The sequence below is a fragment of the Streptomyces sp. NPDC051214 genome (genome assembly GCF_040682375.1).
Classification (GTDB): Bacteria; Actinomycetota; Actinomycetes; order Streptomycetales; family Streptomycetaceae; genus Streptomyces.
Genome location: NZ_JBFBAT010000008.1, coordinates 283,849 through 339,557, shown reverse-complemented (window position 1 = coordinate 339,557; position 55,709 = coordinate 283,849). Strand labels below are relative to the sequence as shown.

Genomic DNA, 55,709 nt, shown 5'->3' with positions numbered 1-55,709 from the left:
CTTCGCACGCCACGACCTGAGTTCGCTGACCGATCCGCTCACCGTGTCCTTCGTCCGCAGGCTGCCCCCGGAACTCCGGGCCCGCTGGCGCGCGGCCGTCGGCCCGGACAGCGTGCTGCGTGAGGCCTCGTACGGCATGACCGAGACGCACACCAGCGACACCAGCACGCTCGGCTTCCAGGACGGGGACCACGACCTGTCGGGCGACGCGACGTTCTGCGGGCTTCCCGTCCCCGGCACCGACATCCTGATCGTCGACTTCGGAAGCGGCGAACCGCTGCCGATCGGACAGCCCGGCGAGATCATCGTCAGCGGCCCTTCGGTGCTCACCCGCTACTGGCGGGCCCCCGAGGCGACGGCGGCCGCCCTGCGGGACGGCTGGCTGCACACCGGCGACATCGGGCGCCTCGACGAGGACGGCTGCCTGCACTACCTCGGCCGCGACAAGGACATGATCAAGGTCAAGGGCATGAGCGTCTTCCCCGCCGAGGTCGAGACCCTGCTCACCCGGCACCCCGACGTCCTCGCGGCGGCCGTCGTCGCCGTCCCCGACCCGGAGGCGGGTCAGCGCCCCCACGCGTACGTGCGCACCGCCCCCGGCAGCGCCCTCACGGCGCGGGACCTGCGCGAGTGGGCGGCCGGTGCCATGGCGACCTACAAGGTGCCGGCGGTCGAGATCCTGGACGAACTGCCGCTCACCGCGACGGGCAAGATCAAGAAGGCGGATCTTGCGGAGCGGGCGGCGGCTACGACCGGGCCGGCGCGGCCAGGTGGTCCCAGGCCGCCTGCGCGGTGAACTCGGCCTGCCCGCCCCGCAGCAGCAGTTCCGCCGACGCGAACGCCTCTTGGCCGGCGTGGGCGGTGACGTAGGGGATCGCGATGCAACGCATGCCCGCCGCGTGCGCCGCGACCGCGCCCGGAGCGGCGTCCTCCAGGACCACGCAGTCGGCCGGGTCCGCCCCGAGGAGCGCGGCGGCGGCCAGGAACACGTCGGGCGCGGGCTTGCCGTGCGCGACCTCCTCCGCCGAGACGACGGTGGTCAGGAGCGCGTCGAGGCCGGTGCCCGCGAGGATCGCCTCGATGGCGGCTCGGGACGACCCGGAGGCCACGGCCATCGGCACCCCGGCGCCGTGCAGCCGCTCCACGAACTTCCGCATCTCGGGGAAGACGTGGGTGTCGGCGCGGGCGAGCGCGAGATAGCGCCGGTCGAGCTCCGAGAGCAGTTCGACCACCGGTACGCCGATGCCGTACCGGTCCTTCCACGTGGCGAGGGTCTCCTGGGTGCCGATGCCCACGTACTGCTCGTTGTCGGCCCAGGTGTAGGCCACGCCGTGCTCGGCGAGCAGCTCGCGCGACGCCTCGTAGTAATTCGGCTCGCTGTCCACGAGCGTGCCGTCGAGATCGAAGATGACCGAGGTGCCGCCGAAGATGCTCATGCACTCCAGGATGCCAAAGCCGCAGTTCAACGCTGCTCGGCGGAGGCCTTGCCGATCGACTCGACGAGCGGCAGCAGACGGTGCGGGACGCGCTCGCGCAGCGCCATCTCCGTACGGGTGCGGACCACGCCCGGCATCTGGATCAGCTGCTGGACCACGTCCTCCAGGTGGCCGTTGTCCCGGGCCACCACGCGGGTCAGGAGATCACCGCCGCCGGTGATCGAGAACGCCTCGATGATCTCCGGCACGGCGGCGAGCGCGTCCCCCACCTCGTCCAGGTGCCCCTGGGTGACCTCGATGTGCACAAAGGCGAGCACCGGATGCCCGAGCGCGGCAGCCGACAACGAAGGCCCGTTCCCGGTGATCACCCCGTCCCGCTCAAGCCGATCAAGCCGCGCCTGCAGCGTCCCACGAGCAACCCCGAGCACACGCGCGTACTCCCGCACACTGGTACGAGGCTGCTCCAGAAGAAGCCGCAGAATGCGGGTGTCGAGCTCATCGACGGCCATGACACGGATCTCCCGGGTACGAGGGACAACTTCGCGACTGTACCAACGGACCACGGCGTTCAGCCCTGGAGGACCGGCCTGACCTGCGCAGACCGGCCCGGCCTCCCGTCTCAGCCCGCCGCGTCCCCGCGCTGGACCGCCCGTACCGCCGCCACCAGCGCCCTCGCCCCCCGCTCGACCTTCCCCCGTGGGCACCCCGCGTTCAGGCGTACGTGGCCGGGGGCCTCGTATGTTGTGCCGGGCATGATGGCCACCCTCTGGGTTTCGGTCAGTTCGCGTTGGAGGGGCTCGTCGTCCACGTGCAGGGGGCGTAGGTCGATCCAGGCTAGGTAGCCCGCCTCTGGTGGGGTCCAGTTCAGGGTGGGGAACGCCTTGTTCAGGTGGTCGGCGATCAGGGCGAGGTTGCCGCGGAGGTACGTGCCCAGGGCGTCCAGCCATGGGGCGCCCTGGCGGTACGCCGCGATGTGCCCGACCAAGGAGAGCACCGCCGGGGAGGACAGACCGTCGGCCTCCTTGAGGTTGCGGAGATACGCCTCGCGCGTTGCCGGGTCGGTGATGATGCCGTAACTGCCTGTCAGGGCTGGGATGTTGAAGGATTTTGATGCTGACGTCACCAGCGCCCATTGTCCCTCGCGCGTGCCGTGCAGGGGCCATGGGCGGTGGACGTGCGGCGGGTGGACCAGGTCCGAGTGGATCTCGTCGCTGATCACCGCGACGCCGTGCCGCGCGCATAGCACCGCGGTGCGGTCCAGCTCGGCCTCCGTCCACACGTGGCCGGTGGGGTTGTGGGGTGAGCAGAGCAGCAGGACGGACGTGTCCGGCAGGGCGAGGAGCCGTTCCAGTTCGGCCCAGTCGCCGAGCGGGCAGCCGAGCAGCCGCCGCTCGTGCGCGGCGATTGTTTTGGGGAACGCGTCGTACGTCGGCGTGTGGACGACGACGCCGTCGCCGGGGCGGGACCACAGGCGCAGGAGCTGGGAGATCTGGTAGATCACGGACGGGCCGTAGACGATCGACTCCGGGTCCACCTCGGTCGCGTGGCGTTCGCCGTACCAGTCGACGATCGCGGATAGGAAGTCCGTCTGGCGCCAGCGGGAGTAGCCGAGCACACCGTGGTCGAGCCTGCCGCGAAGAGCCGCCAGGACCGCGGGCGCCGTCTCGAAGTCCATGTCCGAGATGGTGAACGGCAGCAGGTCAGGGACGCCGAAGCGGTCCTCCACGTAGTCCCACTGCGTGCACCACGTGCCGTGCCGGTCGATGGGTTTGTCGAAATCGAAGTCGAAGCCGCGGTGGGAGGGGGCATGCATTTTCTCAGCCCACCCGCACCATCGACGCGATCGCGTCCTTCACCGACTGCACCTGCGGACCGATGATCACCTGCACATTGTGCGCGTCGAGCTTGATGACCCCCACCGCGCCCAGCTTCTTCAGCCGGGCCTCGTCGACCCGTTCGGCGTCCGCGACCGTCATGCGCAGGCGGGTGATGCAGTTGTCGAGGGTCTGGATGTTCTCGGCGCCGCCGATCGCCTCCAGGATCGCCACGGCGTCGTACTTCCCCGCGATCAGCTCACGGGGAGCTCCGGCCGCGTCCTCTTCCTTCTCCTTGGCGCGCGCCCCCTCATCGGCCTCCTCCGCCACCGGCTCCTCCCGCCCCGGCGTCTTGAGGTCGAAGCGGGTGATGGCCCAGCGGAACAGGAAGTAGTAGCCGGCGAACCACACGGCGGCGATGACGGGTATCAGGTACCACTTCGTGGTCGTGCCCTGAAGGACGCCGAAGACGAGCCAGTCGATGACATTGCCGTCGGTGTTGCCGATGAACACCCCGAGGACGGCGGCGGTCAGGAACCCGAGGCCGACGAGGACGGCGTGGAGCAGGTACAGCCACGGCGCGATGAACAGGAACAGGAACTCCAGCGGTTCCGTGATGCCGCCGACGACGCAGGCGACGACGCCGGAGACAAGGAGCGCCTTGATCTCCGGGCGCATCTTCTTGTTCGCGCAGTGGTACATCGCCAGGGCCGCGCCCGGCAGCCCGCCGAGGTAGACCGCCATCTTGCCCTGGGAGAGGAAGTTCGTGGCGTCGGTGACCGCCTCACCGGGCGGGGCCGCGCAGTTGAGCTGGGCGTAGAAGAGGTTCAGCGCGCCGGAGACCTGATCGCCGCAGACCGCGCCGGAGCCGCCGACGTCCGTGAAGCGGAACATGGCGACGAGGATGTGGTGCAGGCCGATCGGCCGGAGCAGCACCTCGCCCATGCCGAAGAAGAACGGGCCGAAGACACCCGCGTGACCGATCGCGCGCCCGAGGTCCGAGATCCAGCCGTTGAACGTCGGCCACACCAGCGGGATCAGCAGACCGAGCAGGCTGAGGACCAGCGTCGAGATGATCGGCACGAACCGCAGACCGCCGAAGAAGGCGAGCGCGTCCGGCATCCGCTGGGCACGAAAGCGCTGGTGGAGCACGCTGACAACGATGCCAACAGCTACGGCGCCGAGCAGTCCCGTATCGATGGACTGGATGCCGATGACGTCGGCGATGCCGTAGTGCGCGACGGCCTTCTCGTCCTCCAGGTCCACGCCCTTGGCGGTGAGGTAGAAGTTCACCGCCAGGTTCATCGCGGCGTAGCCGACGAAGCCGGAGAACGCCGCGACACCCTTGTCCTCGCGGGCAAGCCCCAGCGGGATGGCTATCGCGAACATCACGGGGAGGAACTTGAAGGCGACGAGGCCGGTGCTCGCCATCCACGTGAAGACGAGGTGGAAGCCCTCGCCCCGGAGGAAGGTGAGGTTGTCGGTGACGGCTTCGCTGGAGAGCGACGAGCCGATGCCCAGCATGATGCCGCAGAACGCGAGCAGGGCCACCGGGAGCATGAACGTCTTGCCGAGGCCCTGGAGGAATTCCCAGAGCGCGGACTTGGTCTTCTGCATGTGTGGGGGTCTTTCGGGCCTGAGCGGAGGCGAACTCGATCGATCCGCCCGGACGGATGAGATCACAGCGGTTCGGGGGCTGTCCATGGCCGTTGCACATGGTGGATGTGGTGCGTCGAGCGGGGGCCTGAGCCCAGGCCTGACGGGCCCGTCCGCCGTACAATGAGAGGGCGGCAAGGTGCACGACGGCGTGACTCGATCATGAACGCTCGCATCGAGGACTACGCCCTCATCAGCGACCTGGAAACCGCTGCCATGCTCGGCAGGGACGGGTCGATCGACTGGCTCTGCCTGCCGCGCTTCGACTCCCCGGCCTGTTTCGCCGCGCTGCTCGGCACGGCGGACAACGGGTTCTGGCGGGTCTCACCCGTCGGCGCGGGACCCTGCACGCGGCGGGCCTACCGCCAGGACACCCTGGTCGTGGACTCCCGCTGGGAGTGCCCGGCCGGTGCCGTGCGCGTCACGGACTTCATGCCTCCGCGCGCGGGTCTGCCCTGCATCGTGCGCGTCGTCGAGGGCCTGTCCGGCGCCGTGGCCATGCGCAGCGAACTGCGGCCGCGCTTCAACCAGGGCCGCGTCGTGCCGTGGGTGCGCCCTCAGGAGCACTGCACGGTCGCCGTGGCCGGCCCCGACTCCCTCTGGCTGAGCGCCGACGGCCCGATGGAGATACGCACCGGCCTTCACGACGCGACCGCCCATGACCCGGGCGTCCGTGACTCCAGTGCCCTGGACTTCACCGTCTCGGCGGGCCAGCGCCTCTCGCTGCAACTCGTGTGGGCCCCCTCCCACCTGCCCGAACCGCCCGAGCCCCTGCGGGTCCCGGCGGAGACCGCGCTGAAGGCGACCGGCGACTTCTGGCGGCGCTGGACCGCCAAGTGCCGCTACCAGGGCCCCTGGCGGGAAGCGGTCACCCGCTCGCTGATCACGCTGAAGGCCCTCACCTACGCGCCCACGGGCGGCATCGTCGCCGCACCGACCACCTCGCTCCCCGAGTGCGTCGGCGGCGAGCGCAACTGGGACCACCGCTACTGCTGGCTGCACGATTCCACGCTCACCCTCTCCGCCCTCCTGCGCAGCGGCTACCGCGACGAGGCGACGGCCTGGCTCGGCTGGCTGACGCGTGCCGTGGCGGGCGGCCCCGCCGACCTTCAGGCGGTGTACGGGGTGGAGGGACAGCGGCGGCTGCCGGAGGCCGAGGCGCCCTGGCTCTCCGGCTACGAGGGCTCGCGGCCCGTACGGTTCGGGAACGCCGCGGCCCATCAGCTCCAGCTGGACGTCTACGGCGAGGTCCTCGACACGCTCTATCTGTCGCTGCGGGCGGGAATCCCGATGCAGCCCCACCTGTGGAGTCTGGTGGAATCCCTGATGAGCCACCTGCGGGAGCACTGGCGCGAGCCGGACCAGGGGCTGTGGGAAGTCCGCGGCGCGGGGCGGCAGTTCGTCCACTCCCGGGTCATGTCTTGGGTCGCGGCGGACCGTGCCCTGCGCATGGGCGAGATGCTCGGCAGGAACGAGTCCGCGGGGGAGTGGCGCGCCATGCGGGACGCGGTGCACCGGGAGGTGTGCCGCGAGGGGTGGGACGAAGGACGGCGGACGTTCGTGCAGTCCTACGGGTCGCCCGCCCTCGACGCGTCGGCCCTGCTGATCCCCAAGGTCGGCTTCCTGCACGCCGACGACCCGCGGGTGCACGACACCGTACGGGCGATGGGGGCCCTGGACCATCACGGGTTCGTGCGGAGGTACGGCCACGACGGTTCGGGTGCCACCGGCGTGAACGGTGGCCCGGGTGCCATCGGCGTCGACGGCATGCGAGGCACCGAGGGCACGTTCGTGGCGTGCTCCCTCTGGTACGCCGACGCGCTGGCGGCCACCGGCCGGCTCACGCAGGCGCGGGAAACCTTCGAACGTGTCCTGGACGTACGCAACGACGTGGGTCTGCTCGCGGAGCAGTGGGACCCGGACAGTCACCGCCAACTGGGCAACGCACCGCAGGCGTTCAGCCACATCGCCCTGGTGGAGACGGCTTTCGCGCTGCAGGAGGCGGGCGCCTGAGGGTGCCGCTCATGCCCGCCGCGCTGCCGTGAGCAGCACCATCCCGGAGTCCCCGTAGTCCGGCAGCGTCGGGTCGGCGTCGATCCGGGTGACCGCGAGATGCTCGGTGAGCGGGGCGAACACCTCGGTGACGACGGCGGGGTCCACCGGACAGCCGGGCCACCGGGACGCGGGCCCGATGCGGTACGTCGGCATGTTCTCCATGAACGCCGCGACGAGATGCCCGCCCGGGACGACCGAGCGCACGAAGCGGTGGCAGAAGTCCGTGAACTCCGTGAAGTCCTCGGTGACGCCCTCGGCGACGAAGTTCATCGACGCGATGTCGTACGTGCCGGGTTCCAGCGCCCGGACGTCGCCGTGCACGACGCGCACGCCCGCCAGGGTCTCCGGAAGCGTGGACGGCAGCTCGGGGTTGAGGCGGCGGCACAGTGCGTGGAAGGGCAACCAGCTTGCATCGGGGGCCTGTTCGAGCTGCCGGGTCAGATAGGCGACACCCGCGGCGCTCGCCTCGACGGCGTCGATGCGGCGGCTCGCGGCGGCGGCCATCATCAGCGGATAGAGGTTGGGCCCCGCCCCGAACTCCAGGGAGCACGCGGCGCTCGCCCGGCCGAACCGCCGGTAGAAGGCGGAGTGATGGGCGATGACCGCGGCGTCGGACGGGTGCAGTTCGCGGTAGTTCTCGCCGAGGTAGTCCTGGACGGGCCAGCTGTCCCAGTCGACGTCGTCGTTGCGGGTCGGGGCCATGGCGGTGTCAGCTCCCCGGCCGCAGCGGGAAGCGTTCGGACAGGCGCGTCAGGGCGGTGTTGAGCCGGTCGACGTCGTCGTCGGAGTTCAGGGCCGTGAGCTGCACACGGAACCCGACGCGGTCGCGCGGTACGAGCGGATAGGCCGCCAGGGTCACATAGATGCCCTGCTCCCACAGGAAACCGGCGACCGCGTCCAGGTCGGCCGCGTCGGCCAGGGGTATCTCCACGATCGGTAGCTGATCGGAGTTGAGCGTCCCCACCCCGAGTCCGGCCACGTGGTCGAGCACCCGGACGGTCTTGCGGTGCAGGTCGGCGCGGAGGGCGTCGCCGCGCCGGTCGTTGACCTCCAGACCGGCGAGCGCCGTCGCCAGCGAGGCCGTGGGGGACGGCCCGGAGTACAGATAGGGGGCGGCGGCCACCTTCAGGTGGTCCTTGAGCCAGGTCGGCAGCGCGAGGAAGGCGAGGAGCGAGGAGTAGGCCTTGGAGAAGCCGCCGACGAGGACGATGTTGTCGTACGTCTCGCCCGTGTGCCGCACGACGCTGTTGCCGCGGGACCCGTAGGGACACGGCTCGTCGGCGCGGCGCTCCCCGATGACGCCGAAGCCATGGGTGTCGTCGAGGTAGAGCGTGGCGCCGGAGTCGCGGCAGATCGCGGCCAGTTCGGGCACGTCGGCGATGTTCCCGCTCATGCTGTTGACGCCGTCGAGGCAGACCAGGCGGGCCGAGCCGCTCGGCACCGCCCGCAGCAGGGCGGCCAGTTCGTCGGGCCGGTCGGCGTGGAAGCGCCGCAGCGTGGCGCCCTGCCCGCGGGCGGAGACACAGCCGTCGTACACCGTGCGGTGGGCCGCGGCCTCGACGAAGACATGCCCCTCGCCCGCAAGGACGGGGATGACCGAGGCGTGGATCAGCGTGGCCGTCGGCAGCAGCAGGGTGTCGGGCGCCCCGAGCAGTGCGGTGAGCCGCTCCTCGATCTCGGTGTAGAGCCGGGGGCTGCCCAGGAGCCGGGACCAGCTGGGGTGGGTCCCCCAGCGGCGTACGGCGGGTTCGATGGCGTCGATGATCTCGGGATCGCAGTCGAGGCCCAGGTAGTTGCAGGAGGCGAAGTCGATGAGCCAGTGGTCCCCGCTGCGGATGTGCCGGCCGCGGACCTCGTCCAGGACGCAGTCGCTCATCGGGCTGGTGCGCCGCAGGTGATCGAGTTCGCCCCAGCGCGGATCGCGCCGTACCCCCACGAGTCCGGTGTCCGTTTCGGTCATGGTGCTCTCCCTCTCCGAGGGGGCCGGGGCAGGCTCGGCGGGCGGGTCGGTCACGGACGCAGAGGCAGAGGCAGAGGTAGCGGCAAGGGTGGCCCGGCGGCCGCGTCCGTCGCCAGGACCCCGGGTGACACCGTCGAGCCCCCGGTGCCGGCGCAGGAGCCGTTCCCCCTGCTCGGCCGTCAGCGGCCGTGCGAAGAGATAGCCCTGCCCGAACCCGCAGCCCATCCCGGCCAGCAGATCCCGTTGCGCGGCCTGCTCGATGCCCTCGGCGATGACCTGCAGGCCCATGGTGTCGGCGAGATGCACGATGCCTTCCACGAGGGCGAGCTGCCGGGCGTCGTCGGCGATGTCGTCGATGAACGACTTGTCGATCTTGAGTACGTCGACGGGGAACTCGCGGAGGTAGCGCAGCGAGGAGAATCCCGTGCCGAAGTCGTCGACCGCGATCCGTACGCCGAGATCTTTCAACGCCTGCATGACCGCCTGTATCTGGCCGTCACGCCGCATCAGCACGGACTCGGTGAGCTCCAACTGCAGTGTCCCCGGGGCGAGTCCGGGTGTCTCCAGGGCGTTGCGCACCTCGCCGAGGAACCCCGGGTCGTGGAACTGCCGCGCGGACACGTTGACGCTGATGTACGGGCGCCGGTCGCGGGCGGCGCCCGCGCTCTGCAGGCCCGCGATGTCCGCGGCGGCGCTGCCGAGCACCCAGGCGCCGAGCGGTGTGATGTGCCCGGTCTCCTCGGCGAGCGGGATGAACTGCTGCGGCGGCACCAGGCCGCGCCGGGGGTGCGGCCAGCGGGCCAGCGCCTCGAAGCCGACGATCTCGGCGGTGTGCGGGGCGGCGCCCGCCGGGGTGCCGTTCGCGCGGATGTCGACGACGGGCTGGTAGCGCAGCGCGAACTCCTCGTCGGCGATCGCCCGGTCCAGGCTCGCCTGCAAATCGTGCCGCTCCCGCATGCGTACGTGCAGCCCCTGCTGGAAGCGGCGCCACTGACGCTTGCCGGCGGCCTTGGCCGCGTACAGGGCGAGGTCGGCGTGGGCGAGGAGTTCCTCGGCGCCCGCGCTGTCCACGGCCGTGGCCACGCCCACGCTCGCCGAGACGCTCACGCTGTCGCCGGACAGCTGGAACGGCCTGCTGAGGGCCTGCACCACCTGCGCGGCCAGGATCTCCGCGTCGACGGGTTCCTTGGCGTCCTCCATCAGGACGGCGAACTCGTCGCCGCCGAGGCGGGCCGCGGTGTCACTGCGCCGCAGCGTGCGCGAGACACGGGAGCCGACGGCGGCAAGGAGCCGGTCGCCGACCGAGTGCCCCAGGGTGTCGTTGACGACCTTGAAGTCGTCGAGGTCGATGAAGAGCACGCACGTCAGCGTCGACTCCCGGCGGCCGCGCAACAGTGCCCGGTCGATGCGCTCCAGGAGCAGCGTCCGGTTGGGCAGGCCGGTCAGCGCGTCGTGGAAGGCCCGTTGGGTCAGCTCATGTTCCAGCTGACGCTGTTCGGTCACGTCCCGCAGGGTGACGACGAGTCCCCGCACGGTCGGGTCCTGCCGCAGGTCGCTGCACCGCACCTCCACCTCGATGCGACCGCCGCCCCGCGGCATCCACCAGTAGTCGTGGGGTTCCTGCTGCCCGCCGCCGCGCATGGCCGCGAGCACGCGCGCGGCCCGGTCCCTGTCCCGCGGGTCCACCAGTTGCGGCAGCTCCGCCCCGACCAGCCGGATGTCCCCGAAGACGGCCTGCGCGGACGGGCTCGCGTACCGGACGGTGTCGTCGTCGTCCACGATGAGGATGACGTCGGAGGCGTTGCGCACCAACGTACGGAAGTACGCCTCGCTCTCGCGCCGGATGATCTCCTGCCGGAGTGTGATGCGCTCCTTGGCCAGGCCCGCGTGCGAGGCGAGGATCTCCAGGGAGCCCCAGATCTCGGTGAGCTGCTTCTCGGTGCCGGAGGCGATCAGCACGCCCGGCGGGTCGTCCCCGGCGGGACGGTCGCGCTGGATCATCGGGCAGACCAGGGCGCTCGGCGAGGCGTCGAGGCGGGCGGCGATCTCCGGGCCGAGGGCGGCGGCCCGGACCAGCCGCGTGCGGCGCAGGTCGAGGGCGGCGTAGGGGAACGGCGGGGAGTCGCCCGCCTCCAGGAGCAGGGTCCCGGGCCGGGCCCCCGGCCCGGACAGGTCGGCGACCGTCGTCTCGCAGGTCGCGATGATCTCCTCCGTGGTGATCGCGGCGACCAGCGACGCGGCCGCGCCGCGCAGCGCGAGTTCACGGTCCACGGCCTTGCGGTGCGCCACGACCATGCCCGCGAGCCGCAGGATCACCAGGAGGAACAGGGTGCCGGAGAAGGCGGCGATGACGGCCGCGTCATGGGCGCTGTCGAGGAGGCCCTCCGCGAGCAGGATCGCGGGGGCGATGAGCGTGGCCGCGGCGAGCAGCACGAGTCTGCGCGGCGGCGGGAGCAGGGGCTGGCGCTGATGTGTGTAGGCGGTCAGCTCCACCATCGAGGGGTGCAGCGCGGCGAGGCCCCAGGCCGTGTAGAAGACGATCCAGCCCAGGTCCAGGAGCGTGCCGGTGTGCCACAGCCCGTTGAGCTGGAGGATCCCGTACGCGATGTCGAAGGCCAGCAGGGTGGACGTGCCGAGCACGAGCAGGCGTACGGCGGGATTGTGGCCGGTCACGAAGCCCGGTGTGAGCAGCCGCGCGAGGAGGGCGAGGACCAGGACGTCGCCCAGCGGGTAGGCGATGCTGATGGCGCGCTGCGCCCAGGTCAGGCCCTCGACCTCGGTGAGCGGCTGGACGAGGTAGACCCACACGGGCAGCGCGAGCCCTCCGGTGATGATCAGCGCGTCCAGCAGACTCGGCAGGTCACGGCCCGCCCAGCGGTAGCGCACGAGCCCGAAGAGGCCCGCGGCGAGCAGTGGATACACCGCGAGGTAGGAGGCGTCGGCCGGGGAAGGGAAAGGATTCGACGCCTGGAAGTACTGCTCGACCACGTTGTAGTACGTGTCGCCCGCCGCGAACGCGAGCAGCCCCGACGCGAGCACCCACCACGGCCAGCGGTGCGCGGGCCGGTGGAGGTGCACACCGATGAGGACGGCTGCGACGCCGCCGAGACCGATGAGCGCCCAGAGCGCGGCGCGCAGCCCCGGGAGCGTCATGTAGACGGCGGTGACGGCGACGACCAGGACGACGTAGGCGGCCATGAGCCGATGCGCCCGTGATGCGTCCCGGAGGTATGACCGAAGCAATGGCAGATCGCCTCCCTGCGTGGCAGGGACACCCGGCCGCGCATCACGCGTCCATCTGGGGTCTCGCTGTATCGATCGTAGGCACGGGCCGTGGGCGCCTGCATCTTCGGCCCGCTCCGCCGCCTCAGTCCGGCGCGGGCAGTGCGGCCCCGACCGGCGGAGGCGTGCCGACGGCCCGGCCGAAGTAGTCGACGGGGCCGGGGTCGACGCCGAACTGCTCGCGCAGGTCGAGCCCCTTGTCCGCGAGGGCGTCGCAGTCAGGGGCGAGCAGGTGGGCGTCGCCGGGGGAGTCGACGGCGGGCAGTTCACCGCCGGAGAGGCAGGGGTCGACGGTCAGGCCGACAGGCCGTCCGTCGAGGCGTTCCTGGCCGGTGGCCGCGCGCCAGGCGGCGAGGCCGGTGTAGGCGTGGTCGCCCCATTGCACGGTCCACTGTCCTTTCGGTGCGCGGTAGTTGTTGCCCTGCACCAGGGCGTTCTTGGCGGTGAGGCCCCGGTCCACCAGGGCGAGCGGGGAACCGTCGGTGACGAAGGTGTTGTTGCGGACGGTGACGCCCGTCTCGCCGTCCATCAGTCGCAGGGCGGGGCCGCTCCTGCCGTTCTCCAGGGCCGTCATCACCACGGTGTTCTGGTAGATCCGCAGGTTGCGCACGTCGTGTCCGTAGACGGCGAGCCCGCCGAAGCGCGGCAGCTTGCGGCCGTCGTCGGAGGTGAGGTTGTAGCGGATGGTGTTGTCCTTGTGCGCGCCGTTCGTCTTGCGGGTGTACGCGTAGAAGCCCGGTCCGTCGTTGTGGAACGCCAGGTTGTACTGCATCGTCGAGTCCGAGACGTTCTCGTCGAACCCGAAGCCGGCGCCGTCCACCTTGGAGCCCGTGTGGTTGCGGTAGGCGGTGTTGTGCTCCAGGAGCACGTTCTTGGCGTCGTAGGCCCAGATGCCCACCGGTCCAGAAGGTGCCTCGCCGGACGACGTGGATCCGTTGTCGTGTGCGCTGGAGTCACGGACCGTGGCGTCCCGCACGGCGCCGAGGATGATGCCGTCGCCGGTGTGGCGGTCGTCCGCGTCGGCATCACCGGTGTTCCGGTACGCGTCGACGCCCGAGATGTCGAAGTCCTGGTGTGCGTAGGCGGGTTGGGACGGCTCGAACGCGGGGCCGTACGTCAGGAGACCGGCGTCCTTGTTGCCGTACAGCTTCGCCTGACGAATGGTCACGTCCTTGAAGCCGTTGCCCTTCTCCACGCCGCCGACCGCGATGCCCACCTGGAAACCGGAGACGGTGACGCCGGAGACCAGGACGCCGGTGAGCTTGCCGCCGCCCGGCCGGTCGGCGTAGAGGTTGATGCCGCCGTCGCGGGTGTAGGCGGCGCGGTCCCCGGTGACCTTGAGGTCGCGGATCTGCACGCCCGCCGTGTTGTGCACGGAGATGCCGGGGGAGCCCTCGGCGTCGACCGTCGCCCGGCCGCCGCCGTACGAGCCGACCACCACGGGCCGGTCCGCGCGCCCCGCCTCAGCGCTGTTCAGGGTGACGGTGCCGGTGAACCGTGCGCCGCCCTCGAGCAGCAGCCGGTCGCCCGGTTCGAGCGCCACACGCTCGGCGCGGGCGAGGGAACGCCAGGCCTGCCCCGGCGAGGAGCCGTCGTTCTGGTCGTCGCCCCGCGGGCTGACGTAGTACGTGTGGGACGTGGGCGCGTAGTGCGGGGTGGCCGCGCAGCCGCTCGCGCCGATCAGTACGAGCGCGGCGGTGAGGACGCCTGGCGCGGTGCGGCGCCCGGCGGACGGTGCGGCTTTCCCGGCCATGGGGATCAGGCCTCCACGGGCACCCGCGCGGGCCGCGGGGCGGATCTCGCGGTGAACCACGCCACCGTGTGCCGAAGGCCCTCGTCGAGCGGGACGCGGGGCATCCAGCCGAGCTGCTCCACGGCCCGGTTGATCACCGGGCGGCGGCGGGTCGGATCGTCGACGGGAAGCGGGCGGCAGACGATCCGCGAGGGCGACTTGGTGAGGTGCAGGACGAGTTCGGCCAGTTCGCGGACGGTGCGCTCGCTGGGGTTGCCCAGGTTCACCGGACCCTCGCGGTCACTGTCGAGCATCGCGACGAGGCCCCGGACGAGGTCGTCGACGTAGCAGAAACTGCGGGTCTGGCTGCCGTCGCCGTAGAGCGTCAGCGGCCTGCCGGCCAGGGCCTGGCGGACGAAGGTGGAGACCACGCGCCCGTCGTGCGGCCGCATCCGCGGCCCGTACGTGTTGAAGATCCGTACGATGCCCACGTCCACGCCGTGGCTGCGCCGGTACGCCATGGCCAGTGCCTCCGCGAACCGCTTGGCCTCGTCGTAGACGCTGCGCGGGCCCACCGGATTGACGTGGCCCCAGTACTCCTCCGGCTGCGGGTGGACCTCCGGGTCGCCGTAGACCTCGCTGGTGGAGGTGAGCAGGAAGCGGGCGCCGTGCCGCTGGGCCAGGCGCAGGGCGTTCTCGGTGCCGCGGCTGCCGACGGCCAGGGTCTCCAGGGCCAGCCGGTGGTAGTCCGGCGGCGACGCGGGGCTCGCGAGATGGGCCACGGCGTCCACGGGGCCCGGCACGTCGAACGGCGTCGTCACGTCGGCCCGGATCAGCCGGAAGCGGGGCACCTCGCGCAGGTGGGCGACGTTGCGCGGTTCACCGGTGCTGAAATTGTCCAGGCAGCAGACCGTGTCACCTCTGCGCAGCAGCGCCTCGCACAGATGGGAGCCGACGAATCCGCCGCCGCCCGTCACCACGACCCTCATGACGCACCTCCTGCGGAGAGTTGCGGGCGGCCCGGTGCGTGCACGGTCCAGCCGGCCGCCGACCAGGACGGGAGGTCCAGGCTGTTGCGGGCGTCCAGGAGGACGGGGGAGCGCACGAGGGCGGCGAGCGCCGCGGGATCGATGTCCCGGTACTCGGGCCAGTCGGTGAGATGCAGGACCAGGTCGGCGTCCTCGCAGGCCTTGTCGACGTCCAGGGCGTAGGCCAGATCGGGGTGGGTCTCGCGCGCGTTGTCGATGCCCTGCGGGTCGTGCACGCGGACCGTGGCGCCCTGCTGGTGCAGGGCCGCCGCCACGGCCAGCGCGGGCGAGTCGCGGACGTCGTCGCTGCCCGGCTTGAACGCCGCGCCGAGCACCCCGACCCTGCGGCCGGTCGACGAGCCGCCGAGGAGCCGGCGGGCCCGGTCGACGGTCCGCGCGCGCTGCCGGGTGTTGATCCGGTCGACCTCGTGCAGGAACACCACCGCCTCTCCCGCGCCGATCTCCTCGGCGCGGGCGGCGAAGGCCCGGATGTCCTTGGGGAAGCAGCTGCCACCGAAGCCGAGCCCCGGGGCGAGGAAGCGGGGGCCGATCCGCGAGTCTGCGCCGATGGCCTTGGCCAGGACCGACGCGTCGGCGCCCGCGGCGTCGCACACCTCGGCCATGGCGTTGATGAAGGAGATCTTGGTGGCGAGGAAGGAGTTCGCCGCCACCTTGACCAGCTCGGCGGTCGCCGGGTCGGTGCTGAAGAACGGCACTCCGGCGCGGATCATGGGTGCGTAGATCGCCCGTAGCACTCCCTCGGCGTGGCGCGAGGTCACGCCGACGACGAGCCGCTCGGGCCGCATCGTGTCCTGGACCGCGGACCCTTCGCGCAGGAACTCGGGGTTCCAGGCGACCTCCGTGCCCGGGGCCGACGGCGCGAGGCGCTCGGCGAGCCGGGCAGCCGTGCCCACCGGCACCGTCGACTTGCCCACGACCAGGCTGCCGGGCCGCAGATGCGGGGCCAGGCCGTCCACGACGGTGTCCACGTACCGCAGATCGGCGGCGTGGCTGTCGGGGCGCTGCGGGGTGCCCACGCACACGAAGTGTGTCCCGGCGAACGCGGCGCCCTCTTCGAGCGAGGTGGAGAAGCGCAGCCTGCCCGACGCGACGGTCCTCGCGAGGAGTTCGTCCAGGCCGCTCTCGTGGATGGGCGCCCGGCCCGCCGAGAGGGCCGCGATCCGGTCGGCGTCGATGTCGATGCCGAGGACTTCGTGACCGATGTCGGCCATGCAGGCGGCGTGCACCGTCCCGACGTAACCCGTCCCTATCACTGTCATCCGCATGGCGCTGCTCCTAACGGTCGTTGCGCTTGTTGCTGGGGCGCCGGCCGGAACCGGCGTAGCCATGGGGGTTGAGCTGCTGGAAGCGCCATGCGTCGCGACACATCTCGGGCAGTCCCCGGCTGGGGCGCCAGCCCCAGTCGCGGGCCACCGCGCGCGCGTCGGCGACGAGTTCGGTCACGTCGCCGGGGCGGCGCGGCATGATCTGGTACGGAATGGCCCTGCCGCAGGCCGCGCCGAACGCGGCGATGACGTCGAGGACCGAACGGCCGCTGCCGACACCGAGGTTGAACACGCGCAGGCCCGGCCCGTCGGCGAGGTGGTCCAGGGCGATGCGGTGGGCCTCGGCGGTGTCCATGACGTGGAGGTAGTCGCGGATCGCGGTGCCGTCGGGGGTGGCGTAGTCGTCGCCGAACACGGGGAGCCGCTCGCGCCGTCCGACGGCGACCTGCGCCACGTACGGCATCAGGTTGTCGGGGACGCCGCCGGGGTCCTCGCCGAGCAGCCCGCTGGGGTGGGCGCCGACGGGGTTGAAGTAGCGCAGGGCGAGCACCGTGAACTCGGGGCAGCGGGCGCACACATCGGCGAGCACCTGCTCGCAGATCCACTTGGACGCGGCGTACGGATTGGTGGGCCGGGCGGGCGTGGCCTCGTTCAGCGGGCCGCGACCGGCGTCGCCGTAGACCGAGCAGGACGAGGAGAACACCATCTGGTGCACGCCGTGTTCCTGCATGACCCGCAGCAGGGCGGTCGTGCCGCCGACGTTGTTGTCGTAGTACTGCACGGGCATCCGTGTCGACTCGCCCACGGCCTTGTGCGCGGCAAAGTGCACGACGGCGTCCACGGAGTGGCGGTCGAAGACGGCCGACAGGGCGCGCCGATCACGGATGTCCAGTTCATAGACGGCGCCGACGAAGCGGTCGGCGATCCGTTCCACCCGCGTGAAGACCTGCGGGGTGCTGTGCGAGTAGTCGTCGATCACGATCAACTCGTAACCGTGGTCGAGGAGTTCGACGCAGGTGTGACTCCCGATGAAGCCCGCGCCGCCGGTGACGAGGATGGTGGAGGGTGCGCTCATGTCGGTTCACCGGCCCAGGACGGCGGCGACGTACGCCGGGTAGAAGACGGTGGCGGTGGCGACCGGCAGTGCCACCAGCACGCCGAGGGCGACCGGGAGCCGTGCGGTCGACAGCGCGTGGACGAAGGAGACGTCGCCGGCCCGCGCCACCTCCCGCACATGGAGCAGCGGGACGGCGAGGGCGACGACCGCGTAGGTGGTGGCGGCGAGGAGGCACAGGAAGACATAGCCGGCCGAAGGGCTCGTCAGCTCGCCCACCAGGGCGACGCAGGACAAGGAGGCCGCAAGGACGGCGAACGGCAGGATCAGCCTGGCGGGCAGCTGCCGCGGTCCGCCGGCTTCCTTGGGCGTGACCTTGAAGGTCACCGGCCGCGGCCGCAGCTTCTGCGCGACGGCGCCGAGCAGGCCCAGGATGACGAAGGGCCAGCGCGCGAGCGCGAACAGCCACGTCTCCCAGCTGACCACCGGCGCGGTGCGCGGGCGCAGCATGCCGCGGCGGCGCATCAGGTACAGGGTCAGGAGCAGCCACACGGGCATGGACCAGAAGTGGGCCAGGAAGTCGAGGTAGTTGACGTTCATCCACGGCAGCCCGGTGAGGACGGCGATCGGCGGGAGGGTGAGACCCGCGGTGATCATCAGGCCGAGGAGCGGATAGTAGGCGAGGGCGTAGGAGAAGCGCAGCCGCAGCACGAGGGGCAGCCGTCGCAGATGGCGCGGCAGCAGGCCCAGGAGCATCGTGGTCAGGCTCCGCGACCACTGGTACTCCTGCGTGATCATGTCGGCGAAGGTGAGGGGCCCGTCCCCGTGGGCCTCGGCGTCGATGGCGAACGCCCCGTGCCAGCCCGCCGAGTTGAGCAGATACGTGGTGGAGAAGTCCTCGGCAAGCTCCGGGCCGAGACCCCCGATGTCCCGCAGTGCGCGGGTGCGCACGGCGTAGTGCGAGCCGATGCACATCGGGGCAAGCCCGTCGCTGTGCCCCAGCTGCACCGCGCCGTGCCAGACGGCCTCGCGGTGCAGACGCCCCCGTGCCGCCCAGGACACCGCGCCGTTGGCGTCGCACATGCTGGGCGCCGCGACGTACCCGATGGCGGGGTCGTCGAAGGGGCGGACCATCTCGGCGAGGTAGGTCGGAGCGGGCACGTGGTCGCAGTCGAGCTGCGCGACGACGTCGTAACGGCCGTAGCCCCAGTTGTCGTAGAAGTAGGCGAGGTTGCCTTCCTTGCAGCGGGTGCGGCGCGGCCAGTCGCTGCGGTGGTACGGGAGCACGCCGCGTCGGCAGGACATGCGTACCCGGTGCGTGCGGCACCAGGCGATGATCTCGTCGGTCGGGTCCTCGTCGCACAGCCATACGTCGTACGGGTGCGGGAAGTCCTGCGCCAGCATCGCCTCGAGCGTCTGCCGGGCGGTGGGCCACGGCTCGGAGGGGGCGCGGGTCACGGCGAAGGCGACCGGGAGCGCGGGGACCGGCAGCTCGGGGTCGACGCGGCGCAGGCGGAGCGCGGTGACGAAGAAGTAGCAGGGAAGCCCGGTGAGGTAGAGCAGCAGCGCACTGTTGACGACCAACCCCGTCCACCCCACGCGGTGCTCCGGCTGCAGCCACCAGGACCAGAACCACAGGAAGCTCAGCGCCCAGCACACGGCGATCACCATGAGGGCGGCCCGGTCGCGCCGGGGGAGCGCGGGCACGAAGGTCGTCGGCCGGACGCGGCGCACCGGGAACGGATGGCCGAAGACGGGGCCGCAGGCGGTGACGCGGACGACGTTGCCGTCCGACATCCGCGCGAGATCGCGCTCCACCTGGACCAGATCCGCCGACATCGGCTCGCTGTGCGTCATGGCGCGACGCTCCTGAGAGGTCCCGACGCTGTACGCTGACTACGTACGTTTACGTCGTATATGTACGACTTTGCACCCGATGCTCTCTGTGGTCAAGGGGGCCGCAGAGGTGGAGGTGGCGGACATGCCGCAAGGCGAAGAAACGAACCCGGCCCGGGGGCGACGCGCCAGTGACCGCGGGCGCTACGGACGGCTCAGCAGGGAACGCGTCCTGGCCATGGCCCTGGAGGTCGTCGACCGTGACGGGCTCTCCGGCCTGAGCATGCGCAGGCTCGGCGCGGAACTGGGCGTGGAGGCGATGGCCCTCTACCGGTACGCGGCCGGCAAGGGCGCCCTCCTCGACGGCCTGGTCGAGGCGTTCCACCAGGAGCTGGAGGACGTACTGGCCGAGCAGCATCAAGTCGCGGACTGGAAAGGGGAGTTGCGGCGGATCGCGCTCGCCACCCACCGCGTCGCGCTGCGCCACCCGAACATGGTCCCGCTGCTCGCCACCCGCCTGCTGTCCACCCCGCTGGCCCGCCGCCCAGCGGCCGTGCTGCGCGGCGACGAGCGCGTCCTGGACCTGCTCCACGGCGCGGGACTAGGCGACCGCCGCACGGTGGAGGTGCACCGGGCGTTCACGGCGTGGCTGCTCGGCTATCTCCTCGTGGAGCTGCGGGCCATGGACGACGCGCCCGGCGAACCGGACCCGGCCTTCCGCCTTGGCCTGCACCGCATGCCCGCGCAGGAGTTCCCCCGCCTGCGGGCCACCGCCGTCTCGCTGGACGGGCGGGGCGGGCCGGAGCAATTGGCTGCGGGACTCGACGCGTTGCTCGGCCCGGCGGACCCCCGGTCGTGAAGCCGGGGGCGCGGACGCCGACGGGGTCAGCTCAGCGGAACGTCGAGCCGGGCCTTGCGGTGGCTGAACGTGGCGATGGAGTGCGGCCCGTGGTAGTTGCCGACGCCGCTCTCGCCGACTCCGCCGAACGGCAGCTCGGGGACGCGCAGATGGGCCATCGGGAGACCGAAACCGAGGCCGCCCGACGACGTCTCCGCGGCGAGACGCCGCCGGGTGGTCTCGCTCCCGGTGAAGCCGTAGAGGGCGAGCGGCTTGTCACGGTCGTTGATGAACGCGATGGCCTCGTCGAGTCCCTCGACGTTCACGATCGGCAGGACGGGGCCGAAGATCTCCTCCTGCATCACCGGCTCGTCCGGCTTCACGTCGGTGAGCACGGTCGGCGCGATGTAGACGTCGTCGCGGTCGCTCTGCCCGCCGAACGCCGTGGTCCCGGAGCCGAGGAGCGCCGAGACCCGGTCGAAGTGCCGCTCGTTGACGATGCGTCCGTACGCCTCCGAGGACTTGGGGTCCGGGCCGAACACCCGCTCCACGGCCGTGCGCAGCTCCTCGGCGAGGGCGGGCGCGGTCTCCGGGTCGGTCAGGACGTAGTCGGGGGCCACGCATGTCTGGCCGGCGTTGCGGAACTTGGACTCGGCCAGGCGGGTGGCGACGGCGGCCAGGTCGACGTCCCGGTCCACGAACACCGGTGATTTGCCGCCGAGTTCGAGGGTGACCGGGGTGAGGTGCTCGGCGGCGGCGCGCATCACGATGCGGCCGACGGCGCCGTTGCCGGTGTAGAAGATGTGGTCGTACCGCTGGGCGAGCAGCGCGGTGGTCTCGGGCACGCCGCCCTCGACGACGGCGACCGCCTCCGTGTCCAGGTACTCGGGGATGAGGCGGGCGATCAACCGCGAGGTGGCCGGGGTGACCTCACTCGGCTTGAGGACGGCCGTGTTGCCCGCGGCCAGGGCGCCCACGAGGGGTACGAGCAGCAACTGCACGGGGTAGTTCCACGGCGCGATGATCAGGACGGTGCCGAGCGGCTCGTACTGCGTACCGGCCGTGGAGCCCTCGGGCAGGCCCGCGAGGGCGCCGGGCGCGAGCGGCTGCGGGCTCAGCCAGTCCTGCAGATGGGCCAGCGTGTGGTCGATCTCCCGTACGGGGAAGTCGACTTCGGCGGTGTAGGCCTCGGTGCGGGGCTTGTGCAGATCGGCGTGGAGGGCGTCCGCGATGTCCTCGCGGTGCTCCGTGAACAGGGAGCGCAGCTGGGTGAGCTGCTCCTCGCGCCAGGCCAGGGGCCGGGTGCGGCCGGTGGCGAAGGTGGCGCGGAGCCGTGCGACGAGGGCTTCGGGGGCGAGCGCTTCGGGGTGTTGCATGAGGGGTCTCCTCGGGAGGTCTGAAGTGGTGCTGTGCAGGGGGAGGGGGAGGGGGAGGACGGGCGGGTCAGTCGGCCGGCGGAGAGGCGACCGGCGATCCGAGCAGCCCGGTCAGGAGCGCGTCCGTGGCGGGGCCGAAGAGCGCGCGGCCGTCGGACACGGACTCCAGGCCCATGACCAGGGCGATGCAGATGTCGGCGGCCTCGGCGGGCTCCACCGCGGCCGGGGTCCCCGCCTCGGCGAAGAGGTCGATGAGCAGGCGCCGCAGCGAGCCGGTGAAGCCGTCGCAGATGTCACCGAAGAGGCGCGCCTTCGCGTCGAGCAGTTCGGCGGAGTGCGGCGAGTCCCCGGCCAGGCGCAGGACCAGGTCGAGCTTGGCGGCGAGGACCCCGCGGACGCGCTCGGCGGCGGAGGTCTCCTCGGCCGCCGCCTGCCGGGCCCGCGCGAGCGCCTCGGAGTGCAGACGCTCGGCGAGCTTGCGGAAGGCGTCGTCCTTGTTGCGTACGTACTGATAGACCGCTGACCGGGACACGCCCATCGTGGAGGCGATGTCGTCCATCGTGGTGCGCCGTACGCCGTACCGCGTGAGGGAGTCGTAGGTGGCGTCGAGGACCTCTTCGAGCCGGTCGTTGCCCATGAGGGTCAGGCCAGCTTCTTGAGCAGCTCGTCCGCCAGGGGAGCCGAGGACGCCGGGTTCTGGCCGGTGACCAGGTTGCGGTCGACGACCACCTTGGGGGCCCACGCCTCGCCCTCCCGGAAGTCGACGCCCGCCGCGACGAGCCGGTCCTGGAGGAGCCACTTGGCCTTGTCGGCGAAGCCGGACTGCGTCTCCTCGGCATTGGTGAAGCCGGTCAGCTCGTACCCCGCGAACGCGTTGGAGCCGTCCTCCTTGGTGGCCGCGAGCAGGGCGGCGGGCCCGTGGCAGACGACCCCGAGCGGCATGCCGATCTCCAGCGCGGAGGTGAGCAGCCTGCCCGAGTCGGCGTTGACGGCGAGGTCCTCCATGGGGCCGTGGCCGCCGGGGTAGAAGACCGCGGCGTACTCGGCGAGGTCGACCTCCTCCAGCTTGACCGGCTGCAGGAACTCGGCGATCTCCGCGAGCGTGGCGGCGATCTTCTCGGCGCCCTCCTCGCCGCCGTTGAACTCGGGCGCGAGGCTCGCCTGGTCGACGGTCGGCACGACGCCGCCCGGCGTCGCGACGACGATCTCGTGCCCGGCGGCCTTGAACGCCTCGTACGGCGCGACGGCCTCCTCGGCCCAGAAGCCGGTCGGGTGCTGGGTGCCGTCAGCCAGCGTCCAGTGGTCGGCGCCGGTCACGACGAACAGGATCTTGGACATGGTGTCTCTCCGAGGCTGGAATCTCTGACGTTCTGTGCTCAGAGCGTCAGTCGGTGCTGTCCTCGAAAGTAGGCGCGTGCACCCAACGAAATCCAATAGGCTGACCCATATGGGAGATAGGAATTCCGATGGTTCGGCGGGAATAGCCACAGGGACCGCGGGGGCCGGGCCGCTGGACCTGAACCTGCTGCGCACGTTCCTCGCCGTATACCGGTCGGGTTCCTTCACCGCCGCCGCCCGGGTGCTCGGCCTGTCGCAGCCCACCGTCACCACGCAGATCCGGGCCCTGGAGCGGCAGGTCGACCGGGAGCTCTTCGCGCGGCTGCCGCGCGGCGTGGCTCCCGCGCCGTACGCGGACGCGCTCGCCGCACGGATCGTCGATCCCCTCGACGCCCTCGCCGCGGTCACCGGACACGGCGGCCCCCTCGACGGCGCCCCCGCCGAACCCGTCCATCTGGCGGGCCCGGCGGAGATGCTCTGCCACTGCGCGCTTCCCGCGCTGGCTCCCCTGGTCGAGCAGGGGGTCAGGCTGCGCGTGACGACGGGCCTGACCGACCGGCTCCTGGACGAGCTGCGGGCGGGACGGCACGACCTGGTGATCGCCACGGCCCGCCCCCGCGGGCGCTCGCTGAGTTCGGTGCCGCTCGCGGACGAGGAATTCGTCCTGGTCGCGGCCCCCGCCTGGGCCGAGCGCATTGGCGGCGGCGCGCGGATCGCCGCCGACGGCCCCGGGGTGCTGCTCGGCGTCCCCCTGGTGAGCTACGCCGATGACCTGCCGATCGCCCGCCGCTACTGGCGGCACGTCTTCGGCAAGCGGCTGGCCTGTGAGGCCTCCGTCACGGTCCCCGACCTGCGCGGCGTGCTCGCGGCGGTCACCGCGGGCGCGGGATTCGCCGTACTGCCCCGCTACCTCTGCCGTGACGCCCTGGCGGCCGGTGCGCTGACTCTCCTGCACGACCCGGAGGACGCCCCGATCAACACGGGCTTCCTGGTGCGTCGCCCGGGGTCCGCGGACAATCCGCACGTCGCTCTCGTGCACGACCACCTGATCCGCTCCGCCCGCGCCTGGTAGGAGTGGGCGCGCGCCTAGGCCCCCGCCGCCTCCTGGGTGATCCGGTCCCACTGGGCGCCCATGGCCTCCGCCAGTGCCTGCGCGGCCGACAGGGGGCGGACCATCACCATGAACTCGTCGATCAGGCCCTCCTCGTTCACGTGCAGGAAGTCGCAGCCGGTGATCTGCCGGTCGCCGACCCGTGCCTCGAAGACGAGCGCGGAGTCACGGCCCCCGGCGTCGCTGATCTCGCGTACGTACCGGAAATCCTCGAAGACCCGTGTCACGCCGCGCAGGATCGCGGCGGTCGTCGCCTTGCCCGGGTAGGGGCGGAAGACGACCGGACTGGAGAAGACCACGTCCTCGGCCAGCAGCGCCTCGATGGCCGCGTGATCGTCGGCCTCGACGGCCTTGCGGAAAGCCTGCATGAGCACACCTCGCAGGTAAGCGTTGATAGTCAACTTGTTGAGTAGGTGCAGAGGAGAGTAATCACATCGGTGTACGGTGTCCAGATGTCTCTGAAGTACGCGGTGCTCGCGGCGCTCCTGGAGGGCGAGTCGTCCGGCTACGACCTGGCCAAGATCTTCGACGTCTCCGTGTCGAACTTCTGGTCCGCGACTCCCCAGCAGCTCTACCGCGAGCTGGAGCGCCTCGCCGCCGACGGTCTGATCGACGCACGCGTGGTGCAGCAGGAACGCAGGCCGAACAAGCGGATGTTCACGCTCACCGACACCGGCCTGCGGGATCTGCACGCCTTCGCCGCCGAGCCGCCCCGGCCCATCGCCATCCGGGACGAGCTCATGGTCAAGGTGCAGGCCATGGACGGCGCCGACCCGGCCGCCACCCGCGCGCTGATCGAGGAGCGCATGGAGTGGTCGCGGGGCAAGCTCGCCCGGTACGAACGGCTGCGCCTGCACCTCCTCGGCGGCCGCGAGGAGGAGACGTACCTACGAGAGGCCGAGCGCGTCGGCCCCTACCTCACGCTCATGGCCGGCAGATCCCTGGAAGAGTCGAACCTGCGCTGGGGAGAGCGGGTCCTTGAGATCCTCGACCGACGATGCGAGTACGCCGCCAAGGGCGCAACTACAGGAGACAGTCATGGATGACGTGCTCGAGGCGAGGGCGGAAGGCCCGCCGCGTGCGGTGCTCACCGACTTCGGCGGGGTGCTGACCACCAGCGTGCTCGACTCGTTCCGTGCCTGGTCCACGCACGTGAGCGACGACCCGCTCCTGATCGAGCGGCTCTTCCGCGAGGACACGGAGTCCTCGGCCCTCCTCGTGGAGCACGAGTGCGGGCGCATGAGCGAGGCCGAGTTCGAGCGGGGCATCGCGGGGCGGCTGCGCGAGAAGGGCGTGGACGTCGAACCCGCGGGCCTCGTCACCGCGATCGCGGCGGGGATGCGTCCGGACCAGACGATGCTGGCGGCGCTGAGCGGGCTGCGCGCCCAGGGCGTCCCGGTGGCGATCGTGTCGAACGCCCTCGGCGACGACTGCTACCAGGGCTACGACCTGGACGCGCTCGCGGACGTCGTGGTGATCTCCAGCCGGATCGGCTCCCGCAAGCCGGGCCGCCGCATCTACCGCACGGCCTGCGATCTCCTCGGCGTCGACCCGACCGCCTGCGTCATGATCGACGACCTGGAGCACAACCTGACCGGCGCGGCCCGCCTGGGCATCAGGGGCCTGCACCACATACACAGCGACGAAACGGCCCACGCGCTGCGGGAGTTGTTCCCCGCAGACCCTGCGTGAGCCGCCCGTCCCCGCGACGCGTCCCTCACCCCGCCGCGTACACGTCCTCCACGTAGCGCCCCTGCGCGGTCAGCTCGTCCAGCCAGCGGGCGGAGTCCTCAGGCGTGGCCCCTGGTGTGCGCTCCCGGTGGAGCGCGCGCAGGGCCTCCCGTACGCCCGGAGCCATGCGGGAGCCGTCGCCGCACACGTACACCCGGGCGCCGGCGCTCAGCAGGGCCCACACCTCCTCGCCCTCCGCCGCGATGCGGTGCTGGACGAAGGCCACCCCGTCGACGGGGGCGGCGCTGAAGGCGGGGCGCAGCGAGACCGCTCCGGCGGCTTCCGCGGCGCGCAGTTCCGCCGCGTGCAGGAAGTCGGCGTCCGGGTGGTCGCAGCCGAAGTAGCAGAGCGCGGGCGGCAGTTGGCTGCCGGACGCGATCAGGGCCGTACGGTCCGCGATGGTCCCGCGGAACGGCGCGAGGCCGGTGCCCGCGGCGACCATGATGACCGGCGCGCTGTCGCCATGGTCGATGCGGAAGGCCTCGCGGCAGGGCTGGACCTTGGCCAGAACGGTGTCGCCCGGCCGCACCCCGTTGAGGTGCCCGGAGCCCGTCCCGCGGTACAGCCGCCCGCTGCCCGAGCGGGCGGGCGCCTCCAGGAGGGAGACCATCAGGTCGGCGTGGCCGGGCTGCGTGCCCGGCGAGGAGGACACCGAGTAGTGCCGGGGCCGCAGCGGCGTGAGCACGTCGAGCAGCCGCGGCCACTCCAGGGCCCCGCGCAGCGCGGGGCAGGCCTCGACCAGTTCGAGCAGCGTGCGTCCGTCACCCGCGCGGGCCCCGGCGTCGGAGGCGAGGGCCGCGAGCTCGGCCCGCTCCGGCGGGCAGGGATTGGCGGCGGCGAGCACGGCGAGCTGCTCCGGGGTGGGGCGGCCCTGCAGTTCGACGTGCTGTGCCAGCAGTTGACGTACCGTCAGCGGCCGGTCGACGGCGAGGCCGTCGCGGCGCGGACGGCTCGCACGGATGTCGAGGACGGCGTCCAGGTCCACCCCGAGGGCGGCGGCGGCCCGCTCGACGAGCGCGGGGTCGTTGACGGGCAGCACGGTGAGGTGATCGCCGGTGCGATAGGTCGTGCCCTCGGGCAGCGCGAGCCGCACGAACCGCTTCGTGCGGGGGTGGCCGGGCGCGGTGAGGTCGTGGGCCTCGCTGACCGTCATCGGGACCAGACCGTGCCGCGCGGCGAGCGCGTCCAGCGGGCCGCCGGTCAGCTCGCGCACCTCGTACGCGTCCGAGGGAGTCGTGGAATCCGGAGCCTCAAGGGCGTCGGGATCGCCGTACTGCTCCAGGAGGGCCTTGCGCAGCCGCGCGGTGAACTCGCGTACGGTGCCGCCGAGATCGCCCGAGGCGTCGGCCGCCGTGCGTTCCAGGAGCCGGGTGCCGCCCAGCTCCGCGAGCCGCTCGTCGAAGCGCGTCGGGACGTGCTGATAGGTGGCGGCCCAGTTGCGGTCGCCCACGCCGAGGACCGCGTAGGTGACGTTCTCGGCGGTGGCCTCCGGGGCGCCGTCCAGCCAGGAGGCGAACGCCGTGGCGTCGTCGGTGGGCCGGCCGTTGTAGGAGGCGGCGGTGATGACGACGGGGCGGTCGGAGGGAAGGGCTCCGGCGTACTCGTCCAGTGGAGCGACCTCCGTCGTGCAGCCCACCGACGCGGCTTCGTCCGCGAGTTGGGCCGCGAAGTCCCGGCAGGTCCCGTAGTTGCTGCCGTGCAGGAAGAGCGCGCGGGTGCCGGGCACGACGCGCGCGGGCAGGGCGGCGGCGTCGGGGTCCGCCACGGCGGGAGCGGCCGTCACGCCCGGCAGCGCACCGTGCACGCGGTCGGCGGAGGTGCGCGGCGTCAGCGTGAGCGTGAAGCCGTCGGGCTTGAGGGTGAGCGTCTCCTTGACGGTGAGCCGGTAGTCGGCGTGATCGTGCAGCCGGTAGCGATGCACCAGCATCCCGAGCAGCATCGTCGCCTCGTGCAGCGCGAACTGCCGCCCGATGCAGGCACGTTCACCGGTCCCGAACGGCTTGAACGCGTGCGGGGAGCGCGCGGCCTCCGCCTCGGCGGTGAAGCGTGCCGGGTCGAAGAGCTCCGGGTTGTCGCCCCACACGGGCTGCCGGTGCAGCATCGGCGTCAGGACGGTGACGCCCTGCCCCTCGCGCAGCGGAATGCGGCCGCCGAGGAGTGTGTCCTCGCGGGCGTGGCGGCCGAACGCGGCGGCCGTCGGCCACAGCCGCAGCGCCTCGTTGAGGACCTGACGGGTGTACGTGAGCCGCCCGACGTCGTCGAAGGTCGGCTCCGGATCGGCGGTGTCGCCCCACAGGGCGTCGACCTCGCGCCGCACGAGGTCGAGGACGGCGGGGTGCTTGGCCAGGTAGTACAGCGCGAACGACATCGCGCCGGACGTCGTCTCGTGGCCGGCGATCAGGAAGGTGATGACCTGGTTGCGGATGTTGGCGGTGTCCAGCTTCGTGCCGTCGCCGGGGTGCGTGGCGCTGAGCATGAGCCCGAGCAGGTCTTCGGCGGGCCCCGCGCCCGATGTCCCGCCCTGCCGCGCGGAGATGACCTCGTCCACCACCTGCGCCAGGTACCCGGCGTCCGCCCGGAAGGCCGCGTCCGCCGCCGTGTGATCGCTGCCCGGCGTACGGCTCAGCCGCGTCATGCTCCACTCCAGGCAGCGCACCATGGCGTCGACGAAGGGATGCGGCTCGGCCCGCTCGAACGAACCGAAGTCGTAGCCGAACCCGGCGAGCCCGATCGTGTCCAGGGTCATCCGGGTCATGTCGCCCGGCACGTCCACGGGACGCCCGTCGCGCGCGCCCCGGTCCCACGCCTCGACGAGCCGCCGGGCGACGCGCAGCATCATCGGGTGGTACGTACGCATCGAACCCATGGCGAACGCGGGCATCAGGATGTCGTGCGCGCGGGCCCAGTTGGGTTCGTCGTTGTACGCGGTGAACAGTCCGTCGGCGGTGAACTCGCGCACGTTCTCCAGGGCGGGCCCGACGTGCTTGGCGAACCGGGTCTCGTCCGCGAGCTCGGTCACGAGATCGAGATCGCTCACGAACAGCGCGTCGCGGCCGTGCAGCCGCCGGCGCACCACGGGCCCGTGCCGGCGGACCAGCTCCATGACCTGCTGCAGCGGGGCGGGGCCCGGTCCGGTGGCGGAGATGTCGATCAGCGGCACGCCGTCGAGGCCGGAGCCGGCGTCCTGGGGGAGCGGTGCGGTGGTGGGGGGCATGGCGTGACAACTGCCTTTCGCCGTACGGAAGTCACTCCTCACCAGCTTGATCGCCGGTCCCCGCGGGTCCGCGCCGTGCCGCTACATGATTGTGTAGTGGCGAACGACGCCCTGCTCTTGACTGCCCCGCTCCCGACTGCCCGCCGGAAGGAGTCGCCCCGTGGACTCCACGGACTCCGTGCTGTGGCGCAACCGCGCCATGACCCTCTTCGACCGCATCCCGATGCCGGTCGCGGTCTGCGACGCGAACGGGGCGATCATCCTCGCCAATCCGGCGATGACGGCGGAATGGGGCGAGACCTCCGGCTCCCTGCGCGGTCGCAATGTACTGGAGCTGTTCCGCCCCGAGGAGGAGACGCAGGTCCTGCGGATCGCCGAGGCCGTGCGCCTCGGCCGCCGCTCGCGCTACCCCGTCGCGGTGCGCTGGGACGCGGCCGACGGGGCGCGCCGCCACGGCGAGCTGACGGCGGAGCCGGTGAGCGACACGGCCGCCGCGGTCCCCGGGCTCCTGGTGCTGCTGCGCGTCCTCGGCGAGGAGCGCGCCCCCGCTCCGGAGCCGCCCGCCCGGTCCGCCACGGCGGCCGAGGCCCGCATCCTGGCCCTGCTCGCCGGTGGCGCCACCACGGCTCAGGCGGCCCGCGACACGGGCCTCACCACGGACGGCGTCACCTACCATCTGCGCCGCCTGACCGAGCGCTGGGGCGCGGCGAACCGAACGGAACTGGTGGCGCGGGCGTACGCGCTGGGAGTGCTCGCCCCGGGGGTGTGGCCGCCGGTCGCGTGACCGGCCCTGCCGGGGGAGTGGCCCCTCCTGGGAGGGGCGGGGCTCAGCTCGGGCCGTCGCCCGACTCCGTCGAGGCGCGGCGGTACTCGGCGTTGATGCGCTGTGCCTCCTCGAGCTGGTCCTCGAGGATGACGATGCGGCAAGCCGCCTCGACCGGGGTTCCCTGGTCCACCAGCTCGCGGGCGCGGGCGGCGATCCGCAGTTGGTAGCGGGAGTAGCGCCGGTGCCCGCCTTCCGAGCGGAGCGGCGTGATCAGGCGGGCCTCACCGATGGCCCGCAGGAAGCCGGGCGTGGTGCCGAGCATCTCGGCGGCCCGTCCCATGGTGTAGGCGGGGTAGTCGTCGTCGTCCAGACGACCACTGAGCGGGGTATCTGCTGTCATGTCACCTCGTTATGCCAACGCGTCGAGGGGCCCTGGTGCCGTACGGCACCAGGGCCCCGAAGGAAATTCAACACCATCTGTCGGCCCTATTGCTGCGCCGACCTCCTGTTTCCGCTGTCCGGCCCTGCGAGAGGGCGGAAATGCGGGGATCGCAGATGCGTGACCGAGGACCACCTTCCGTTCCGGGGTCTTGCGGCTACCCGGGCCCATCGATCTCGGGCCGGGCGATCCTGATGGCGTCTGCTCCCTCCGTTCTCCCTCTGGGTTACCAGCTACGAGAGAAACCTTAATCATGCGACCGCGCAATGTCTACTATGGCGAGCATAGATTTTGTGGACTGCCCCACGGGTACATGCGAGGGGGCAACGCGAAGAGGGCCCCGCCGATGCACCGGCGGGGCCCTCTTCATAGTTCTGTTGTTCGGGTCGTGCGTCTCCCGCTACGCGGGAGTGGGGGCGCCGAGCAGAGCCGACGCCGTCTGGAGCGGGGTGAGGTCGCTCGGGGCGGCGTCCTCGGAAGGCGTGCGGCAGGTGAAGCCGAGCAGCCGCATGGCGCGGGTGACCTCCGCGGCGCTGAAGTCACGCCGGTCCTGCCGGGTGATCACGGCGCCCACCTGCTTGATGGGGTAGTGGCGGCGGCCGACGATGACGGAGTCACCCGTGACGGGCTCGGGCTTGACCCCCTTCATCGCGTCGAGCACCCCAGACTTGGTGAGGTCGAACGGGAAACGGGCGATGACGCAGCGCATGGTGCCTCACAGGTACGGAGATGGGGCGGTGACAGGGGCGGAACGCTCAACGCGTGAGGGTGAAGACGTCCCGCAGGCGGACCTGGTCCGAGTAGGCGGGGCCTTCGCGGACCTCGATGAGCCGGGCACGCGTGATCAGGCGCGTGCGCTGGTCGTCCTCGTCGCACAGGAACAGATGGCCGGCGCCCGCGCCCGCCATCACCGACAGGGCGAGCTCGACGGTCATGTCGTCACGGACCTGCGGTCCGCGTGACGGTGCCTGAACCGGTGTCAAAGGTGCCTCCTGCGAAGGTGGGTGGGCCTGATGGTCGCGCGAGCTCTAGGCCGCCGAGCTGTTCGGTCCCTGCGCGGGGCGGCGCGGGGCACGGTCGGTGCGGCGGTCCTGGGCGCTGCGGCTGCGCCGGCCACGGGAAGAGGCCGAACTGCCGCGCCGGGGGCGCTCGGTGACGGGCCTCGCGATGGTGACCGGGACGCCCGAAGGAGCCTGCGCGCCGGTGATGCGGCTCAACTCCTCCTCGCCGGAGCGCACTTGGGTGGTCTGCGGGGTGATGCCCGCGGCGGCCATCAGACGGCTCATGTCACGACGCTGACCCGGTGTCACCAGGGTGACCACACTGCCGGACTCACCGGCGCGGGCCGTACGCCCGCCGCGGTGGAGGTAGTCCTTGTGGTCGGTGGGCGGGTCGACGTTCACGACCAGGTCGAGGTTGTCGACGTGGATCCCGCGCGCGGCGACGTTGGTCGCCACGAGCACCGTCACATGACCGGTCTTGAACTGGGTCAGGGTCCGGGTGCGCTGCGGCTGGGACTTCCCGCCGTGCAGGGCCGCGGCGCGCACGCCGCTGTTCAGCAGGTGCTCGGTCAGCCGGTCGACGCCGTGCTTGGTGTCCAGGAACATGATCACCCGGCCGTCGCGGGCCGCGATCTCGGTGGTGGCCTGGTTCTTGTCCGCGCCGTGCACGTGCAGCACGTGGTGCTCCATCGTGGTCACCGCGCCCTGCGAGGGGTCGACGGAGTGGACGACCGGGTCGTTGAGGTAGCGGCGGACCAGCAGGTCGACGTTGCGGTCGAGCGTGGCCGAGAACAGCATCCGCTGGCCTTCGGGGCGCACCTGGTCGAGCAGCGCGGTGACCTGGGGCATGAAGCCCATGTCGGCCATCTGGTCGGCCTCGTCCAGGACGGTGATGGCGACCTGGTTCAGCCGGCACTCGCCGCGGTCGATGAGGTCCTTCAGACGGCCGGGCGTGGCGACGACGACCTCGGCGCCGGCGCGGAGCGCACCGGCCTGCCTACCGATCGACATGCCGCCGACCACCGTGGCGAGCTTCAGGCGCTGGGCGCGGGCGTACGGCGTGAGCGCGTCGGTGACCTGCTGGGCCAGCTCACGGGTGGGCACGAGGACCAGGGCGAGCGGCTGGCGCGGCTCGGCGCGCAGGCCTTCCGTACGGGCGAGCAGCGCGAGGCCGAAGGCGAGCGTCTTGCCCGAACCGGTGCGGCCGCGGCCGAGTACGTCACGGCCGGCGAGGGAGTTGGGCAGCGTCGCCCCCTGGATCGGGAACGGCACGCTCATGCCCTCGCGGCCGAGCGCGGCGAGCAGCGGCGCCGGCATCGCGAGATCCGCGAACGCCTCGACGGCCGGGAGAGCGGGGGTGACGGTGACCGGCAGGGCGAACTCGCCCTGGGGTGCCGCCGGACGGCGTCCGTAGCCACCGGAACGGCGAGGTGCGCCGGAACCGGAGCGCGATCCGTGCCCGGAGCCGTAGCCGGAGCCCGAGCCGGAACCCGAGCCCGAGCGGGCGCGGTAAGGGCGGTCGTTTGAGCGTGTGCGGTTCATGCGGAACCTTCCTCGATGCGGCACGTACCAAGGAATTTCCGCAGCGGAAATGCAGCGCGGAGAATCGCGAGAACGGGCCGGATGAAATGCGTGGGGCGAATCCGGCCGGCTGCGATGTTCTGCGGGCGGATGCGCGGGAACGTCTGGCGTTCCGGGCAGGGCACGGCAGGCGCGAGATCAGGAAAAGATGAGCGCGCAGGAACTAGTGGCCCTGGATGATGCTGAAAATGCACGAGCTGGGGCCCGCACCCCAAGGTGCGGGCCCCAGCTGCGAAGTGCGCGTGAGCGTCAGGCGGGAACGATGTTCTCGGCCGTCGGGCCCTTCTGGCCCTGGGCGATGTCGAAGCTCACCTTCTGGCCTTCCTGGAGCTCACGGAATCCCTGGGCGGCGATGTTCGAGTAGTGGGCGAAGACGTCGGGGCCGCCGCCGTCCTGCTCGATGAAGCCGAAGCCCTTTTCCGAGTTGAACCACTTCACGGTGCCGTTAGCCATAATTATCTCCTTCGGGGCAGTGCCCGGAGCCGCACTGTGCTGACTCCGCGTCGCCGCGATGATTGCCCCGCCGGAAATGACCGGAAATACAAAAGTGCTCCCACCGGCCGAAAAGGCGGTGAGGGCACTTGAAGTTTTTGGGAACCACAACTGCAACTGAGATCGACAGTAGCACGGTGCGACCGGCGGCGCGTGGTAAAAAAATGCGTTCCGGGCGTCGCACAAGAAAGACTCAGAGCGCCTGCCGCTGATTTCTCTCACGGCCGGCACACATATTGCTTCGCTCGAAACGCAGCGTTTCTGCGGCTGGGGGCCGGCGCAGGATCGGCAGAGGGCCGGGCCCGTGGATCACCCCGTCCTCTGCGGGGCGATCTGGCCGTGGATCTGGAACCTGCCGACCGCGTCACCATCGGCCGACCGCAGGCTGACGGCCACGGGCCCGGCGAACGTGTAGCCCTGCTCGGCGGCATGGCGGTGCACCTGGGCGGCGAGGTAGCGGTTCAGCTCCGTGCCGGTGGTGGTCAGCTGCCGGTGGCTCTCCGGCGGCAGGTCGATGACGAACGAGTTGGGCACGAGGACGCGCTCGCGCCCGAGGATCAACGCGCTGTCGTCGCACTGCCGACGCAGTATGGCGACCACTTCCCCGCGCTTCTGTTTCGGTGGCAGCAGCAGGGTCCACAGAGTGGTGGTCCAACGCTCCATGGCGTGCTCGATCAGACTGATGACTCGCATGGCGTTTCTGCTGCCCGACGGCCCGGGGAGCACTCTCACCCAATGGGGTGGCCGGCCCGCAGCGGGGCGGATCAGCGCGCGGGCAGGGGCGGAACGTCCGCACCGAGGACCAGTGCGTACGAGCCCAGGCCCACGAGGCGGCTGCCGGGGACCTGTTCGCGCCCGACGTAGAGATCGCCGATGCCGCCGGTGTCCGGGTCGAACGTGACTTCGGTGAGCGTGCCGATGTCCTCGCCGTACTCGGTGAGGACCCGCTTGCCCAGCAGCCGCTTGTGCGCGCGGGAGTGCGAGCCGCCGTGTGCCGCCTCGGTCGCGGCGGCGGTGGTTTCGATGATCACGGCGTCCGGTCCCATCCCGCGCACCTGCGCCCACGGAACGCTGTCGCCGCCGCTCCTGGCGCCCCGCACATACAGTTCCGTGATCCGGCGGGTCCGCGGATCGATGGCGAGCCCGGCCACCTCACCGGCCGGCCGCGCGTCATTGGCGCCGATCACCGGATGCCCGAGAACCTGGCTGAGCAGCATCATCGCTCGTGCCCCTTCCGGAGTTCCGTCTCACCCGCGGCCCGGCCTCGGTGCCACGCCGCGGTCAGCGCGTCGAGATCGTCCACCGCCTGCCCGGCGAGCCCGGCCGGGATCACCAACGTGTCCCCGGTCATGGCCAGTTGCCCGTGCACGGGCAGGAACGCCCTGCGCTCGTGGCGGCCCATGGCCTCGGTGGTCGCGATCTCGAATCCGGCCACCCTTCCGCTGACACCGCTCTCCACGACCGCGTCAAGGACGGTGCCCAACTCCAGCCCCCCGTCGCTCAGTACGCGGGCGCCCCGCACCTGACCGGTGTCGGCCTCGCCCCTGTCCACCACCGCGTCCCTGGCCTGCAAAACATCGTCGGACGGGATCATCACCGCGTCCGGTCCCAGGGCGTGGACGCCGGACCAGGGCAGGCTCTGCTTGAGCGGTCCTGACAGCAGCCCGCGGCCCGCCAGCGTGAAACCGGTGATCTGTCCGCCCGAGGCGTCGAAGACGGTGTCCTTGACCTGGGCCACCGCCTCCCCGCCGAGCGTGACCACGGGCCGCTTGGTGAGCTCGGCGACGAGCATCAAGGTGATCATCGAATCCCCCCGCGTCCCGCCCGGCGCCCCCGCCGGACCACGATCGCGCCGCCACCACGGCGTTTCGCCTGAACTCCGAGGACCGTACCGGCCAACAGGAGCAGTGCGACCAGTACCACGGCCAGCCACATCCACCAGATCACAGCCGTCCACCTCCCGTGTCGTCCCACGGTCGAGTCGAGTTCCCCGAAAGGCGCTTCCTATACGAGAGACGGAGAGTCAAGTCACAGGTATGTAACGGGAGATGGCGGGTAAGAGCCCGTCCACAGCGCGCTCTCTCCCGGAGGGCGCCATCTGGGCCGGGAGTGACGAAGGTGTCCCCGATGACCAGCAGCACCGCTTCCACGATGTCGTACGCCGACCGACATACCGCCGGCCCCGACCTCGCCGCCGCCGAGCCGACGGACATCGAGCACCCCCTGCCCTACACCGCGCCGCACACCGGCAGTCGGCGGACGGCCGACCTCCGGGCCCTGTCCAAGGCGCTCTTCGCCCGCCTGGACGAGGTGGAGGAAGGGACGCCCGAGCACGCGTACGTACGCAACTCCCTGGTGGAGCTGAACCTCAACCTCGTGCAGTACGCGGCGCACCGGATGCGCCCGCGCGACGAGTCGTACGAGGACGTCGTGCAGGTCGGCACGATCGGCCTGATCAAGGCGATCAACCGCTTCGACCTCGCACGTGGCGTGGAGTTCACCACCTTCGCGCTGCCCACGATCATGGGCGAGATCAAGCGCTTCTTCCGCGACACCACGTGGGCCGTGCGCGTCCCGAGGCGGCTGCAGGAACTCCGCCTCGACCTGGTGAAGGCCACCACCGTCCTCGAACAGGCCAACGGCCACGCGCCGACCACCGCCGAACTCGCCGAGCACCTGAACCTGGACGAGGCCGAGATCAGCGAGGGCCTCACCGCGGCCAACGGCTACACCACCGCCTCCCTGGACTTCCCGGCCGACGGCGTCGACTCGGACGACACGCTGGCCGATCACGTCGGCTACAGCGACCCGGCCCTGGACAAGGTCGAGGACCTGCACTCCCTGAAGCCGCTCATCGCCGCGCTGCCGGCCCGCGAACGCAAGATCCTCGCGATGCGCTTCGCCGCCGACATGACGCAGAGCGAGATCGGTGCGGAGCTGGGCATCTCCCAGATGCACGTCTCGCGCATCCTCAGCAGGACCCTCGGGCGACTGCGCGCCAAGCTCACCGACAAGAGGTAGTCGGCGCAGGTCAGAGGGCAGGACAGCGGGGAAGCGCCGCGCGGAGCTGTTTCGGGAGAGGCCACTGGGCTGATCTCGGTACGATGGCTCATGGGGGTGTGATGTCCACTGAGACCCATCGCCTGACCATCACCGAGCTCGCGAGTTGCTCCGACTCCGCGGTGCTGCGGGTCAGCGGCGAGCTCGACCAGTCCTGCGAGGAGTACTTTCTGCGTACCCTCGGCGCTTCCGTCGAGGCCGGGCACCGGCATCTGGTCCTCGACGTGACGGCGCTGATGTTCTGCGACTCGCGCGGGCTCAACTGCCTGCTCGCCGTGCGCTGGCTGCTCGCCCGCCGCGAGGGCAGGCTGCTGCTCGCTGGCGCGGGGCGACGCCTGTCGGAGATGCTGACGCTGACCGGCAGCACGGAACTGCTCCCGGCCCACCGCACGGTCGGCCACGCCCTGCAGACCCTCCCGGCCGACCAGCGCCCCCAGTGGCCGCCCGCGGAGCCCTAGCCCCCGCCCCCTCACTCGGTGCGCAGCGCGGTGGCCGTGCGGGTCCGTGCCGCCCAGGTCGCGGGGAGCAGTGCGCCCAGGAGCGCGATGACTGCCCCGGCGAAGCACAGCAGGACCAGCTGCGGGGTCCCGTACACGTCCAGGACCGACGGCGGCAGACCGGTGCCCGCCGCGCGGCCCATCGCCGGGAGCACGAAGTCGTGCAGCGCGAACCCGGCGGGCACGCCCACGAGACCGCCGGCCACACCGATCCCCGCCACCGAGGCCAGGACGAGCCCCACGGTCTGCCGCGGTGACATGCCGACGGCCTTGCAGACGCCGAGGTCGTGGACGCGTTCCCGGGTGTCGAGGACGACCGAGTTGAGGACCCCGAGGCCCGCCACGGAGACGAGCATCAGGGTGAGCAGCGCCGCCATGGTGTTCAGGACGAGGACCGTGCCCTCCTGGCCGGACGGGGAATGGGCCATGGCGTGGCCGCCCAGCGGTTCGAGGGCCGCGGCGAGCTTCTCGGCGTACGCGGCGGGGGAGACGCCCGGCCGCACGTCGACGTGGAACGTCTCGGGCTCGGCCACCGGGAAGCTGGCGATGTGCGCGTGCAGGTGCAGGCCGTCGTCCGAGGTGTCGAAGGCCTCGCCGACGATCCGCAGCGTCCGCTTCTGTGTCCCCACGGTCACCCGCACGGTGTCACCGATCTGGCTGCCGGTGCTCTCCAGGAAACGCGTGGACACCACGAGCTCTCCCGCGCGGCCGAACCACCGGCCCGCGATCATCTCGTAGGCGCCCGCCTCTGGATCGCCTTCGTAGAGGCTGGCCCGGACCGGACCGGAGATCCCGCTCACGGTGACCTCGGTCTCCGCCAGGCCGTAGTACGAGGCGGTGCCCGCCTGCGCCTCGATGGCGGCGCGCACCTTCGCCGGGTCCGCGGCCGAGCCGGCCGTCGGGCCGGTGGCCGGAGAAGGTGCCTCGCCCTGCGCGGGGCCGGGCTCTCCCGGGCCCGGTGCCGGGCGTCCGCTGATCACGGTCACCGCGGCCCGTTCCTCGGGATCCGACGCTTCCCCGACGGCGTTCAGGGAGGCGGTCAGCCCCACCGCGAACGTCGCCGCGACCGTGCCGAAGGCCACCGCAAGCAGCATCGCGACCGCACGGACCGGGTGCGCGAAGGGACTCGCGAGACCGTAGGTCACCGCCCGGGGCAGCGGCAGCCGCCCCGCGGCCCGGTGCGCCCACTGGCCGCGTCCCGTGCGCGGCGCCCGGCCCACCGCGATGGCCTCGACCGTACGCAGCCGCCCGGCCCGCAGCGCGGGGACCAGCGCCGCGAGGCCGACGACGAACAGCGCGGCGGCCGGCACCACGACATCCACCCACCAGGCCACCGACAACGAAGCCGTGCCGTACACCTCCTCCGTGCCGTCCAGGAGCGGGACGGCCAGCAGGTTGCCGAGGACGACCCCCAGGGCGATGCCGGCGCCCGCCGGGATCAGCGCCTGCGCCACGTAGGCGCGCACCACCTCGCGCGGGGTGAATCCGACGGCCTTGAGGATGCCGATCCTGCGCAGGCTCGTGCCGACCGTGCCGCTGACCACGCTGCCGACGATGATCACGGACATCGTGATGCCGAGGACCCCGAACGCGATCAGGAACGGGATGGTCGGCGCCGCGCCCTGATCGGCGGCGCGCTTGGTGTCCAGATAGGACCGGGTGCCGAGCAGCGCGCCGGACGGCACCGCGGCGGCGAGCTTCTCGCGTGCTTCGGCGATCTGCTCCTTCGTCCCCGCCTGGTCCAGGCGGTAGAGCATCTGGCTCGTGACCGGATCGTCCTTCGACGCCAGCGCCCTGACCTGCGCGGGCGTCGCCCAGGCGGCGGCCGTCCTGCTGACGGATACGGCGAGGCCGACCACCGTGAGGGTCTCGGCGTCCGCCGCGTCGGAGGTCCGCAGGGTGGAGCCGACCTTGAACGCGGGTCCGGCATAACTGGCGTCCAGCACGACCTCCCCCGGCTTCGTGGCCCACCGCCCCGACTTCAGGTCCAGGTCGTCCACCGCGGCGTCCGCGGCGGCGCGCCCGGCCAGAGTCGTGGCCGGCACATGCCCGCCGTCCCGGCCCACCGGACTGATCGTCGTGAGCGGGTACGGTCCCGCGCTCGCCGTGACGCCGTCCAGCCGGCCGGTGTCCTCGATCCGCTCCGTACTCGTCCTGGCCGGGTCGAACTGGGCGGTGAGGTGCGCCCCGTGCTGCTGTGCGAAGGCGTGGTCGAAGGGGGTGTCCGCGGCGACCATGAGGGACCCGGCGACCACGGCCGACGCCACGGCCATCATCGTGGCCACGGCGATCACCAGGGTCTGTACGCGCCGACGGCCCACCCCGGAGCGCACGACGCGGCCCAGCGCGCCGCTCCCGACGCGGCTCATCGGAGCGCCTGCGCGGGCGTGTCCAGGGCGACTTGGCCGTCGACCAGGTGAATGGTGCGGCTCGCGCAGGCCTCGGCCAGCGCCAGGTCGTGCGTGACGAGCACGATGGTCTGCCCGCCGCGGTGCAGGTCCACCAGCAACTCCCGTACGTCGAGGCCCGATGCGGTGTCGAGCGCACCGGTCGGTTCGTCGGCCAGGAGCAGCGCGGGGCGGTTGACCAGGGCCCTGGCGACCGCGACGCGCTGGCGTTCGCCGCCGGAGAGCCGGCCGGGATAGGCGTGGGCGTGCTTCTGGATGCCGAGGATCTCCATGAGTTCGGCGGTGCGGGCCGCGGTCTTCTTCCGCGCCGTTCCCCTCAGCTGGGCGGGCAGCCGGATGTTGTCGGCGACGGTGAGATCGTCGAGGAGGTTGAAGAACTGGAAGACCATGCCGACCTGTTCGCGGCGGAAGCGGGCCAGCGCGTGCTCGCTCAGCCGGTCGATGCGGCGGCCCGCCACCGTGACCGCGCCCTCCGTCGGTTTGTCGAGCCCCGCGACGAGGTTGAGGAGCGTGGACTTGCCGCTGCCGGACGGTCCTGTCACCGCCAGCGCCTCGCCCTGGGCGACGCCGAGGTCCATCGGCCCGAGCGCGGGCGCGCCGGCGTCGTCGTAGCGCTTGGCCACGCCCTGCAGTTCGATCACGTGGGTCATGGGAGGTCCCGTCCTTCGTCGAGGGCTCACGGCTGCCTGGCCCAGCGAACCTAGGAGTGCGCGCGGTCAAGACGCGTCGGCCGCGGCACCGACATCCGGCCCTCCCCGCGAAGGACTTCACCGAGGAGTCATCACCGAGACGTACTCCTGCGGGACGGCACCCCGGCCGCTCAGGCTGATGCGGCACACGGTGGCCGGGTCGCACAATGAGCCGGTGGACACGGGAGAGCGGCGCGGACCGCGTCAGCAACTGCGCGACGCGTTACGGGCCGAGGCGCCGCCCGCCCCGCCGTCGCGCCGTGCGGTGCGCGTCGATGTGGCCCTGGCGGTCCTGCTGACCGTCATCGCCCTGATCGTGGCGGCGCGTTACCCGGACAGCGGGCCGGTGTCGATCGGGCAGGAACCTCCGGCCAGACCCGAACCGCCGCCTCCGGGGCCGGGAGCGGTGCACCACGAACCCCCCTACGCCGCGCCCTGGCCGCTGGTCGCGCTGTCGGCTCTGCCGCTCGCGGTCCGGCGCCGGTATCCGCTGGTCGCGTTCGCGGCGGTGCTGGCCGTGGCGCTGGCCATCGGTGAGGACCAGACGTCCTGGATCAACGTGCTGACCTGCGTCATCGGCGCCTACAGCGCTGTCGTGCACAGCCGCTACCGGATGGGGGCGGTGGCCGTGCTGCTGCTGGCCGCCGTCCTCGCGGGCATCGCGTTCAGGGACACGGCGCCCGTCCTGCCGGGCTGGTCCAGCCCGGCGGTCGTGCTGCTCGTGGCGGGGGTCGTTGCCGCCCTGGTCCGTTTCTGGCGGCGGCAGTTGACGGCGAGCACGGACCGGTACGCGCGGCTGCAGCAGGCGCAGGGCGAGGCCACGCGCAGGGCGGTGGACGAGGAGAGATCCCGCATCGCCGCCGAACTGCACGACGTGGTGACCCACAATGTGAGCGTGATGGTGATCCAGGCCGGCGCTGCACGCAAGGTGATGGACGCGGCGCCGGAACGGTCGAAGGAGGCGCTCCTCGCGGTCGAGGCCGGGGGCCGCGCCGCGATGGCCGAACTACGCCATGTGATGGGCCTGTTGGCCGCGCCGGACACCGGCAGGAACGACACCCCGGCGGACGGCCTGGAGCCGCAGCCGGGCCTCGGCGAACTCGACGCCCTGATCGCGCGCGTGCGCGCCGCCGGGATCCCGGTCGGCGTCACGGTGAGCCTGCCGCAGGACCCGCTGTCGCCCGGGGTGGACCTCGCGGCGTACCGCGTCGTCCAGGAAGCGCTGACCAACGCCATCAAGCACGCGCCAGGAGCGGAGGCCTCCGTGACCATCGGCCGCGCGGACGGCTGCCTGGAGATCGAGGTCATCGACACCGGCCGCGCACAGAAAGCGTCACCACCCCCGACGGACGGCGACGGCCGCGGCCTGATCGGACTGCGCGAGCGCCTCGCGGTCTACGGGGGCGAACTCACCGCGGGGCCCACCCTCGCGGGGGGCTACCGGATCCTGGCCCGCATACCCTGGCCCACACCATGAGTTGGCCACCGCTCCGCATCGTCATCGCCGACGACCAAGCCCTGGTGCGCACGGGATTCGGGATGATCCTGGCCGCCGACGGCATCGAGGTGACGGCCGAGGCGGCCGACGGGGCCGAGGCGGTGGCAGCCGTCCGGCGCACCCGGCCCGACGTCTTCCTCATGGACATCCGGATGCCTCACATGGACGGCATCGAGGCCACCCGGAGGATCCTGGGCGGCGAGGGCCCGCACGAGACGCGGGTCATCATCCTCACCACGTACGACCTCGACCACTACGTGTACGCGGCGCTCACCGCCGGTGCCAGCGGCTTCCTGCTCAAGGACGTCACCCCCGAGCATCTGGTGGCCGCCGTACGCCTCGTGCAGTCCGGCGACGCGCTGCTCGCGCCCACCATCACCCGCCGCCTCATCGAACGCTTCGCCACCCGCGAGGAGAACCGTCCTGCGGCCCTCCACCGGGACCTTTCCGGACTGACGCCCCGCGAACTGGAGGTGCTCCGCCTCCTGGCGACGGGCCTGAGCAACGCCGAACTCGCCGACCGCCTCTTCCTCAGCCCGACCACGGTCAAGACGCACATCGGCCGCATCCTGTCGAAACTGGATCTGCGCGACCGGGTCCAAGCCGTCGTGCTCGCCTACGAGACCGGGCTGATCTCACCGGGAGGCCGTGACGCGGACCCCGTTCAGTGACGTCCACCGAACTTGCCGAGCATCCGCTTGGCCTGGGCCCGCTTCCTGGGGTCGGCCGAGGCCCGACGGGCCTGCTGGATCGTGCGCTGTCCCTGGGGGCTGCGGACGAACTGCTTGATGCGGTTGATGACTCCGGGCATGACGACTCCTGGAAACTCGAGATGCATTGACGTACGACCGGACCCTTGGCGGGTACCCCGGCCCGCATCGAATACGCCATGAGCCGCCATGCCCGCCCGGGATGATCCGTTGGCCCTCCCGTGGTACGGCATGTGGGCGTAGGAGTGGGCCATTGGCTCAGTGGAACAGGTGCCGGTTGAGCCAGTCGGGCTTCGAGTGGTGAAATGTTGCTGTCGATGGCGCTGCGGATCCCCGCGGCGCCTTTTTCATGCGGGCAGGTCGAGTCGTAGGCGAAAGGGGCGGGGCAGCCGTGCTGAAGAGGGTGTTCGTGGCGCCGGACCCGGGGCGGGCGCGGCTGCGGTTCGCGCTGCGGGCCGTCATCGGCATCGCGCTGGCGGTGGCCGTGTGCGGTCTGGCCGGGCACTCGCTGGCCGCGGCGATCACCGGTGGGCTCGCGGCGCTGCTCGCCCTGTTCACCGTCAGCGACGCGACGGTGAAGAAGCAGGCCGTCACGACCCTGCTGCTGCCGGTGGTCGGGTTTCCCGTACTGGCGCTCGCGGCCGGGCTGCACGACGTACCCGTGGCGCGGGACATCGCCTTCCTGGCCGTGATGGGCGCCGGCGTGTACGCGCGGCGGTGGGGGCCGCGCGGACACTCGCTCGGGGTGTTCGCGTTCATGATGTTCTTCGCGACGCAGTTCCTGCACACCGGGCCGGGACAGCTGCCCGAGCTGTTCGCGGCCATCGTGCTGTCCCTGTGCGCCTCATCGGCCGTGCGCTTCGGGGCCTGGTGCTACGAGCGCCGCCTGCCGCCCGCGGTCGTGCCCGCGCCGCCCGGCGGCACGGGGCTGGCCAGAACGACCACCCGGCAGGCGATCCAGGCGACGCTCGGCGGCGCCTTCGCCCTTGCGGCCGGACAGGTTCTCTCCCACGAGCGGTGGTACTGGGCCGTGGGCGCCACCTGGTGGGTGTTCGTGAACACCGCGTCGAGCGGGGAGACGCTGGTGCGCGGCTTCCGGCGGGTCCTCGGCACGGTCATCGGCATCGGCGCGGGCTTCGTCCTCGCGGTACCGCTGCACGGCGCGCCCGTGCCCTCGGCGATCATCGTCGCCCTCAGCGTCTTCGGGATCTTCTACACCGCGGCGGTCTCCTACACCTGGATGATGCTCGCGGTCACCGTGATGGCCGGGGTGCTCTACGGCCTCCTCGGAGTCCTGAACCCGGGGCTGCTCGCCCTGCGGGTCGCGGAGACCGGCGTGGGGGCGCTCGGCGCCGTCCTCGCGGTGCTCCTGGTCCTGCCCGTCACCACGCACGCCACGACCAACGCCTGGATCGAGCGCGCCCTGCGGTGCGTGCACGCCTGCACGGCGGAGGCCGCGGCCCGGCTCGCCGGCTCCGGGAGCGCCGACCCCGCGCCGCTCGTCGCCGAGCTCGAGCAGCTCCTCGGGAAGGTGCGGTTCTCGCTCGCTCCGCTCGTGCACCCGTTCAGTCCGCTGCGGGCCCGCAAGGAGCGCGCCCGGCAGGTGCTCGCGCTGCTCGACGCCTGCGCCCGCGAGGTGCGCGGTCTCGCCTCGATCGCCGCCGACCCCGAGGCCTCGCACGACGACCGGCTCGCCGCCGCCTGCTGGCGCGTGGAGGCCGCGGTGGAGGCGCTCACCGCACCGGAGGCCGCGCGGGGACCGGCCACCGACGCCGCCGCTCTGCCGCACCCCTCCACCGTGGAGCCCGTACTGGCCCATCTGCACGGCCTGGAGAAGGCGCTCGTCGAATTGGCCGTGCCGCTGCGCAGTTCCACCCGTACGCCCCTGATGGGAGCCTGACCAGGCATCTTTCCCTCCGTTTCGGGGGCCGGAGCGACTATGCCGATCGATGGTTTCGGCCGTCGGCTCCGGCCGACGAGACATGAGTCGGCTCATCGCGTGGTAGACGGACTTCCGCTCCTGAGGCACGCGACTGAGAGGGATGCTGACCATGCCGGAGGAATCACCGTCGATCGTGCATGACGTGTCGGTCGCGGCGGCCGTCGGGCGACGCGCGCTGCCGAACCGGCTGTGCACCGCGTTCACGCAGTCGATGGGCGCGCAGCGTGCGGCCCTCTCCTGGCTGCCCAGGCTCGAACACTGGCAACTCCTGCACGCCACCGACGAACCGGCCCTGCAGGCCGAGGCCGCGCAGTTCACCCGCGCCGACGGCCCCTCGGTCAGCGCCGCGCTGGGGATGCAGCCCGTGTTCGTGCCGGACCTGCGCGACTACCCGTGCCGCACCGGACCGCCCCTGGCCGAGGAACTGCCGGGAACCCGGCGGGTGCTCGCGCTCCCGCTGCACGACCGCCACACACCGGTCGGCGTGCTGTGCCTCTACTACACCGAGCGCACCGATGTGACCTCCGACCACATCACCCACGCGCAGCGCGCCGCCGCTCTCGCGCTGGAGGCACTGCTGCGCTGGCGGCCCGTGCACGACGCGGGCGCCGGCTGCCGGCGCCCGGTGTGGACCACCAGCACGCGCGCGGCGCGCTGGGAGCGCATCCATCAGGCGGCGGACTACGTGGCCGCCCGCCAGGAGTGCGCCGTGGCCGAGGGGTTGGCGTGGCTGCAGAAGGTGAGCGCGCGCGACGGCCTCTCCTTGCTCGACGTGGCCGACACCGTCCTGCAGCCGTCCCGGGCCCACCACGACGACGTGCCCGAGGCGAGGAGCGGCCGTGAACGGGCCCGCGGAAGCGCCGCTTGACCCCGGAGTGACGAACGGAAGCGGGTCCACCGCATGTTCGAGGGAAGACGCAGACAGAAGACCCCCTGAAATGGAGGCTCGTGATGGCACGGACAGTTCCGCAGGGCAAGGCCACCAAGGAAGCAGGGGGCCGGAGCGCTCCCGGGACGGCACCCCCGCTCTCCGGGTGGGCGCGGGCGATGGCCATGCTCGTGGCCTTCGCGGGAACGGTGGTCTTCGCCGTGCTCCTTGCCCGCCTCACGCTGGAACCCTCGGTCGCCTCCGAGTCCTTGACGCACAGCAATCTGCGCCCAGGCGACTCGATCCGCGACTACCTCGGACAGCCCGCGTTCCGTGACACCGTCAAACAGCTCGGCGGCAACATCGTGCTCGGCCTGCCGTTCGGCATGCTGCTGCCGGTGCTCGTGCCGCGCGCCCGGGGACTCATACGCGTCATTGCCGTCACGGCACTGGTGATGTTCTTCGTCGAGCTCGCCCAGGGTTTCCTGGTCACCGGGCGAGCCTTCGACGTGGACGACGTGCTGCTCAACACCACGGGCGCCGTGCTCGGTTACCTGCTGATCGGCCGCAGGCTCGGCCGCGCCGTGCACCCTCGCCGCCGGCATTGGTGGCACCGGTTCACGAAGCGGTCCACCGACGCCCGCTGACCGCGCGGTGCGCGGTCACACGGTCAGGCGGCCGATGTCCTGCGGGTCGAGGCCGGTGAGCCGGGCGATGCGGGGCGCGGGGATGCCCGCGGCCAGCGCCCGGTGCACCAGGGCCTCCCAGTCCTGGGTCGTCTCGCGGTACTCCAGGAGTTCGCCCTCCATGTCCGTGACGGACTGGGGCGCGCACTCCTGCTGGACCCGCAGCGCCTCCTCCTCGCTCAACGGCACGAGCAGGCGCTCGGCGTCCTCGGGGATCAGCGCCTCCGACTCGACGGGCAGGATGCGGACCAACTCGGAGGACGCCGAAGCGTCGTGGGCCTGGAGCCAGCCGAGTACGGCGGGGGTCTCCGAGCACTCGAGCGCGCCGACGGCGCCGAGCGCCGTCCCCAGCCGGGGGTGCCGGTCGGGCAGGAGGAAGAGGTATGCGTCGTCGGCCATCGTGGGGGAGTCGCCTTCTCGATCGGACGTCAGCTGTGCACTGAATCAAACATCAGCGGTGCACTGATGCTAGCGCCCGCCGGCGGCTCGTATCCCGCCTTCGTCCCGCCCTCCGGTCATGAGGGCTCGCCCTTGGGCCGTGCGGGCGTCACTGCGTGGTGAGCATGCCCTCGCGCAGGCGGGAGAGGGTGCGGGAGAGCAGGCGCGAGACGTGCATCTGGGAGACGCCGAGGCGCTCGCCGATCTGCGACTGGGTGAGCTCGTCCACGAACCGCATCCGCAGGATCTCCCGGTCGCGCTCGCTGAGCTGGGCGAGCAGCGGGGACAGGGCGTGGAAGTCCTCCACGAGCTCCATGGCGGGGTCCTCCGCGCCGATGAAGTCGGCGAGGGGCGCCTCGTTGTCGTCGCGGTCGCCGGCGTGCAGGGTCGCGTCCAGGGAGGTGGAGTTGTAGCCGTTGGCCGCCGTGCGGGCCTCGATGACCTCTTCCTCGGTGAGGTTCATCAGCTCGGCCAGTTCGCTGACCTTGGGGGCGCGGCCGAGGCGGGTGCTCAGCTCGTCGGTGGCCTTGGCGAGTTCGACGCGGGCCTCCTGGAGGCGGCGCGGAACGTGGACGGCCCATGAGGTGTCGCGGAAGAACCGCTTGATCTCGCCGACGATGTACGGCACGGCGAACGTGGCGAACTGGACCTCGCGGGAGAGCTCGAAGCGGTCGATGGCCTTGATCAGGCCGATCGTGCCGACCTGGACGATGTCCTCCATGTCGTCGCCGCGGTGCCGAAACCTTCCTGCGGCGTACCGGACCAGCGACATGTTCATCTCGACGAGGGTGTTGCGGGCGTACTGGTACGCGTGCGTGCCCTCTTCGAGCGTGGCGAGCCGGGAGAAGAACAGCTTCGACAGGTCGCGCGCGTCCTTGGGCCCGATGCTTTGGGGAGAGACGATCTCCGGCAGTTCCGCGATGTCCGTGCCCGTGGATGTACCGGTGGCCGTTGTCATGAGTTCCCTCCCTGTCCGCCGGCCCTCCGTCGTCCCCCGACCGGCCGGTGAAGCGCACGTACCCGCACGTCGGCGCTTCATGCGCATCACTTTGCAACAAGATCCGTTGTTCGCCGGAGCGTTACAGGCCCCGTATAGCGGGCAAGTGTGCATCTCGGACAGCGGCCATCCCATATTCGGACCGAGGACAACCCGTACGAGGAGGGCACATGAGGACGCACGGGACGCGACTGAAGACAGGTCCGTCGCCTTTGGACACCGGAGCGTCGGACGGAGCGGTATTCGACAAGCGGCCGGAATCCGTCGCCCACGCCCGGGACTTCGCGCGCGCTTTCGTGGACGGGCTCCGCCCGGCCATGCAACCCCAGGACGTGGTGAGCATCGAGCTCGCGGTGTCCGAGCTCGTCACCAACGTCGTACGGCACGCGCGCGGGACGTCGTGTTCCCTGCGCCTCGAGGCGGAGCCGGACGCAGTGGCCGTGACGGTCGGCGACGCCGACCCGCGCCCGCCGCAGGAGCGGATGCCCGACCTGGCGGGCGGCACCGGTGGATTCGGCTGGCCCATGGTCCAGCACATGGCAAGGACGGTCACCGTCACGAGGGGGCCGGTCGGCAAGACCATCCGGGCCGTGCTGCCGCGCTAGCGACTGCCCGCGCCGCCGTGCGGCGCACGCGGCCCGCGAGGCATAGGGAATGAGAGCGCGCGGGCGGGGCAGGAGAGGTCAATGGACGACCTGTCTCAGCTACTCCAGCAGACCATGCGCCGCCGTCATCTGACGCCGCAGGCGCTCGCGGACAAGACCGGGATCCGCACCCCGCGCATCCGGGCCTTCGCCGAGGACGGAGCCGAAGGGCCCGTCCGCCCGACCGACGAGGAACTGGCCGAGCTGGCCGGCGCCCTCGCACTGCCGGCCATCCAAGACGCCGCGCGGCACACGGCCGCGGCAACCTCCCCTTGAGCGCGAAGCCCACGGCGACCTGCCGTTCGCGGTCCCGGTCTGGACACTTCGCCCCTTTCTGAGGCATGTGCACCGGGCACATACAGGGTGGATCACCCCGTCGACGGGGTAGTCCCGCGGCTAACAGACGCGCGGGCCGTGCGGGAGCGGATCGCGCCCCGCAGCCGCCCCTGGGGGTGCACCATGCGGAATGCCAGCATCCCCGCCGACCCCCACCAGCGTGCCGCCCTACGCCGCTCCGCCGCCGAGTTCATCCGGCTCCACCACGGCGAGGCCCAGCGCGGTGATCCAGGGCCGCGGATCGCGCAGGTGTTCGCCGAGATCGCGGAGACGGGGACGTACCGCCACACCTCCGAAGAGCTCGTGTTCGGTGCCCGGCTCGCCTGGCGCAACGCCGCCCGCTGCATCGGGCGCCTCTACTGGCGCTCCCTGCGCGTCCTGGACCGCAGGGAGCTGACCCGCGCCGAGGACATCGCCGCCGCGTCCGCGGAGCATCTGCGGGAGGCCGTCGGCGGCGGGCGCCGGATCAGGCCCCTCATCACCGTCTTCGCGCCCGACGCGCCCGGCCGCCCCGGGCCCCGCATCTGGAACGAGCAGCTCATCAGGTACGCCGGATACCGGCGCCCCGGCGGCGGTGTGGTCGGGGACCCGCGCAACATCGGGATCACCGCCTTCGCGCGCGGCCTCGGCTGGCCGGGCGGCCCCGGCACCCCCTTCGACGTACTGCCCCTGGTCGTCCAGGGCGCCGACGGCGCACCCCGCTGGTTCCGGCTGCCGCCCGACGCCGTGCTCGAAGTGCCCATCGAGCACCCCGAGTACGCCGGGTGGGCGGGCCTGGGGCTGCGGTGGCACGCCGTGCCCGCGCTGGCCTGCATGTGCCTGGAGATCGGGGGAGTCTGCTATCCGGCGGCGCCGTTCAACGGCTGGTACATGGGTACCGAGATCGGCGCCCGCAACCTCGCCGACAGCGACCGCTACGACCTGCTGCCGCGCGTCGCCGCACGGCTGGGGCTCGACACGGCGAGCGACCGCTCGCTCTGGAAGGACCGCGCCCTCGTCGAACTCAACCGTGCGGTGCTCCACTCCTTCGACCGGGCCGGTGTCACCATCGCCGACCACCACACCGAGTCCCGGCGTTTCCTGACCCACCTCGGCCGCGAGGAGAGCAAGGGCCGCACCGTCGGCGCCGACTGGTCCTGGATCGTGCCGCCCCTGTCCGGCAGCGCGACCCCCGTCTTCCATCGCACCTACGACCTGGTCGAGCGGCACCCCGCCTACGTCCACCACCCGGCCGCGCTCGCGAGGACGCGCGGCGAAAGCCACGGCGCCTTGGTCTAGACCGCCTGCTAGCGTCTGCCGCACGAGCGCCGCCCCAACCCGGTGCCCGGTCCGCAGTCGAGAGGGGAACGCAGTGGTCGGCAAGCACGGCGACAGTCAACGGGCGTACATCGGGTCCTTCACCGCGGCGGGCGGGGCCGGGATCCTCACCGCGGCCGTCGACCCGGACAGCGGTGCGCTGACCGTTCTCGGCGCCACGGAGACCGTCGCCGACCCGTCGTACCTCGCGCTGTCGGCGGCGGGCGACACCCTCTACGCCGTCAGTGAGACCACCGACGGAGCCGTCGTCGCGTACCGCCTCGACGGCGACAAGCCCGAGCAGACCGGGCCGCCGGTCGCGGTCGGCGGGGACGCGCCCACCCATCTGGCCCTGCACGCCGGGCACGTCCTGACCGCCAACTACGGCTCGGGCAGCGTCACCGCCGTGCCCGTGCGCTCCGACGGCAGCCTCGCGCCCGCCCCCTCAGGCGTCCTGGCGCACACCGGCTCGGGGCCCCACCCCCAGCGTCAGCAGCGTCCGCACGCCCATCAGGTCCTGCCCGACCCGAGCGGCCGGTGGGTGGTGAGCGTCGACCTCGGCACCGACTCCGTACGCGTCTGCGAGCTCTCGGCGGCGGGTGAGCCGACCCTGCGCCGCGAGGTCGCGCTGCGGCCCGGCTCGGGCCCGCGGCACCTCGTGTTCCACCCGCGCGGCGACCGCGCCTACGTCCTGAACGAGCTCGCCCCCACCCTCACCATCTGCGCCTGGGACGGCGTCGACGGGACGCTCAAGCCGCTCGGCGAGGCGGCCGTCCTGCCGGGCCCCACGGACGGCGACGGCGAGGCCTTTCCCTCCGAGGCCGTCATCGCCCCCGACGGCCGCTTCCTGTGGACCGCGACCCGTGGCCAGGACGTCATCTCGGTGCTCGCGCTCGACGAGGCGGGGACACGGCCGCGGCTCGCCGCCACCGTGCCGTGCGGCGGCCACTGGCCGCGTGACCTGGCCATCGATCCGTCGGGGCGATTCTTGTACGCGGCCAACGAGCGCTCCGGCGACGTGACGTGGTTCGCCGTGGACCCCGAGACGGGCATTCCGCGGCGCGCGGGCTCGATCGAGGCCCCTGCCGCCTCCTGCGTGATCTTCAACTGAGCCATCGCGCCCGCGTACGCCGATGGGCCCGCCCCCTGCATCAGGGGGCGGGCCCATCGGCGTGACGGCATCAGGTCTGCCGGCGCGGTGCGGTCAGTGGACCGGCGCGCCCGACGGCTGCTGCGGAGCGATGCCGAGCGCCGACGTGTACTTGGAGAGGGCGAGCTTGCCGATGGCCGGGTAGGCGCCGAGCGACTCGGCGACCGCGCAGCCGGCCTCCTTGGCGGCGGCGTCGAGCAGGCTGCCGTCGATCTCGGGACCGATCAGGTACGGGGCGAGCGCCAGTTGCGTGGAGCCGGAGCCGCGCAGCTCCTCGGCGGTGTTCGCGATGGCGCCCTCCTGGTCGAGCGCGGCGGCCATCACCGGCACCGCGAGGCGGGCCGCGAGCAGCATGCCGGTGATCCCGGCGGCCTGCACGGCCTCCTCGCCGCCGACCGTGGCGAGGACGATGCCGTCCGCCGCGGTGGCCACCGTGAACAGGCGGGCGCGGTCGGCGCGGGCGAGTCCGGCCTCCGAAAGACGCACGTGCAGTCCCTCGGCGAGCAGCGGGTGCGGGCCGAGGACGTCGGTCAGCTCGGCGGGGGCACGGCTGTCCATCACGGCCTGGCGCACGCGCCGCATCAGCGCGTTGTCGGGACCCGCGAGGAGGGGGACCACGACGGCGACGGGGCCGTCGGGCTCGGCGACGTCCGCCCCCGCGGCGCGCGCCTGCTCGAAGCGCGCGGTGCGCTCGGCGGCGGCGTGCGCGAGCACGGAGTGCAGCGAGGGGAACTCCGGGAACGAGGTGACCGTGGCGTCCTCGGTCCCGTCGAGGTACCCGATGCGGGCGTCGAGGCCGGGCAGCTCGGAGCGGGCGATGCTCACGACTTCCTCGGCGAGGCTGCGCGTGGCGCTGCTGGGTACGCCCGGTACGGCGAGAACGAGCGCGGGCGCGTTCTCGGGAGCCGCCACGGGCTCCGGGCGGCGGTGCCGCCCGGGCTGGCGGGGTCGCGGCATTCGTACGGGCAGGCCTGATGCGGGCCCAGTGGAGGAGCTCATGGCGCCGCATGCTACTGGTTTCGAGGGCTTCGCTGTTCGGGGAGGGTACAGGTGGGCGGTATAAGTCCGCTTTTGTCTTATGAGTTACGTAAAGCTCGACTGTCATATTCCGGAGTGGTCGCTTCCGGAGTGCTCAACTGTCCTCTCGCACGCGCGTCACCTGCCCTGCGGCAGGTGCACGGCCAACATGCGCGGGTCGAGCGGCAGCCGCAGCCGGTCCGCGGCGAGATCGACCGCGATGCGCACCGCGCCGTCCAGCGGATCACCGGCGGCCGCGACGACGCGCACCTCCCGCAGCAGGCCCCGCAACTCCGCGTGCACCGGGTCGAGCAGCGCCCTGCCCATCTTGAACAGGCCCCCGGTCAGGGCGACTTCGGGCACCTCGCCCTGGCTCACCGCGTCGGACGCCGGGCAGACGGCGGCCGCTGCCTCGGCGATGTGCCGGGCGGCGTCCCGCAGGATCGTGTCGGCCACGGGGTCCTCGGGGGCGCAGCGCGCCACCTCGGGTGCGAACGAGGCGAGCATCGCGGGCCGGTCCGTACGGGGATAGAGCTGACCGGGCACGCCCGGCGCCGGGCCGAAGAGCTCCTCGGCGCGGGCGAGCAGCGCCTTCGAGCCGTTGCGCCTGCCGTCGAACGCCCGCATCGCCGCTTCGAGGCCGGCCCGGCCGATCCAGGCGCCACCGCCGCAGTCGCCGAGCAGGTGGCCCCAGCCGTCGGCGCGGTGCCAGGCGGTCAGGTCCGTGCCGATCGCGATCATGCCGGTGCCCGCGGCGACGACCGCGCCGGGACGGTCGCCGAGCGCGCCCACGTACGCGGTGACACCGTCCGCTGCGAGGGCGAGGCGCCGTACCCCGAGGGCTTGCCGGAGCGCCCCCGGCAGTTGCGCGCGCAGGTCGTCGCCGAGGCTGGCCATGCCCGCAGCGCCGATGGCGACCGCGGTGATGTGCCCTGCGCCCGCCTGCGCCAGCAACTCCCTGGCCATGGGCACCAGTTGCTCGGAGAAGTGCTCGGCGTCGATGCCGTGCGCGCCCGTGCGCACCGGCTCCTTCGAGCTCACCGGCGCCGCGATGGCCGCACCGTCAAGGCCGCCCAGGGCGACCCGCATTCCGGAGCCGCCCGAGTCCACCCCGAGGACACACGAGGTGTCCGTCACGGAAGCCGCCAGTCCACCGGCTGCCCGCCCTGCTGGACGAGGAGGTCGTTGGCGCGGCTGAAGGGGCGCGAGCCGAAGAAGCCGCGGTCCGCCGACATCGGCGAGGGGTGCGAGGACTCGACCGACGGCAGCGGGCCGAGCAGCGGCCGCAGATTGCGCGCGTCGCGCCCCCACAGGATGGAGACGAGGGGACGGCCGCGTGCGGCGAGCGCCTTGATGGCCTGCTCGGTGACCTCCTCCCAGCCCTTGCCCCGGTGCGCTGCGGGGCGCCCCGGGGCCGTGGTGAGCGCCTTGTTGAGCAGCAGGACGCCCTGCTGCGTCCAGGGCGTCAGGTCGCCGTTCGACGGCTGCGGGAGGTTCAGGTCGGAGCCCAGCTCGCGGTAGATGTTGATGAGACTGCCGGGCAGCGGGCGCACCTCGGGCGCGACCGAGAACGACAGACCCACCGCGTGCCCGGGGGTCGGATAGGGGTCCTGGCCGACGATCAGCACCCGCACCTCGTCGAAGGGCTGTTGGAACGCGCGCAGCACGTTCGGCCCGGACGGGAGGTAGGTGCGTCCCGCGGCGATCTCCGCGCGCAGGAAGTCTCCCATCTCGGTGATCTTCCCGGCGACGGGTTCGAGGGCCTTCGCCCAGCCCGCCTCGACGATTTCATGCAAGGGTCGTGGTGCCACGGCGTCACCCTACTGCCGTAACCGGGTCGTCGATCAACCGATGGCCGCCGCCCTCACGCACAGTACGTCGGGCAGGTGGGACGCCAACTCCCGCCAGCTGTCCCCGTCGTCCGCCGACGCGTACACCTCGCCGTTGCGATTGCCGAAGTAGATGCCCGCGGGGTCCTGGCCGTCGCTGCACATCGCGTCGCGCAGCACCGTGCCGTAGTGGTCGCCCGCCGGGAGGCCCTCGCCGAGAGGCTCCCAGCTCTTGCCCGCGTCGGACGTGCGGTAGACGCGGCAGCGGTGGTCGGCGGGGACGCGGTCCATGTCGGCGTTGATGGGGAAGACGTAGGCGGTGTCCGCCCGGTGCGGGTGGGCGACGGCGGCGAAACCGAAGTCGGACGGCAGGCCCTCGCCGATGTCCGTCCAGTGCGCGCCCGCGTCGTCGCTGCGGAACACGCCCCAGTGGTTCTGCAGATACAGGCGGTCGGGGTCGGCCGCGTCCCGCGCGACCTTGTGCACGCACTGGCCGAACTCCGGGTTCGGGTCCGGCAGGAAGACCGCGGAGACGCCGTTGTTCGACGGGGACCAGCTCTTGCCGCCGTCCTGGGTGCGGAAGACCCCGGCGGTGGAGACGGCGACCGTCACCGCGTCCGGGTCGCGGGGGTCGGTCAGGATGGTGTGCAGGCCCTCACCGCCGCCACCCGGCACCCACTGTGCGCGGGTGGGGTGCTCCCAGAGGGGGCGCACGAGTTCGAAGGTCTCGCCGCGGTCGTGCGACTTGTACAGTGCGGCCGGTTCCGTGCCCGCGTACACCACGTCCGGTTCGGCGGCGGCCGGGTGCAGTTGCCAGACCCGCTCCAGTGAGGCCTCGGTGTCCTTGGGGAACTTGACGGCTGCCTTGGACGGCTCTGTCCAGGTCCTGCCGAGGTCGTCGGAGTGGAAGACGGAGGGGCCGAAGTGGGAACTGTCGCCGCCCACCAGGAGGCGCGGGGCGCTGCCCCGGGTGTCGATGGCCACCGAATAGATGGCCTGGGCGTTGAAGTACGGGCTGTCGTCGAACTGCCAGGTGTCCGTGCCGGCGCGTTTGCGGCCGATGAAGAGGCCTTTGCGAGTGCCTACGGTCAGAATGATCTCGGCCATGGTGAGCCACCTCCGGGACGTCGTTGTCTCAGGTACGGCTCAGTCTGCACCCCGGCACTGACAGTCACCCCTGAGCGAGGTGTCATCGCAGGTCGGAACGGGTGTGGCGGAGGTGTCGCGCACCTTTGCGCACCCCCTGGGACCTCACTCGGACCGGTCGGTTCCGGACAGTTCCGCGGCCACCCGGGCGATCGTTTCCGGCCCCACCCGGCAGCACCCTCCGATCAGGCGTGCCCCCGCGTCCCGCAGGCCCGCCACCCGCCCCGCGGTGAAGCGCGACGGGCCCCGCCAGGCCCTGGCGGACGCGTCCCACGTCTCGCCGCTGTTCGGGTACGCCACCACCGGCTTCCCGGTGATCCTCGCGGCGAGGCGCACCGCCGCGTCCGCGTCCAGCGGGTCGCAGCAGTTGACGCCGACCGCGAGGATCTCCTCGGCGTCGGCGGCCAGCGCGAAGGCCTCCGTCAGGGGCTGGCCCGCCCGCGTGTAGCCCCCGGCCACGGTGTACGAAAGCCAGGCGGGCACCCCCAGGCCCCGCACCGCCCGCAGCAGGGCCCGCGCCTCGTCGGTGTCCGGCACCGTCTCCAGGGCGAAGACATCGGGTTCCGCGTCGGCGAGGACCTCCAGGCGCGGGCGGTGGAAGCGTTCGAGCTCGGCCACCGTCAGGCCGTACCCGCCCCGGTACTCGGAGCCGTCCGCGAGCATCGCGCCGTACGGCCCCGCGGACGCGGCCACCCACACCTCGCGGCCCGCGTCCGCGCCCGCGTCCCGGGCCAACTCGACGCTTAGGCGCAGCAGTTCGGCGGTGCTCAGCGCGTCGATGCCGTGCTTCGCGAAGCCCTCGAACGTCGCCTGGTAGCTCGCCGTGGTGGCGATGTCCGCGCCCGCCTCGTAGTACGCCCGGTGTGCCGCCGTGATGGCCTCCGGCCGGTCGGCGAGCAGCCTCGCCGACCACAGGGCGTCGCTCAGGTCGTGCCCCGCGGCCTCCAGCTGGTTGGAGAGGCCGCCGTCGAGCACGAGCGGGCGTCGGGTCAGGGCATCCGCGAGTTTCACACCGTCGACGCTAGCCGAGGAGCGGACAGGGGGAAGTGACACGCGACCTGGTGTCCCGGACCGTTCGGCGTGCTCGCCTGCGGCTCCGTGGTGGCGCAGACGTCCTGAGCCGCGGGGCAGCGGGTACGGAACCGGCAGCCCGACGGCGGTTTCGCCGCCGACGGTGTCTCGCCCTCCAGGGGCGTGCGGACCACACCGCGCGCCGCGTCCGGGTCCGGCAGGTTGACCGTGTCGAGCAGGCCCCGCGTGTAGGGGTGCAGGGGATGGGCGTACACCTGCTCGGCGGGTCCCGACTCGACCAGCTTGCCCAGGTACATCACGCCGACGGTGTCCGCGAGGTGGCGCACCACCGCCAGGTCGTGCGAGATGAACAGATATGTCAGGCCGCGCTCCCGCTGCAGCTCCCGCATCAGGTTCAGGATCTGCGCCTGCACGGAGACGTCGAGCGCGGACACCGGCTC

Annotated in this window: 53 protein-coding genes (2 of these 53 only partly in view); 18 read left to right on the top strand and 35 right to left on the bottom strand. The window is 72.0% G+C overall.

All coding sequences use genetic code 11. From position 1 onward, the window contains the following. On the top strand, positions 1–796 hold the final stretch of the coding sequence (locus tag AB0M70_RS22940; protein ID WP_365822113.1) for an AMP-binding protein. The gene continues 878 nt to the left of window position 1, outside the view; the window shows 796 of its 1,674 coding nt (coding positions 879–1,674); the start codon falls outside the window, past its left edge; its stop codon occupies positions 794–796. Here the strand turns inward: AB0M70_RS22940 and AB0M70_RS22935 are convergent. The 4 genes from AB0M70_RS22935 to malX all read right to left on the bottom strand — a co-directional run bounded on the left by AB0M70_RS22935 (position 747) and on the right by malX (position 4,867). Next, a complete protein-coding gene (locus AB0M70_RS22935; protein ID WP_365822111.1) occupies positions 747–1,436 on the bottom strand; it encodes an HAD family phosphatase in 690 nt (229 codons plus the stop codon). The genes AB0M70_RS22940 and AB0M70_RS22935 overlap by 50 nt on opposite strands. A gap of 26 nt (positions 1,437–1,462) precedes the next feature. Further along, positions 1,463–1,945, bottom strand: coding sequence for an Lrp/AsnC family transcriptional regulator (locus tag AB0M70_RS22930; protein ID WP_365822109.1), 483 nt, complete (start codon positions 1,943–1,945; stop codon positions 1,463–1,465). Between the two features lie 110 nt (positions 1,946–2,055). Beyond that, the gene (locus tag AB0M70_RS22925) at positions 2,056–3,249 is read right to left on the bottom strand and encodes a MalY/PatB family protein (RefSeq protein WP_365822107.1); all 1,194 of its coding nucleotides are present in this window, start codon (positions 3,247–3,249) and stop codon (positions 2,056–2,058) included. Positions 3,250–3,253: 4 nt separating this feature from the next. Continuing rightward, positions 3,254–4,867 (bottom strand): maltose/glucose-specific PTS transporter subunit IIBC, encoded by a 1,614-nt coding sequence (gene malX, locus AB0M70_RS22920; protein ID WP_365822105.1) that lies wholly within the window; start codon positions 4,865–4,867, stop codon positions 3,254–3,256. Between the two features lie 201 nt (positions 4,868–5,068). On the opposite strand from malX, the gene AB0M70_RS22915 reads away from it, so the two are divergent. Next, a complete protein-coding gene (locus tag AB0M70_RS22915) occupies positions 5,069–6,919 on the top strand; it encodes a glycoside hydrolase family 15 protein (protein WP_365822103.1) in 1,851 nt (616 codons plus the stop codon). Positions 6,920–6,928: 9 nt separating this feature from the next. On the opposite strand, the gene AB0M70_RS22910 is transcribed toward AB0M70_RS22915, so the two are convergent. The 7 genes from AB0M70_RS22910 to AB0M70_RS22880 form a co-directional block, all read right to left on the bottom strand. Next, on the bottom strand, positions 6,929–7,663 hold the full coding sequence (locus AB0M70_RS22910; protein WP_365822101.1) for a class I SAM-dependent methyltransferase: 735 nt from the start codon (positions 7,661–7,663) through the stop codon (positions 6,929–6,931). A gap of 7 nt (positions 7,664–7,670) precedes the next feature. Then, positions 7,671–12,119 (bottom strand): aminotransferase class I/II-fold pyridoxal phosphate-dependent enzyme, encoded by a 4,449-nt coding sequence (locus tag AB0M70_RS22905; protein ID WP_365822099.1) that lies wholly within the window; start codon positions 12,117–12,119, stop codon positions 7,671–7,673. Between the two features lie 169 nt (positions 12,120–12,288). Beyond that, a complete protein-coding gene (locus tag AB0M70_RS22900) occupies positions 12,289–13,956 on the bottom strand; it encodes a right-handed parallel beta-helix repeat-containing protein (protein WP_365822097.1) in 1,668 nt (555 codons plus the stop codon). Positions 13,957–13,961: 5 nt separating this feature from the next. Continuing rightward, entirely contained in the window at positions 13,962–14,924 is a 963-nt protein-coding gene (locus AB0M70_RS22895) for a UDP-glucuronic acid decarboxylase family protein (protein ID WP_365822095.1), read from the bottom strand. Continuing rightward, the gene (locus AB0M70_RS22890; RefSeq protein WP_365822093.1) at positions 14,921–16,249 is read right to left on the bottom strand and encodes a UDP-glucose/GDP-mannose dehydrogenase family protein; all 1,329 of its coding nucleotides are present in this window, start codon (positions 16,247–16,249) and stop codon (positions 14,921–14,923) included. Before AB0M70_RS22890 ends, AB0M70_RS22895 begins: the two co-directional genes overlap by 4 nt. A 10-nt stretch (positions 16,250–16,259) precedes the next feature. Continuing rightward, positions 16,260–17,324 carry a UDP-glucose 4-epimerase GalE gene (galE, locus tag AB0M70_RS22885; RefSeq protein ID WP_365822091.1) on the bottom strand — a complete coding sequence of 355 codons (1,065 nt, stop codon included), beginning with the start codon at positions 17,322–17,324 and terminating at the stop codon, positions 16,260–16,262. Positions 17,325–17,330: 6 nt separating this feature from the next. Then, entirely contained in the window at positions 17,331–19,160 is a 1,830-nt protein-coding gene (locus tag AB0M70_RS22880; RefSeq protein ID WP_365822089.1) for a glycosyltransferase, read from the bottom strand. A gap of 124 nt (positions 19,161–19,284) precedes the next feature. On the opposite strand from AB0M70_RS22880, the gene AB0M70_RS22875 reads away from it, so the two are divergent. Beyond that, positions 19,285–19,998, top strand: a complete 714-nt coding sequence (locus AB0M70_RS22875) for a TetR/AcrR family transcriptional regulator C-terminal domain-containing protein (RefSeq protein WP_365822087.1) — start codon at positions 19,285–19,287, stop codon at positions 19,996–19,998. A 26-nt stretch (positions 19,999–20,024) separates the two neighbouring features. On the opposite strand, the gene AB0M70_RS22870 is transcribed toward AB0M70_RS22875, so the two are convergent. From AB0M70_RS22870 to AB0M70_RS22860, 3 genes are all read right to left on the bottom strand, one after another. Next, complete coding sequence (locus tag AB0M70_RS22870; protein WP_365822085.1) at positions 20,025–21,353, bottom strand: aldehyde dehydrogenase family protein; 1,329 nt, start codon at positions 21,351–21,353, stop codon at positions 20,025–20,027. Positions 21,354–21,420: 67 nt separating this feature from the next. Next, on the bottom strand, positions 21,421–21,990 hold the full coding sequence (locus AB0M70_RS22865) for a helix-turn-helix domain-containing protein (protein WP_365822083.1): 570 nt from the start codon (positions 21,988–21,990) through the stop codon (positions 21,421–21,423). 5 nt (positions 21,991–21,995) lie between these two features. After that, entirely contained in the window at positions 21,996–22,691 is a 696-nt protein-coding gene (locus tag AB0M70_RS22860; protein WP_365822081.1) for a type 1 glutamine amidotransferase domain-containing protein, read from the bottom strand. Between the two features lie 109 nt (positions 22,692–22,800). Here AB0M70_RS22860 and AB0M70_RS22855 point away from each other — a divergent pair, with 109 nt between their 5' ends. Further along, complete coding sequence (locus AB0M70_RS22855; RefSeq protein ID WP_365822079.1) at positions 22,801–23,763, top strand: LysR family transcriptional regulator; 963 nt, start codon at positions 22,801–22,803, stop codon at positions 23,761–23,763. Between the two features lie 14 nt (positions 23,764–23,777). Here the strand turns inward: AB0M70_RS22855 and AB0M70_RS22850 are convergent, their stop codons facing one another. Further along, a complete protein-coding gene (locus AB0M70_RS22850; RefSeq protein ID WP_365822077.1) occupies positions 23,778–24,170 on the bottom strand; it encodes a nuclear transport factor 2 family protein in 393 nt (130 codons plus the stop codon). Between the two features lie 84 nt (positions 24,171–24,254). Here AB0M70_RS22850 and AB0M70_RS22845 point away from each other — a divergent pair, with 84 nt between their 5' ends. Together AB0M70_RS22845 and AB0M70_RS22840 are read left to right on the top strand one after the other, a co-directional pair. Further along, complete coding sequence (locus AB0M70_RS22845) at positions 24,255–24,848, top strand: PadR family transcriptional regulator (RefSeq protein ID WP_365822075.1); 594 nt, start codon at positions 24,255–24,257, stop codon at positions 24,846–24,848. After that, positions 24,841–25,494, top strand: a complete 654-nt coding sequence (locus tag AB0M70_RS22840) for an HAD family phosphatase (RefSeq protein WP_365822073.1) — start codon at positions 24,841–24,843, stop codon at positions 25,492–25,494. Before AB0M70_RS22845 ends, AB0M70_RS22840 begins: the two co-directional genes overlap by 8 nt. Before the next feature lie 25 nt (positions 25,495–25,519). On the opposite strand, the gene AB0M70_RS22835 is transcribed toward AB0M70_RS22840, so the two are convergent. After that, a complete protein-coding gene (locus tag AB0M70_RS22835) occupies positions 25,520–28,747 on the bottom strand; it encodes a cytochrome P450 (protein ID WP_365822071.1) in 3,228 nt (1,075 codons plus the stop codon). A 199-nt stretch (positions 28,748–28,946) separates the two neighbouring features. Here AB0M70_RS22835 and AB0M70_RS22830 point away from each other — a divergent pair, with 199 nt between their 5' ends. Next, the gene (locus tag AB0M70_RS22830; protein WP_365822384.1) at positions 28,947–29,531 is read left to right on the top strand and encodes a PAS domain-containing protein; all 585 of its coding nucleotides are present in this window, start codon (positions 28,947–28,949) and stop codon (positions 29,529–29,531) included. A gap of 43 nt (positions 29,532–29,574) precedes the next feature. Here the strand turns inward: AB0M70_RS22830 and AB0M70_RS22825 are convergent, their stop codons facing one another. The 8 genes from AB0M70_RS22825 to AB0M70_RS22790 all read right to left on the bottom strand — a co-directional run bounded on the left by AB0M70_RS22825 (position 29,575) and on the right by AB0M70_RS22790 (position 34,830). Then, positions 29,575–29,913, bottom strand: coding sequence for a MerR family transcriptional regulator (locus AB0M70_RS22825; RefSeq protein ID WP_365822069.1), 339 nt, complete (start codon positions 29,911–29,913; stop codon positions 29,575–29,577). A 439-nt stretch (positions 29,914–30,352) separates the two neighbouring features. Next, positions 30,353–30,661: an SCO5918 family protein gene (locus AB0M70_RS22820; protein WP_365822067.1), complete on the bottom strand. Its 309-nt coding sequence runs from the start codon at positions 30,659–30,661 to the stop codon at positions 30,353–30,355. A gap of 46 nt (positions 30,662–30,707) precedes the next feature. Further along, complete coding sequence (locus AB0M70_RS22815; protein ID WP_365822065.1) at positions 30,708–30,935, bottom strand: CBS domain-containing protein; 228 nt, start codon at positions 30,933–30,935, stop codon at positions 30,708–30,710. 45 nt (positions 30,936–30,980) lie between these two features. Beyond that, the gene (locus tag AB0M70_RS22810) at positions 30,981–32,495 is read right to left on the bottom strand and encodes a DEAD/DEAH box helicase (protein WP_365822063.1); all 1,515 of its coding nucleotides are present in this window, start codon (positions 32,493–32,495) and stop codon (positions 30,981–30,983) included. 288 nt (positions 32,496–32,783) lie between these two features. After that, entirely contained in the window at positions 32,784–32,987 is a 204-nt protein-coding gene (locus tag AB0M70_RS22805) for a cold-shock protein (protein ID WP_363206525.1), read from the bottom strand. Between the two features lie 348 nt (positions 32,988–33,335). Next, entirely contained in the window at positions 33,336–33,719 is a 384-nt protein-coding gene (locus tag AB0M70_RS22800) for an FhaA domain-containing protein (RefSeq protein ID WP_365822060.1), read from the bottom strand. 71 nt (positions 33,720–33,790) lie between these two features. Continuing rightward, entirely contained in the window at positions 33,791–34,246 is a 456-nt protein-coding gene (locus AB0M70_RS22795) for a PRC-barrel domain-containing protein (RefSeq protein WP_365822058.1), read from the bottom strand. Then, the gene (locus AB0M70_RS22790; RefSeq protein WP_365822056.1) at positions 34,243–34,830 is read right to left on the bottom strand and encodes a PRC-barrel domain-containing protein; all 588 of its coding nucleotides are present in this window, start codon (positions 34,828–34,830) and stop codon (positions 34,243–34,245) included. Before AB0M70_RS22790 ends, AB0M70_RS22795 begins: the two co-directional genes overlap by 4 nt. A gap of 323 nt (positions 34,831–35,153) precedes the next feature. Between AB0M70_RS22790 and AB0M70_RS22785 the strand changes: the two genes are divergently transcribed. Next, positions 35,154–36,047, top strand: a complete 894-nt coding sequence (locus AB0M70_RS22785) for an RNA polymerase sigma factor SigF (protein ID WP_365822054.1) — start codon at positions 35,154–35,156, stop codon at positions 36,045–36,047. A 101-nt stretch (positions 36,048–36,148) separates the two neighbouring features. Next, positions 36,149–36,544: an STAS domain-containing protein gene (locus AB0M70_RS22780; protein WP_363206520.1), complete on the top strand. Its 396-nt coding sequence runs from the start codon at positions 36,149–36,151 to the stop codon at positions 36,542–36,544. A gap of 11 nt (positions 36,545–36,555) precedes the next feature. On the opposite strand, the gene AB0M70_RS22775 is transcribed toward AB0M70_RS22780, so the two are convergent. Continuing rightward, positions 36,556–38,952, bottom strand: coding sequence for an FtsX-like permease family protein (locus tag AB0M70_RS22775; RefSeq protein ID WP_365822051.1), 2,397 nt, complete (start codon positions 38,950–38,952; stop codon positions 36,556–36,558). Beyond that, a complete protein-coding gene (locus AB0M70_RS22770; protein WP_365822048.1) occupies positions 38,949–39,641 on the bottom strand; it encodes an ABC transporter ATP-binding protein in 693 nt (230 codons plus the stop codon). The genes AB0M70_RS22775 and AB0M70_RS22770 overlap by 4 nt, the downstream gene beginning before the upstream one ends. A 214-nt stretch (positions 39,642–39,855) precedes the next feature. Between AB0M70_RS22770 and AB0M70_RS22765 the strand changes: the two genes are divergently transcribed. Together AB0M70_RS22765 and AB0M70_RS22760 are read left to right on the top strand one after the other, a co-directional pair. Next, positions 39,856–41,157: a histidine kinase gene (locus AB0M70_RS22765; protein ID WP_365822046.1), complete on the top strand. Its 1,302-nt coding sequence runs from the start codon at positions 39,856–39,858 to the stop codon at positions 41,155–41,157. Then, complete coding sequence (locus tag AB0M70_RS22760) at positions 41,154–41,849, top strand: response regulator transcription factor (RefSeq protein WP_365822044.1); 696 nt, start codon at positions 41,154–41,156, stop codon at positions 41,847–41,849. The genes AB0M70_RS22765 and AB0M70_RS22760 overlap by 4 nt, the downstream gene beginning before the upstream one ends. On the opposite strand, the gene AB0M70_RS22755 is transcribed toward AB0M70_RS22760, so the two are convergent. Further along, positions 41,843–41,989: a hypothetical protein gene (locus AB0M70_RS22755; protein ID WP_365822042.1), complete on the bottom strand. Its 147-nt coding sequence runs from the start codon at positions 41,987–41,989 to the stop codon at positions 41,843–41,845. The two genes, AB0M70_RS22760 and AB0M70_RS22755, sit on opposite strands and share 7 nt — an antisense overlap. 290 nt (positions 41,990–42,279) lie before the next feature. Here AB0M70_RS22755 and AB0M70_RS22750 point away from each other — a divergent pair, with 290 nt between their 5' ends. From AB0M70_RS22750 to AB0M70_RS22740, 3 genes are all read left to right on the top strand, one after another. After that, positions 42,280–43,788, top strand: a complete 1,509-nt coding sequence (locus AB0M70_RS22750) for an FUSC family protein (protein WP_365822040.1) — start codon at positions 42,280–42,282, stop codon at positions 43,786–43,788. A gap of 151 nt (positions 43,789–43,939) precedes the next feature. Beyond that, positions 43,940–44,698: a GAF domain-containing protein gene (locus AB0M70_RS22745; protein WP_365822038.1), complete on the top strand. Its 759-nt coding sequence runs from the start codon at positions 43,940–43,942 to the stop codon at positions 44,696–44,698. Positions 44,699–44,781: 83 nt separating this feature from the next. Beyond that, positions 44,782–45,345 (top strand): VanZ family protein, encoded by a 564-nt coding sequence (locus tag AB0M70_RS22740; RefSeq protein WP_365822036.1) that lies wholly within the window; start codon positions 44,782–44,784, stop codon positions 45,343–45,345. A 15-nt stretch (positions 45,346–45,360) separates the two neighbouring features. On the opposite strand, the gene AB0M70_RS22735 is transcribed toward AB0M70_RS22740, so the two are convergent. Both AB0M70_RS22735 and AB0M70_RS22730 read right to left on the bottom strand, forming a co-directional pair. Continuing rightward, complete coding sequence (locus AB0M70_RS22735) at positions 45,361–45,783, bottom strand: DUF6003 family protein (protein ID WP_365822034.1); 423 nt, start codon at positions 45,781–45,783, stop codon at positions 45,361–45,363. A 148-nt stretch (positions 45,784–45,931) separates the two neighbouring features. Continuing rightward, complete coding sequence (locus AB0M70_RS22730) at positions 45,932–46,780, bottom strand: RNA polymerase sigma factor SigF (RefSeq protein WP_365822032.1); 849 nt, start codon at positions 46,778–46,780, stop codon at positions 45,932–45,934. Between the two features lie 209 nt (positions 46,781–46,989). On the opposite strand from AB0M70_RS22730, the gene AB0M70_RS22725 reads away from it, so the two are divergent. From AB0M70_RS22725 to AB0M70_RS22710, 4 genes are all read left to right on the top strand, one after another. Further along, positions 46,990–47,424, top strand: a complete 435-nt coding sequence (locus AB0M70_RS22725) for an ATP-binding protein (protein ID WP_365822030.1) — start codon at positions 46,990–46,992, stop codon at positions 47,422–47,424. A gap of 81 nt (positions 47,425–47,505) precedes the next feature. Continuing rightward, positions 47,506–47,739 carry an XRE family transcriptional regulator gene (locus tag AB0M70_RS22720; protein WP_365822028.1) on the top strand — a complete coding sequence of 78 codons (234 nt, stop codon included), beginning with the start codon at positions 47,506–47,508 and terminating at the stop codon, positions 47,737–47,739. Positions 47,740–47,922: 183 nt separating this feature from the next. Further along, positions 47,923–49,077 carry a nitric oxide synthase oxygenase gene (locus AB0M70_RS22715; RefSeq protein WP_365822026.1) on the top strand — a complete coding sequence of 385 codons (1,155 nt, stop codon included), beginning with the start codon at positions 47,923–47,925 and terminating at the stop codon, positions 49,075–49,077. A 73-nt stretch (positions 49,078–49,150) separates the two neighbouring features. Beyond that, positions 49,151–50,206 carry a lactonase family protein gene (locus tag AB0M70_RS22710; RefSeq protein ID WP_365822024.1) on the top strand — a complete coding sequence of 352 codons (1,056 nt, stop codon included), beginning with the start codon at positions 49,151–49,153 and terminating at the stop codon, positions 50,204–50,206. Positions 50,207–50,299: 93 nt separating this feature from the next. Here AB0M70_RS22710 and AB0M70_RS22705 read toward each other — a convergent pair whose 3' ends face one another. From AB0M70_RS22705 to AB0M70_RS22680, 6 genes are all read right to left on the bottom strand, one after another. Then, positions 50,300–51,244 (bottom strand): hypothetical protein, encoded by a 945-nt coding sequence (locus AB0M70_RS22705; protein WP_363206509.1) that lies wholly within the window; start codon positions 51,242–51,244, stop codon positions 50,300–50,302. Positions 51,245–51,400: 156 nt separating this feature from the next. Continuing rightward, entirely contained in the window at positions 51,401–52,351 is a 951-nt protein-coding gene (locus AB0M70_RS22700; RefSeq protein ID WP_365822382.1) for a BadF/BadG/BcrA/BcrD ATPase family protein, read from the bottom strand. A gap of 44 nt (positions 52,352–52,395) precedes the next feature. Next, complete coding sequence (locus tag AB0M70_RS22695; RefSeq protein ID WP_363206507.1) at positions 52,396–53,073, bottom strand: uracil-DNA glycosylase; 678 nt, start codon at positions 53,071–53,073, stop codon at positions 52,396–52,398. Positions 53,074–53,106: 33 nt separating this feature from the next. Further along, the gene (locus tag AB0M70_RS22690) at positions 53,107–54,198 is read right to left on the bottom strand and encodes an exo-alpha-sialidase (protein WP_365822021.1); all 1,092 of its coding nucleotides are present in this window, start codon (positions 54,196–54,198) and stop codon (positions 53,107–53,109) included. Between the two features lie 144 nt (positions 54,199–54,342). Continuing rightward, positions 54,343–55,248 (bottom strand): homocysteine S-methyltransferase, encoded by a 906-nt coding sequence (mmuM, locus tag AB0M70_RS22685; RefSeq protein ID WP_365822019.1) that lies wholly within the window; start codon positions 55,246–55,248, stop codon positions 54,343–54,345. Further along, positions 55,245–55,709, bottom strand: the 3' portion of a protein-coding gene (locus AB0M70_RS22680) for an ABC transporter ATP-binding protein (protein WP_365822017.1). 1,578 nt of this gene lie beyond the right edge of the window; 465 of the gene's 2,043 nt are visible here — the last part of the coding sequence; its start codon lies beyond the right edge, outside the window — the gene reads right to left on this strand; it ends in the stop codon at positions 55,245–55,247. Before AB0M70_RS22680 ends, mmuM begins: the two co-directional genes overlap by 4 nt.

Coding starts and splice junctions, on each gene's coding strand:
- AB0M70_RS22700 (WP_365822382.1), bottom strand. CDS start 52,351: ATGCGGGTCGCCCTGGGCGGCCTTGACGGTGCGGCCATCGCGGCGCCG.
- AB0M70_RS22785 (WP_365822054.1), top strand. CDS start 35,154: ATGACCAGCAGCACCGCTTCCACGATGTCGTACGCCGACCGACATACC.
- AB0M70_RS22740 (WP_365822036.1), top strand. CDS start 44,782: ATGGCACGGACAGTTCCGCAGGGCAAGGCCACCAAGGAAGCAGGGGGC.
- AB0M70_RS22860 (WP_365822081.1), bottom strand. CDS start 22,691: ATGTCCAAGATCCTGTTCGTCGTGACCGGCGCCGACCACTGGACGCTG.
- AB0M70_RS22805 (WP_363206525.1), bottom strand. CDS start 32,987: ATGGCTAACGGCACCGTGAAGTGGTTCAACTCGGAAAAGGGCTTCGGC.
- AB0M70_RS22705 (WP_363206509.1), bottom strand. CDS start 51,244: ATGAGCTCCTCCACTGGGCCCGCATCAGGCCTGCCCGTACGAATGCCG.
- AB0M70_RS22840 (WP_365822073.1), top strand. CDS start 24,841: ATGGATGACGTGCTCGAGGCGAGGGCGGAAGGCCCGCCGCGTGCGGTG.
- AB0M70_RS22925 (WP_365822107.1), bottom strand. CDS start 3,249: ATGCATGCCCCCTCCCACCGCGGCTTCGACTTCGATTTCGACAAACCC.
- AB0M70_RS22935 (WP_365822111.1), bottom strand. CDS start 1,436: ATGAGCATCTTCGGCGGCACCTCGGTCATCTTCGATCTCGACGGCACG.
- AB0M70_RS22770 (WP_365822048.1), bottom strand. CDS start 39,641: ATGACCCACGTGATCGAACTGCAGGGCGTGGCCAAGCGCTACGACGAC.
- AB0M70_RS22725 (WP_365822030.1), top strand. CDS start 46,990: ATGAGGACGCACGGGACGCGACTGAAGACAGGTCCGTCGCCTTTGGAC.
- AB0M70_RS22930 (WP_365822109.1), bottom strand. CDS start 1,945: ATGGCCGTCGATGAGCTCGACACCCGCATTCTGCGGCTTCTTCTGGAG.
- AB0M70_RS22825 (WP_365822069.1), bottom strand. CDS start 29,913: ATGACAGCAGATACCCCGCTCAGTGGTCGTCTGGACGACGACGACTAC.
- AB0M70_RS22760 (WP_365822044.1), top strand. CDS start 41,154: ATGAGTTGGCCACCGCTCCGCATCGTCATCGCCGACGACCAAGCCCTG.
- AB0M70_RS22835 (WP_365822071.1), bottom strand. CDS start 28,747: ATGCCCCCCACCACCGCACCGCTCCCCCAGGACGCCGGCTCCGGCCTC.
- galE (WP_365822091.1), bottom strand. CDS start 17,324: ATGAGCGCACCCTCCACCATCCTCGTCACCGGCGGCGCGGGCTTCATC.
- AB0M70_RS22870 (WP_365822085.1), bottom strand. CDS start 21,353: ATGCAACACCCCGAAGCGCTCGCCCCCGAAGCCCTCGTCGCACGGCTC.
- malX (WP_365822105.1), bottom strand. CDS start 4,867: ATGCAGAAGACCAAGTCCGCGCTCTGGGAATTCCTCCAGGGCCTCGGC.
- AB0M70_RS22830 (WP_365822384.1), top strand. CDS start 28,947: ATGACCCTCTTCGACCGCATCCCGATGCCGGTCGCGGTCTGCGACGCG.
- AB0M70_RS22800 (WP_365822060.1), bottom strand. CDS start 33,719: ATGCGAGTCATCAGTCTGATCGAGCACGCCATGGAGCGTTGGACCACC.
- AB0M70_RS22875 (WP_365822087.1), top strand. CDS start 19,285: ATGCCGCAAGGCGAAGAAACGAACCCGGCCCGGGGGCGACGCGCCAGT.
- AB0M70_RS22735 (WP_365822034.1), bottom strand. CDS start 45,783: ATGGCCGACGACGCATACCTCTTCCTCCTGCCCGACCGGCACCCCCGG.
- AB0M70_RS22845 (WP_365822075.1), top strand. CDS start 24,255: ATGTCTCTGAAGTACGCGGTGCTCGCGGCGCTCCTGGAGGGCGAGTCG.
- AB0M70_RS22775 (WP_365822051.1), bottom strand. CDS start 38,952: ATGAGCCGCGTCGGGAGCGGCGCGCTGGGCCGCGTCGTGCGCTCCGGG.
- AB0M70_RS22715 (WP_365822026.1), top strand. CDS start 47,923: ATGCGGAATGCCAGCATCCCCGCCGACCCCCACCAGCGTGCCGCCCTA.
- AB0M70_RS22905 (WP_365822099.1), bottom strand. CDS start 12,119: ATGGCCGCCTACGTCGTCCTGGTCGTCGCCGTCACCGCCGTCTACATG.
- AB0M70_RS22810 (WP_365822063.1), bottom strand. CDS start 32,495: ATGAACCGCACACGCTCAAACGACCGCCCTTACCGCGCCCGCTCGGGC.
- AB0M70_RS22855 (WP_365822079.1), top strand. CDS start 22,801: ATGGGAGATAGGAATTCCGATGGTTCGGCGGGAATAGCCACAGGGACC.
- AB0M70_RS22755 (WP_365822042.1), bottom strand. CDS start 41,989: ATGCCCGGAGTCATCAACCGCATCAAGCAGTTCGTCCGCAGCCCCCAG.
- AB0M70_RS22900 (WP_365822097.1), bottom strand. CDS start 13,956: ATGGCCGGGAAAGCCGCACCGTCCGCCGGGCGCCGCACCGCGCCAGGC.
- AB0M70_RS22720 (WP_365822028.1), top strand. CDS start 47,506: ATGGACGACCTGTCTCAGCTACTCCAGCAGACCATGCGCCGCCGTCAT.
- AB0M70_RS22880 (WP_365822089.1), bottom strand. CDS start 19,160: ATGACGCACAGCGAGCCGATGTCGGCGGATCTGGTCCAGGTGGAGCGC.
- AB0M70_RS22795 (WP_365822058.1), bottom strand. CDS start 34,246: ATGATGCTGCTCAGCCAGGTTCTCGGGCATCCGGTGATCGGCGCCAAT.
- AB0M70_RS22850 (WP_365822077.1), bottom strand. CDS start 24,170: ATGCAGGCTTTCCGCAAGGCCGTCGAGGCCGACGATCACGCGGCCATC.
- AB0M70_RS22730 (WP_365822032.1), bottom strand. CDS start 46,780: ATGACAACGGCCACCGGTACATCCACGGGCACGGACATCGCGGAACTG.
- AB0M70_RS22790 (WP_365822056.1), bottom strand. CDS start 34,830: ATGATCACCTTGATGCTCGTCGCCGAGCTCACCAAGCGGCCCGTGGTC.
- AB0M70_RS22895 (WP_365822095.1), bottom strand. CDS start 14,924: ATGAGGGTCGTGGTGACGGGCGGCGGCGGATTCGTCGGCTCCCATCTG.
- AB0M70_RS22910 (WP_365822101.1), bottom strand. CDS start 7,663: ATGGCCCCGACCCGCAACGACGACGTCGACTGGGACAGCTGGCCCGTC.
- AB0M70_RS22745 (WP_365822038.1), top strand. CDS start 43,940: ATGCCGGAGGAATCACCGTCGATCGTGCATGACGTGTCGGTCGCGGCG.
- AB0M70_RS22890 (WP_365822093.1), bottom strand. CDS start 16,249: ATGCGGATGACAGTGATAGGGACGGGTTACGTCGGGACGGTGCACGCC.
- AB0M70_RS22690 (WP_365822021.1), bottom strand. CDS start 54,198: ATGGCCGAGATCATTCTGACCGTAGGCACTCGCAAAGGCCTCTTCATC.
- AB0M70_RS22780 (WP_363206520.1), top strand. CDS start 36,149: ATGTCCACTGAGACCCATCGCCTGACCATCACCGAGCTCGCGAGTTGC.
- AB0M70_RS22865 (WP_365822083.1), bottom strand. CDS start 21,990: ATGGGCAACGACCGGCTCGAAGAGGTCCTCGACGCCACCTACGACTCC.
- AB0M70_RS22915 (WP_365822103.1), top strand. CDS start 5,069: ATGAACGCTCGCATCGAGGACTACGCCCTCATCAGCGACCTGGAAACC.
- AB0M70_RS22820 (WP_365822067.1), bottom strand. CDS start 30,661: ATGCGCTGCGTCATCGCCCGTTTCCCGTTCGACCTCACCAAGTCTGGG.